The following is a 57671-nucleotide window of genomic DNA, read 5'->3' on the forward strand; positions in this document are numbered from 1 at the left end:
GCGCACCCAAATTACCGGTCAGCGGGAAGCCAACAACTTCAGTTTCGAAGTTCGCCTGCACAAACGCAGCAGTAACCGCTTCCTGCACGGTGTAAGAACCGGTGAGGTGCTGAATACCAGTCAAGGCTTCGTCAGTCAGGTTGTAGTAACCGTCGTTCAGCAGGCCGCGCGCGTCGTACGCAACCATGTCGCCCATACCGATAAAGTCGAGAGAGGTGCTGCCCAGACGGTACTGCTCAGGCACAACCAGAGTACCCTCGAATTCAGTCGGGAAACCGTCAAGGGTCATGTAGTAACCCTGAGAGCGCTTGGTCTTTTCGCGATCGCGGTAAGAGATACCGTAGCTGATTTCATTGACGATACCAGCTTCAACCATTTGGGTTGCAGCCAGCTTCAGGGAGGTCAGCTCGTCATCAATTTCAGGAGTATTCAGGAAGCCGTCCTGACCAGAGTTTTCCAGCGGAGTACCGGTGATGCCCAGGCTGTCGTTCAGTGCCTGGCTCCAGCCCCAAGTCAGCGGGCCACCCAGCTGAATCAGGTCAAAATCACTGTAATCCAGTTCATGAGTGAAGTTCACTCCAGTGTTGCCCGGCTTGAAGGTATAGCTCAGGTTGTCAGCAACACCATTGTCGTTACCACGGCCAGTACCTGCGTAGCTTTCGAAGCTCCAGATTTGACGCTCAACCGCAGAGTGGCTGACATCGAATTCCAGCTGCAGATCGTCGGTCGCTTCAAACTCGGCATTGAAGCCGAAAGAGGTCAGCTCCGCTTTGCGGCTTTCGAAGTCGTTACGTACAACAACACGCTGGCCGTCAGTATTGGCGCTGGTGATAAAGCCGGTGGCTGGATCAACGTCAGCAAAATCTGCGGACAAGGAACCCTGGCCCCATGCGAACGGTACTTCGATACCGCGCAGAATTTTTTCATCGGCGAAGTCTACGTACAGAGCATCAAAAGTAGTGTTCAGGCGATCGTTAGGCTGAGCCTGGACAACCAACATGACTGAGTCACGATCCAGCACAGAAGAGCGTACAAACGGCTTGGCACCACCAAGAATGGAGTATTGCTCGCCGTCTACTTCAAATTCAGGGTAGCCCCAGGAATTCCAACGCTCTTCCTGGCTCGGAGAGCTCATGGAGTTTACAGCCAGTGCCACACCAATGGTGTCATCGGCAAACTGGTCGATATAAGAGAAGGTGAAACGCTGGCCCTGGTCTTCACCGTCTGGATTCAACTTATCGAATCCAGTCATTTCCATCTGGCCGTTGAACTGCACAGTACGCTCACCGCGCTCAAGCGGCTTAACGGTTTGCATGTCAATCACGCCAGCGATGCCTTCAGCATCGATGTTGGCCTGCGGAGTTTTGTGAACGGTAACACCGCTCATAATTTCGGAGGGGTAGAGATCGAACTCTACGCCGCGGTTATCACTGATGGAAACCTGCTCACGACCATTGAAGGTGGTGGCGCTTTCGTTTTCACCGAAACCACGAATAGATACGCGGCTAGAACGACCGTCCAGACGCTGGGTCGCAAGACCTGGCAGACGGGAGATCGCGTCAGCGATAGAGGAATCCGGCAGCTTGCCAATATCTTCTGCAGAAATAGCTTCAACTACCGATGTGGCATCGCGTTTGGTTCCGATGGAGTCCATAACACTCTTACGGAAACCGGTAACGGTAATCTCTTCGAGGCCAGTGTTTCCGTCTTCTTCCTGCGCGAATACGCCAACGGAAGTTACGGACGCGGCGATAGCTGCGGACAGCAGCGCCGGTCGAAATCGTTTGTTTGTCAGACTCATCATCATCTCCCTTGGACTTATCGTTATGGTGAGTAATGCCATCCTAGGCTTACCCGAAGTCCATATCCTCCACCCCCCAGGGGGGAGGAGGGGGAGAAGCTAGGGTCGGCAGAGGAGGAGGGGGCCGACCCAGATCACCATCGAGGCGGGGATTATACGGGGCGTACAAAAAATGTTCAGCCCCAGATGAGCAAATATAAAGGCAAATACGCTCAGATTAGCGCTCCAGCCAGGCGGCAGCGCCAATCAGCGCCGGGTAGCCGGCCTTCAGCACTTCTACCCGCACCCCCTGCAACCAGTCACCGAGCTGCCCTTTGGTCACAAAGCGCTGCTCGAATTCACTTTCAGGCAACAGGGATTCGATGCGCGGCAGCACGCCACCACCGAGGAATACACCACCGCGGGCGACATAGTAGAGGGCAGCATCACCAGCGGCGCTACCGAGGAAGTTGAGGAAGTCGATCAGGGTTTCACGGCACATTGAGTCGGAACCATCCAGGCCGCGGCCACTGACGTCTGGCGGAGTCAGCTCTTCTGCCGGGCGACCGTGGAGCGCGCATACGGCGCGGTACAGGTTCACCAGACCACCGCCGCTCAACACATACTCGTTATATACCGGCATCTGCTCGCGAGCGAGGATGCGCAGCAGCTCCAGTTCGCGCTCGCTGCCAGCAGAGAGGTTGGCATGGCCGCCCTCGCCGGGCACCACACGGTAGCTGCCGCCTTCGCTGACCAGACCTGCAACGCCAAGGCCGGTACCCGGCCCCAGAACCACCATCGGCCCCGCTTGCTGCGCAGGTACATCGCGCAGGGCCCACTTATCGGCTTCAGGCAGGCGTGGCAGAGACAAAGCCAAAGCAGCGAAATCATTAACAACCAGGGCGCGCTCGAACGAAAAGCGCGCACACAACTCTTCTGCGCGGATATCCCAACCCAGGTTGGTCATGGTTACCCGGCCACCCTGCGGGGTCTTTTCCACGGGGCCGGCAACGGCAACACACGCCTCCTTGGGCACATCGCACGACAGCTCTTCGAGCCATTGACCCATCGCAGCGTAAAAGTCACCAAACTTAGCGCAGTTCACCACCTGAATAGCGTCCAGCCGATAACCACTTCCCTCAGGAATGGCCACCGCGAAGCGGGCGTTGGTACCGCCGATATCTGCGACGATTCTGGTCATGAATACGTTCCTTGGGTCAACACGAGGGGACAATCCCTGTAGTAAATTTACAAAAGCGCTGTGAAGGCGCGCTAAGGTAATGATTTCAGACGATAAATTCCAGACCTGGCCGGCAAAAAATATCCCAACAGCGAAGAAATAGGTACTATCTGGAGGAAGGTGGCGTCAACACGACTCCGTAATAAAACTACGAAACACCCCTTTCCCTTTCCCTATCCCGCACCTACTACGCCACCAACGAACTCAAAAAATACGATTTACCACGACGATAAACGGCAAAAATACCGGGCAGAGACACCAGAATAGACGTGGCCCATATCCGAGGCGATTCTATTGATGACTCTTTTCTCAATGTTTTGCAAATAGCAGCGAGCTGTGACCAATAAGCCAAACCGCACAAAGAAAAGCCCGGCAGGAAATACCTGCCGGTCCCAATGGGGCGACGAGAAGAGACCCGTAACAGGGAGAGGAAAGATGATGTCGAACGCTGTTCAGCGTACCCGACACCTCATAGAGTCGCGCTTCCCACCCTGAAAATCGCCCCACTTTGCTCAAGCGGGCAAACTGGGGGGGTTCACTTTGCAACTTTTCGTAAACGGGAAGCCCGCAAGGGGCCTACACGCTCGGTGCCACTCCTCCCTCCTGGGGAATTTTCATATACTGGCGACATTACAAAACAATAAAAATATAACAACGACAAACCCCACCGGCGATGCGCACATGAAACAATATATTTTCAATATTCACGACGTGGTGCTATTGATGACCGCTGCGGAATGCCTGCTGCTGGCAGTGTTCCAGGCGATCCTCCCGACCCGCTCCCGCCATGACGGCCGGCTGTTGATTGCGTTTCTGCTTATTATTGCCGTCGCCTCGGCCTGCACCCTGGCTCTGTGGAACGACCAGTTTTCACTGGCGCCCTGGCTCGAACAGACACTGCTCCCTTACCTGCTGTTTAGCGCATTGCTGCTCAAGGGGCCGGCGATCTATCTTTATGTCTGCTCGCTCACCCGCCAGAATTTTACGTTTACGCGAGGCATGGCCTTACACCTCCTGCCGGCGCTACTAGTGATTCTGTGCCTGGCGATTTTCAACATCTCGAGCAATGACTTGCGCCACGCGGCCGCTGGACAGGGGTTTTCGGCGACCGTCATCTCGCTGGTCTGGGATCTTGCCTCTTTGGCGCCCTTCGCCTACGCGGTTGCGGCACTGCGACAGCTCCGCCGCTACCGTCACGCGCTGAAGGATGAGTACTCCCATTACTCAGAGGTCGAACTCAACTGGTTAACCGCTCTGGTGTGGGGCGTATGTGTGGCCTGGGCCTGGACCACCGTGGTGCATGTGGTGGCCAAATTCTCCAGCCAGAGCGTGGCCGACTATATGGGGATTGCCGACAACTATCTGTCGTTCATCCTGATTAATGCCTTCTTCGCCTACAGCCTCACCTATGCGCACCAGTTACTGGCCACCCAACCGGAAGAGACAAGCCAGGAACGCGTTCCGGAGGAAGACGAGCCCTCGGAGCCGGCAATCGAGAAGGTGCGAAATGCCATGGAGAGCGACAAGATTTACCTGAAAAAAAACCTGAACCTGGAACAATTTTCTGACCGAATCGCACTTCCAGCGAAAGAAGTTTCCGCGGTAATCAATAAACACTTCGGTACCAACTTCTTTGAGTACGTAAACAGCTACCGCGTGGAAGCGGCCAAGTCTCTATTAGCCGACCCCGGTAAGGCGGACATGACCGTACTCGATGTATTGCTGGAGTCAGGCTTCAATAGCAAGTCAGCCTTCCACCGTTTCTTCAGCCGTCTCGTCGGCATGTCGCCCACCGAGTTCCGCAAGCAAGCGCTGGCGGATGCCAAGGTTTCTTAACCAATATGTGAAAGAGAAACAAAAAAGCCGCTGGCGACCAGTCCCTTGGTCGCCAGCGGCTTTGCTTCGTCGGGTCAGGCTGTGGTGTTAACCACAGCTCACTTTCGCCGTATCGGTCTGAGCGATGCGCACATTGTGCACCGTCATATCCAGCTCACCCGCAGTGCGTACGTAGAAGGGTGACAATACCAGATCCATCTTCCCGCCTGCTTCAGCTAGACACTTCAGGTCGACGGCGAGGGTTTGCCACTTCCCTTGCGCCACGCCTTTCAGCAAATCGGTAATCGGCTGCTCGGCACCACAATCCATACCGCAATTCATGCCGAGGATTACCGCGTCGCTGGGGGCCGCATCCACTTTTACATCAAAGATCAGTGCACCCTGGTTACTGACAAAGCCGGAGAGATCGGTGCGCTGGTTCGCGAAGAAACCGGCAATCGCATTGCCCTGCCCGTTCCACTGCAGGCGACGGCTGTCTTCCTGCACGTTGCGGTCTACGGATTGCACACGGATACCATTCAACTCAGACACACTGCTGGCAATGGTTGAGCGGGTATTTGTGGCATCGATCACCTCGAAGCGCCATGGGTCCAACGCACGGCCGTTGAACACTGCCAGCGTGCCGCTGCCTGAAACAGGCTGCAGACCACTTTCCTCTGACAGGAGCGTGAGCTCCATGCCTTCCTCATAGCTCAGGCCATAACCATAAGCAAACTGTGCCACGGCTTCACTTTCACCACGATTGTGCAACGCTGGAGTTGCGTCGCCTGGCCAGGAGAAGGTCAACTTGCCGGTGAAATCGAAGTTTACGTTGCCAGCCTCATCGCGGAAAAGAACGTCGGCCACGCCACCCGCTTCGGTACCCGGCAGCCAGATCACCGCAAAAGCATCGGAGGCATTGATATGCGGGTTAACCCACAATGGGCGACCAGTGATGAACAAACTTACAACCGGGATACCCTGGTCACGCAATTTCTTCAGCAGAGCCAGGTCGGATGCACCAGCGTAATTTACATTGGCGATGTCACCCTGCATCTCTGCATATGGATCCTCACCAAAGACCACCACGGCCACGTCCGGTTTTTCCTCGAAGCTGCCGTCTGCCGACAGCTCTACCTGGCCACCGGCCGCAGTAACAACTTCATTAATACCACCGTACACGGAAGTCGCACCCGGGAAATCCGCATTCTCGTTCCCTGTGCCCTGCCAGGTAATACTCCAGCCGCCGGATTGCTTGCCGATGTTGTCGGCTCCGTCGCCTGCAACCAGAACCCGTTGATTGCGGGCCAACGGCAACAGTTGGTCGTTGTTCTTGAGCAATACCAAAGACTCGCGCACCGCCTGTCGGGCAATAGCGCGGTGCTCGGCGGCACCAATCAGGCTCTCATCACCGGCAAAAGGACGGGCTGAAGGCAGGCCGGCCTCAAACAGGCCCGCGCGCAGTTTCACGCGCAGAATACGGCGCACCGCGTCGTCCAGGCGCGCGGGAGAAATTTCACCGCTTTTCGCCTCGGCCAGGGTATTTTTGTACAGCTCCCGCCAGTTCGGGTCCGGCGCCATAAACATATCCAGGCCGGCGTTGATCGCCTGCGGGCAACTCACATTGCTGCAGCCGTTGACGAACTGGTGGCCAGCCCAGTCACCCACCACAAAGCCGTCGAAGCCAAGGCGCTCTTTCAGCACGTCGGTCATCAGGTATTTGTGGCCGTGTAATTTCTCGCCGTTCCAGCTGCTGAATGAGGCCATTACGGTCTGTACGCCGGCTTCAATCGCGGAGAAGTAACCCTGAGCGTGATACTTGATTAGGTCCTCTTCGCTCATGATCGCATCGCCACGGTCGATGCCATTCTCGGTACCACCATCGGCGATATAGTGCTTGGCTGTACTAACAACGCGCTTACCGTTCAAGATTTCCTGGTCACCGGGGGCACCCTGCATGCCCTGCACCAGCTCACCCGCGTAGGCGCGTACCAGCTCGGGGTCTTCGGAATAGGATTCATAGGTACGTCCCCAGCGGTCATCGCGAACCACCGCCAGCGTGGGGGCAAATACCCATTCAATACCGGTCGCGGAAACTTCCGCTGCGGTTGCCTCGCCAATCTTGCGCATCAACGCGGGGTTTTGCGCTGCGCCGAGAGCAATATTGTGGGGGAACAGGGTCGCGCCGATCACATTGTTGTGGCCGTGAACGGCATCGGTGCCCCAGATCATCGGGATTGCCACACCGCCGTCGCGGGTATCCACCGACGCGCGATAGTACTCATCCGCCAGTGCTACCCAGTCGGCGACACTCGCATGCTTGTTGTTATTGGGGAAGGCGCCACCACCGTTAAGAATGGAGCCGATGTGATAGTCACGCACTTCGTCCGGGGTGGCGAAGCGAATCTCGACCTGAATCATTTGGCCGATTTTTTCTTCCAGCGACATCTTGGCCAACAGCGCATCGATACGCGACTCTATTTCGGGATCTTTCGCGATTCCCGAGGTCAGCACCGGCCAGTGAGGATGCACCGACTCGCCCTGCTGGTCGGCAACCTGATTTTCCACCTGGTCGGCACAGCCCAGTAGCCCACCACCGGCAACCAGTGCCGAAATGAGCCCCAGTAAAATTCGCTCCTTAAACACCATACACCCCCGATCCCACTGATAACTTTTATTAATGCTTTGACTTATTTGATTCGGGCGGTCACACGTGCTGTGTGATCAAGCCCGGCTTTCTCAGTGTTTGTTGTACGGAATCTCGCGGCAGGGTTCGTCCCACTTTCACCTCACCGGGCAAAATGAACCGGACCACCTTGTGCAGGCCCGGTGGGGTGAAATGGGACGAGAAACTTACCCCGTATTACTTAACCCAGCGGATATTATCGAGCTGAAGTACCGCACCCAACTGATTGTCCCACCCTGGAGAAATGATAAACGGGGTGTTCACACTGGCCGCGTTTAGACCGGCATTGGTGAGATCCATGACTGGAATTTGAAAGTGCGTCCACTCGTTCAGTGCTGGCATATCCAGGGGGTAGTCACCGGAGCTGCAGGGATAGACGCAGTCAGCGCGGAAAGTCAGAGACGCTGTACCGGGATCCGCAGGCTCAGCGGTCACCCGCAGGTCAAATTCGACGTAGGTATAGGCACTCAGGTCATAGGTCGCATCGGACTGAAAGAAACCGATTCCCTGATTGGTGTTGTAGGTCACTTCGGCGACATCACCGTAGTCACCGCCAGCATCCACTGTCGCGTAGCCGATGTCGCCACTCGCGGTCCAGGTGAACCAGGAGTAGGGAGCTTTTGCCTCTCCGTCAAAAATAACCAGTTCATCGCCGTCACCGTCCGGTGCTGCCGGTGGCTGGATCCCTGGGTTGAGAACGAAGTCGCCATCCGTCATGCCACAGCCTTTGCCGGTGGCAAAGTCTTCACTGCACTGATAGACGCGTACGTAGTCGATCACGAACTCTTGGGGAAACACGCTTTCATCGATGCCAGTATCGTTCACGTTCGCCGGCCAGTTGCCGCCCACCGCGAGATTCAGGATCAGATGGAAGCTCTGATCAAACGGGGCCAGCGGGTTTTCCAGATCGGCGGTGGTGTACCACCCCTCGCTGGTCTGTGTTGCGTAATGGTCACCATCCACATACCAGCGGACCTCACCCTCTTCCCACTCCACCGCGTAGGTGTGGAAGTCGTCTGCCGGGTTCAATCCGCCGGGAATTTGATAGGACTCACCGGAATATTTGTTGCCAGGCCAGCTGCCTCCGTAATGCAGGGTACCGTGTACCTTGTCTTCACCGCCGACCTTGAGGTTGACCGCTTCCACAATGTCGATTTCACCGGACAGCGGCCAACCGCCGTAGACACCCTCGGTCGGCAGCATCCAGAACGCCGGCCAGCTGCCCTGCCCTTGCGGCAATTTTGCGCGCATCTCAAAGCGGCCGTATTTCCAGTCAGCAAGCCCTTTGGTGCGGAGGCGCGCAGAGGTATAGCTACCACTGCCACTGGTATCATTGGGGTCGTACGCGGGGTCATCATCCACACGGCTCGGGCCGACTGCGTCTTGGCGGATCGCCTTGATGTGTAACATGTCGTCGGCGACCCAGGCATTCTCGGCATCGTCGACGTAGCATTGCGCTTCATTGTTGCCACCGCCCCAGCAATTGACTTCGTGTGACCAGTTCGCAGAGTCGATCCCGTCGCCAGAGAATTCATCCGCCCACACCAGGCAATAGCCCGAATTCATCGGGTCTTCGAGGCATTGCTCGGGCCGGTCACTTGCCGGAGGGTCAACCGGCCCGCCGAGGTCCGCATCATTGTCGTTAGCGCCTCCGGAACTGCCGCCACCACAGGCCACCAGTCCGATCGAAAGCGAAAGAAGGGAAGCGTGAAATAACTTGCTGCTCATCATTGTCTCCTCATCATCGTTTTATCGTTATGCATTCCTTGATTGGAATAACGAGCAGGCGTTTTTTAACGTCGTTTCGGAAACTTGGTCGCCCCACTTTGCGGATTAAACTAAGGTGGGGCGACCCGATTCATTGGAAACCATGGGAAGCAGGAAGAAGGCACCGTGCTCTACGGAGCTGATTTAGCCAGCATCTCACGCAGGTACACATTGTGATCCTTCAGTTTCTCAACATTGGTATCGACACTGCTTTTTACTTGTTCAATAAACCCTTTTAGTTCTTGTTCACTCATGGCATCTACAAGTGGGTGGTAGCGTTCTGGCATTAGCCCCTGGCCAAGCATCACCTGCTGCCACGAGTCCACAAACAGCTCACCGCCTTCACGGAAGACATGCCCAGTTTCACGAAACATGTCGATTTTTGCCGCCAAGGTATCCGGAACACTCAGCTGCCGGCAGTGACGCCAAAATTCAGTGTCGGTACGATCGGTTACTTTGTAATGCAGGATGATGAAGTCGCGGATGCGCTCCATATCAAACTCACTCTGACGATTGAACTCATCGACTTCGCGCTGGTGAATTTCCTGCTGCGGGAAGAACCGCAGGAAACGCACGATATTCTGCTGGATCAGGTGAATACTGGTCGATTCTAGGGGTTCCAAAAAGCCACTCGACAAGCCGACGGCGAGGCAGTTTTTGTGCCACTGCTTGCGGCGTCGCCCCGTCTGGAATTTGATAGACAAGGGCTCCGTCAGCGTCTTCCCCTGAACATTCTCCAGCAACTGGGTACGCGCTGACTCATCGCTCTGATAACGGCTCGCATACACCAGACCGTTGCCGACCCGCGTTTGCAGCGGGATGCGCCACTGCCAGCCACTTTCATGAGCGATTGAGCGGGTATAGGGAATCGGTGCTTCAACAGCCTCCGTCTGTACTGCCATGGCGCTATCGCAAGGTAACCAGTGGGACCACGATTCAAATCCGGTATGCAGGGCCCGCTCAATCAGCAGTGCGCGCATGCCGGTGCAGTCGATAAAAAAATCCCCTTCAACCTCCTGGCCGGAGTCCAGTTTCAGTGAGCGGATATAGCCGTTCTCCGGATGGAGCTGCACATGATCGATCTTTCCCTCGACACGCTTTACGCCAAACCCTTCACTGAATTTACGCAGGTAAGCGGCATAACGACTCGCGTCGATATGAAACGCATAATTGAGGCCGTTATTCGGCAGGTGAGTAAATTTGTTCTCTTCTGCAGCACGACGTTCCAAGCAGTATTCACCGAAGTCGCCGGCAAAACCAAGCTCTTTGGCCCGCAGCCAAAAATGCTGGAAGCCACAGGCCCAACAATCCCTACCGGTAACACCGAACGCGTGGAGGTAGTCTTTACCCACATCGCGCCAGTTTTCAAACTGGATGCCGAGCTTGTAGGTACCCTGAGTTTCCCGCAAAAATTCGGCTTCATCGATACCCAGCAGCCGATGAAAAAAGACCAGCGTTGGTATCGTGGCTTCGCCAACACCAATGGTGCCGATCTGCTCAGACTCGACCAGAGTGATATCGAGCTGCTTGCCCATCAATTTGGAAAGTGCTGCTGCGGCCATCCAGCCAGCGGTACCACCACCGGCGACCACCACCTTTTTAATCGCTTGCGCCATATCTCTCTCCGCTTCTGCACTCGCTGTCAGGATTACAGCGTGCGCTGCAGTTTTTCTATGAGTAATTTTTTCATTCTTGTCGATGTATCCCGGTTCAAATCGCCGAGCACCCCGTGCCGGCTTTCCGGGATATGTTCACAGGCCTGATCTCTATCCACCATAAAGTGTTGAAACAGTGCCCCCCAGGCTTTGCGCTGTGCCAGCGGCAGACCGCCGACGGTGAGTAAGGCATGCATCAGCGCATCTTGAGGCAGGCCACTCCAGGTCGGGGTTGAGCGCCACCAGTAATTCACCAGCACATTGAGGTCGTCCAGGCCCTCGACCTGATGCCACCACATACTCGGCACATAGAGCACGTCTCCGGGCTCCATCTCCGCTACCACCGCAGCCTCCAACGCTTTGCGGTAACGGGGGAAGCGCGCAAAGTCAGGGGCATAGAAATCAACCATGCTTATGGTCTGCCCCGCGGGATTGAAATCCAGCGGGCCGGGGTAGAGGTTGTTTACCTGCTCCGGTGCGAACAAGGTAAAGCGGCGACGGCCCGCAACCACACAGGCCAGGTTTTCCGGCAAATCAAAGTGGGCAGCGACGCGGGTGCGGTTACCAAACCACAAAGACACCAGTGGCTCTTCATCACCTACGGAAATATCGTTGGTATCGCGCAGGCCCGGAAGGTGATGATCTACAGGAGTCGACCCAACATAGCAGCATTCTTCACCGAACTCATAGCTTTCGAGTGCGCGCATGGTCGGCAGCAACTGCCCGGCAGTACGTTCAAAATTGAAGCCTTCCATACGTTCATTATAAAAAATTCGCCCTCCGGTTTCGGCGCCGGCACGAAACACCATGAGTGGGCGCCCCTGATCAAAGGGTGCAAGGTAGTCTGACAGTTTGCCGGCTTTTGCCGCGGAAACCATCGGCCAGTGCGCCGCCGCACCCTTAAACATCATTGGTTCCGCGCGCCCGGCAATACATTCCGGGATCTCATCCGCGCTCACGTCGGTACAGGTCTCGACCGCGGGAATATTCTTCGGGTACTTCATCGCCCGACCTCCTCTGGGCTCCCGGACGTCTGACTGCGGGCAACCAACTGATTGAGCAACTTGCGATTTCCCGGAAGCCCCTGTTTGTAACTGGCAAGCTGCTTTTGCACTTCGCCCAGTAGTACCTTCGCGCGCGCTTCATCCCGCTCTTTACGTGGCGCACGGGTGCGATCACACGCATACGCCATGCCATTCAGGACATAGCGATAACTCGCGGGCGGAAACAGCGATTGCGCCTGCGGAAAGTCCTGCCTGGCTGGCGCTCGGTGGCGCCAGAGCATTAAGTTTTCCTGTAGCAATTCCGGGATACTCTCTGCCCGTCGATGTGCCAGCCAATACTCGGAATCGGTACGCTGTGAAAGTACATAGTGCAGTTTTAGAAATTCGATGATGTGATCCCAGTGTGCAAGCATCTGGCTATTGAAGCGCGTGGCTGCAAGCTTCATCTGGGCCTTGCTGACAGGTAGAAAATCACGAATTAGACCGGCACTCTGCTCAATTAAGGCCAATGCCGATGCCTCCAGTGGCTCGATAAAACCCGCCGACATACCCACTGCGACGCAGTTGCCGCGCCACATCACTTCACGGTGACCCGGCTGAAAAGTCAGCTCGCGAAAACTGAGTTCTTCTAAAGCCTTCTGCGTTACTTCTGTGCTGAGAAATTCACGAAAATCAGACTCCACGATATCGGAATCTGTGAACTGACTGGAGTAAACATATCCCATACCGCGGCGTGTCGGCAGCCCGATATCCCAGATCCAACCGTTGCTCCGCGCGGTTGAGCGGGTGACCGAAGCAATCGGTGATTCGTCAGAAGTGTGAGGAATCTGCACGGCCAGCGCACGATCGTTAAACAGAACAGACGAGCGATCTACCCAGGGTACTTGCAAGTGCTCACCAATCAGTACCGCGGCGCGGCCGGAGCAATCTACGAACAGGTCGGCACTATGACTCTCACCGGTTTCCGTAACCAGCGCAATGATATTGCCCTCGACGTCACTCTGTACCGACGCCACACTTGCACGCACATGCTGGACACCCAGATTACGTGTGCAGTGATCACTCAGGCACAGACCGAATTTCACCGCATCAAAGTGATAGCCGTAATTGAGCACCCCCGCATACTCAGGGGTAGCCAGCTGTTTGGGAGCGAGATGATCGTCACAGACAGTTGCTTGAGGTGAAACCGCATAGGCGTACTCACGCTCCGCGAAGGGCGCCAGGTCCTGCTCAAAGTAGCCATGCGGTAAGGAAAAAGGGTGGTAGTACTGATCGTTTGGATCAGTGGTCTTCCAGGCAGAAAAAAGTGAACCCTGCTTGAATGCTGCATCACACTCGGTGAACAAGCGTCGCTCACTGAGGCCGATACGCCGCAGAGTTTCGCGCATCGAAGGCCAGGTACCCTCACCAACGCCGATGGTGGGAATCGTCGGTGACTCGACCAGAGTAATTTTGCAATCACCGCCGGCAACACGTCCGTGCTCCGCGGCCAGTACCGCTGCAGTAAGCCAGCCCGCAGCGCCGCCGCCCAGTACGCAGATGGATAACGGTGCCTGTTGCATTGTGGCGGCCTCCCACTTCAAGGACTTTTAATTAAAAAAAGGGCGTGATCACTCACGCCCTTTGCATCCTGCGAGACGTGAGTGGCGGCAAGCCGCCACTCCAGACTACAGCGTTAGAAGCTGTAACGAACACCCAGGTTATAGCGAGCCCCGGTCTGGTAGGCGCCAATCATCATATTTTCATGACGGCCATACAGACGTTTGGTCTCGTTGGTCAGGTTGATCCCTTCAAGGAACACGGTCAGGTTGTCCTGCACATCGTAACTCGCGCTGGCATCCCACTGGCCGTAGGACGCAACGTATACCGGGTTACGCTCGCCGTTACCGTCGAAAGTGCCGGCCAGGAAGTCATCGCGCCAGTTATAGGCAATACGCGCCTGGATACCATTCTTATCGTAGAAGCCCACGAGGTTCATGGAATCACTCAGACCCAGAAGTGCGAACTGATTTTCGACACCTTCACCTTTGTTGGTATTGAAGTTGTCGTAAGCGATGTCGCCGTCAACCGTGGTGAAGTTGAACTGAGTACCGAAACCGGTATCCGCAAACATGTGCTGTACCGCGAATTCGATGCCGTCAATGGAGGCTTCTTTCTCGTTTACCGGCGCCAGTACATTGAATTCCGCCAGCGCATCGCCCTCAGCGGCAGAACCTGTGATCGGCGAACCGTACATGGACTCAAGGTAAGCCCGGATCGCACCCAGATCGTTCGTCCCCAGAGCCGCAGCCGCTTCCTCAAAACGCGGGCCCTGTGCCGGGTGCGCGAGATCGAAAGTGGTTTCGGAGAAGGAGCCCAGGCCGATGAAGTTCTCTACGTCTTTGCTGTAGTAACCCAGGGAGACGTAGCTGCCCTCATCGTAGTACCACTCGGCAGAGAGGTCGAAGTTGGTGGACTCGAACGGATCCAGGTCCGGGTTGCCGCGGAACGCATTACCGCCGTTAAAGCGCAGCAGGGAGTCGATAGTCTGACCACCCTGGATATCGCCGTAGCCCGGACGGGTAATGGTCTTACTGAAAGATGCACGCGCAACCACGTCATCTCTAACCTGGATATCAAAGTCCACGTTCGGCAGTAAGTTGGTGTAAGCACCCTTCTGCTCACTGAAGCCCTCACCGGTAGTTTGCGCACGGAACTCGTTGTCACCTACCCATTCGATGCGGTCGTACACGGGCACCTTCGCCTTGGCATCGACCTCGGTATCTTCAAAACGCAAACCCACTGCGAGATTCATCGGCATGGCAACTTCGTCCCAGGACAGATTGACCTGAGCATATGCAGACTGTTGAGTTTCAACTGCGGTACGGTCGGTGCTGAAATCGTCGCTGGCACACAGCACCGGACCACACGGGCTCAGCACATCGCCGTTGGCAGTGGCAATCGCCGCGATGGCAGCACGCACGCCGTCGAAATCAGAGGCATAGTAGTACGGGGTCATTTCGGAACTATCGGCGCTGCCGAAATCGTGCAGTGCGTCCGCCATGCTCTTCTGTACAAACAGCGCGTCATCGTAGTCGGCAGCGGTGCCGTAGCCACCCCAGGAGTCATTCTGTACGTTGGCGAATGCGGAGCGATTGGTGGATTCGCTGCGGCCGATACCAAAGTCGATACTCTTCACCGGACCTGCATCTACCTCGAAGGTACCGTCAAAGCGCGCCTGCTCGATATCGTGATTCATGTACGCATTGTTGAACACGTTACCGGAAGTCAGCATCTGGGAAGGATCAAAGCCCTGACCATCGATGAACTCGAAGCTCACTGCCGGCAGGTCGTAGCCGTAGTTAACAGTGGTCGCGGCACGGTTAAACTGCACGCCGGCGATGTTGTTGTTGGTACCGCGGTCATCCTTGGCACCGTTTTCGGCGCTGGAATTGTGGTAATCGAACGCCAGGGTCAGGTCCTCACGGGGATTCCAGACCAGGTTCAGACCAACAGAGTTATTCTCGTTGACGGTACCCCATTCACCAGCATTGAAGGTTACGTCAGAACCAGTGCCATCGGTGTAGATGACGGGCGCTACAACACTGCCGTTGCCAGTGCCTTCAGTGAAGGAGCCGGAAACCGGTACTCCGTTGAACCACGCCCCCATGGCATTGTACTGGTGCTCTACATCCTGTTCGGCGTAGGCGTAATCCAGAGTCGCCTCGAATTCGTCGGAGGGCGCCCACTGCAGGGTCAGGATGGCATTAGTACGCTCGCGCTGGGTTTCAGAAAAGGTAAAACCAACACCACGCGGCACTGAATAAATATCGCCCGCCTGCGGGGCATTCTCGAAGTTGCTGTTATCTGGTGCGATGGAACCCCAGTCACCTTGATCGCCCGGAATGGTGTACCAGCCGGGACCGGTTTCGGAGCCTGCTTGCCCGGAATGACGCTCGGAGAAAGAACCCGCGAATGAAACACCAATGGTGTCGTCAGCGAACTTACCACTGAAGATGCCGGATACTTCCGGAGTCACGGAATCACCGTCCTGATTGGAGGTGTCGTGCATGCTCTTGGCACTCAGATTCAAAATCGTCTCGGACTGATCCAGCGGGCGCAAGGTGCGCACGTTGATGACAGAACCAATACCACCTGTAGGCTGGTTGGCACGGCCAGTCTTGAAGACTTCCACCGCGCTTACGCTCTCCGCAGCCAAGTTAGCGAAGTCGAAGGAGCGGGAAGAAGAGGCAGTGCCACTCTCCAGGTTTGCCGCGGGCATCTGGCGGCCGTTCAGGGTCACGACGTTGTAGTCGGGACCGAACCCACGCACGGTGACTCGGCTGCCTTCACCGTTCTGGCGATCAATTGAGACACCGGTGATACGCTGCAAAGATTCCGCCAGGTTGGTATCGGGAAACTTACCGATGTCTTCTGCGGAGATGGCGTCAACAACGCCCTGGGCATCGCGTTTGATATCTGCGGACTTTTCAAGGCTGGCACGCATGCCAATAACCGTTACTTCTTCAAGCGCGGCATCTTGCGCTTCCTGAGCCAGTGCATGACCACTGATACCGGCTACGGTCGCGATAGCTACCGCGATCGACTTTTTCTTAAACTCGTTTGTCTTGCTCATGGAGTTGCCTCCCCCATCGTCACGTCATTTTCATTATTGGTTTCGCCAGGGCGGGTACCGTGAGACCTCGACGGGGTAACCCGATCTGGCGCAAGCCTATACTCTCGCCGGCCGCTCAATCGGGTCGTCCCACCTTGGGGAATAGGGGAAAAATGGACTATCCCACCTTAAAAATCGCAAAGCGGGAAAAAAAATAACCTTACAAATCAACAACTTATAATAAATGGCGATTATAACGAAAAGAGATCAAAAAACAATCAGTCGCGCATATCAACGATGTGGAGACGCGGCGGTCATCCTTTTACCGCACCCGCGGCTAAACCCGACACCAAATACCTCTGTAGCGACAGAAACAGCAAAATGACCGGCAGGGAGACCAGGATGGAGCCCGCTGCAAAGTAGCCCCACTCGGAGGCGTAATCGCTGACGAAGAAGCGCAGCCCAACGGGGACCGTGTAGCGTGATTCGTCATCCATGAAAATAGAGGCGAGGATGAACTCGTTCCAGGCGGTCATAAAGGCGAACAAGCCGGTGACCGCAATGGCCGGTCGGGCCAGTGGCAGGATGATACGGATGAAGATGGTCCAGCGACTTGCCCCTTCCAGCAGCGCAGACTCCTCAATTTCGTAGGGCAAAGTGTCAAAATATCCCTTCAGCATCCACACGCAAAATGGCAGCGCGGTGATGGCGTACACCAGAATCAATCCCAACCAGGAGTTCCCTAGCCCCAGCCATTGCACCACGATGACATACAGCGGGATGAGCATCAGCACCGCCGGAAACATTTGTGAAATCAGAAACAGGGTCAGCCCCCGCTGGCGCCCGGCGAAGCGAAACCGGGAAAACGCATAGGCGGCAGTGCAACTCAGGGTCAGGCCCACCACCGTGGTTGCCAAGGCGACCACCAGGCTGTTGCCGATCCAGCGCAGGAATGGCTGTTCCGTCAGTACCGCGCGGAAGTTGTCGAGGGTCCACTGGTCCGGCAGTGGAATCAGGGCCAGCAACTGCTGGCCGACACCGGCATCGTGCGGCAACTGCACCAGGGTCAGCGACTGCTGCCCGGAGAAGGCGAGACTCACCACCCACAGCAATGGGTATATCACGATGAGCGCGGAGAAGATCAACAGCGCGAACCGCCAGCTGAAGATGTCCCGCAGCGCTCGCTTCAACGGCGCTGTTCTGCCCTCGCGCAGGCGATCAATCATGGTATTCATCGCACCGCCTCCAAAGTCCGGCTCACTCGCATCTGCCATACCGCATAACAGAACAGCAGTGCGAGAATCACGATCGAATAGGCGGCGGCGTAGGCGTACTGGTACTTTTCAAAACCAATGCGGAATGCCTTGGTGATCAGAATATCGTTGGCCCCGGCAGGGGCCCCATCGCTCACCAGGTAGATGACGTTGAACATATTGAAGGTCCACACTACCGATAGGATCACCGCCGGAATCAGCACTGGCTTGAGCAGTGGCAGGGTGATGGAACGGAACTGGAACCAGCGCCCGGCACCCTCCACCCGGGCCACCTCATACAGCTCCCGCGGAATCGACTGCAGCCCACCGAGAATCACCACCATCATAAACGGGATACTCAACCACACATTGGTAACCAATCCGGTAAAAAAGCTCGCGCCGATGGAATCAAACCAGGCCACTGGCGCCACCCCCAGTACCTGCAAGCCCTGGTTGATCACGCCAAACTGCGGGTGAAACATACCCTTCCACACCAGCGCAGTAATGTAGTTGGGAATGGCCCAGGGCAGTATCAGTAGCAGGCGAAAGGCATTACGCCCGAAGATAGGTTTATCCAGCGCCAGCGCCATGATCAATGCCAGCCCCACCGCGAGGATGACATTGCTCGCGGTCCACAGAATGGTGATAAACAGGGTCCAGTAGAAATTGTCGAAATCCAGGCTGCGCTCACCGCCCTGCCCCCGCCACAAATCAAAGTCCCCGAGGATCGCGGAGTAGTTGTCCAAGCCGACAAAGCGTGACCACAGCGGCGTGTGTTCGTTGAACACCGTGGTATCGGTAAACGACAGGATCAACCCGTATAGCAACGGGAAGAACACCAGAACCAGCATGCCGAGCATGGCGGGTAATATGTACAGGTAGGCCGTGCGATTGGCGCGCCAAGTGGACATCAGTCGCCGCCGGTAACGCGCCCAGGCCCACAGCGCAACCAGTACCAGTACGACGGGGATCAGCCACAGCCAGGCAGGCATCTGCCCCGGGACTTCGCTACGCTGGCGGGAGCGCTCGAGTCGCGCAAGGTCGCCCTCCAACTGGCGCTGCAGCAAATGCATTTCGGCTTCCGGCTGCGCCGCGCCCTTGACCACTTTTTTCAGCAGGTTTTTCAGCGGCACCCAAACCAGCGTCATGTCTGGAAGATTGGGAATCGGCACAGCTTGTTCCAACTGGCGACGGAATGCCATGGCCGTGTCGAAGTTGGCAATGCGCGGGTGCGTGAAGGCGTGGGTATTCGCCGGTAACTGTCCGCCTTGGATGGCCATTTTTTCCGCGGACTGGCGGCTGGTAAGGAACTCCATGACCGCCACCGCCGCCGCAGGGTTCTTCGAGCGAGAAGAGAGAAACAACCCCTCCACTGCCACCCAGGGGGCCAGCGGCCGGCCGCTTTCGCTGTTCACCGGCAGCGACACCACGCGATAATTTACCCCTGGGTCAATCTCGCCCAGCATCCAGGGGCCGCTAATCACCATGGCCGCGCGCCCCTGATTAAACAGGCTGGTGACCAGGGTGCTGCTGGGCTCTTCCGGCAGAATGCGCTCTTCGCGCGCCCAGCGCACAAGCATTTCAACAGACGCAATATTGCCCGGGCTATCCAGGGCCAGACTTCCGCCGCGGCTGAAGGGCCCGGGGCCAAAGCTGTTCATCAGCATCCCGTGGAAAAACGGCTCGGTATACATATACGCGAGGCCGAAGCGCCCCGCATTGCGATCGGTGTGTTGGCGGGCGATGGCCACCATTTCGTCGGTCGTCGCGGGGGCACTCGCCACCAGGTCGGTATTGAGAATCAGCGCCGGGCTTTTGAATGCTAAGGGCAGGCCGTAAAGCTCGCCCGCAAACGTCATCGCGTCGACCAAGTTGGCCGGGAAGCGCTGACGCAAGCGCTCACTGACATAGCGGTCAATAGGTGCGACCGTGTGCCCGGCACTGGCCCAGCCGCCGAGGCGGTCGTGCGCAAAAACAAACAGATCCGGCCCCTGCCCGCGCGGCAGGGCCGCAGACAATTTATCCGCGTAGCCACCAAAGGGCACCGCCAGGGCATTCACCTGTATTTCGCTCTGGCTGCGGTTGAAGTCCTCGATGAGCTGCTCAAAGGCGGCGCGTTCTGCGCCGCGGTAACCGTGCCACAGAGACAGGGTTTCCAGGGCTTGCACCTTGCCGGCCAGCATCAGCAGCAAAAGCAGCCGCAATAGAAACAGAAAGTACTGTGCGCCACGCCGCTTCAGCACTGACTCACCCCGGCTTTAGCGCTCCCTGCGCGGATACGCTGTTGGCTGACGCCATCAAACAGGTAGAGTGCGGCGGGGTCGAAGGCGAGTTCGAGTGCATCGCCAAGGGAGAATGCGCGCAGCCCAGCCAATCGCGCCACCAGCTGCGCAGAACCGACGCGCAGGTGCACCAGCATTTCCGCCCCCAGGCTCTCCACCAGTTCGATATTCCCGGTAAGCCGGGGCCAGTTGGCGGGTGCACTGGACGCATACACCAGTTTCTCCGGGCGCAGCCCCAACAGCAGTTCCCGGTTGAGCCCCTGCAGTTGCGCGTGCGGCAGCGTGAGCAGGTCGCAACTCAGTTGCCGGCCATCGTTCACCACCTGCAACAGGTTCATCGGCGGCGACCCCATGAAGCCCGCGACAAAGGTATTGTCCGGATCGTTGTACAGTTCCAGCGGCGTGCCCACCTGCATCAATTCACCGCCATTCAAGATGGCGATGCGGGTGCCGAGGGTCATGGCCTCCACTTGGTCGTGTGTGACATAAACCGAGGTGGTGCCCAGCTGGTGGTGCAGGCGGTGAATCACGCCACGCATTTGCACACGCAGCTCTGCATCGAGGTTGGACAGGGGTTCGTCGAACAGAAACACCTGCGGGTCGCGCACCATGGCCCGCCCCAGTGCCACGCGCTGATTCTGGCCACCGGACAACTGCCCTGGTTTGCGGTGTAGTAAATCGGAAAGCCCGAGCGTATCCGCCGCTTCCCGCACCCGTCTTTCGATGCCGAGTTTGGGGAAATTCCGCACGCGCAAGCCAAACGCCATGTTCTCGAACACGCTCATATGCGGGTAGAGGGCGTAGTTCTGGAACACCATGGCGATGTCCCGGTCTTTGGGGGGAAGGTCGTTGACCCGATGGCCACCAATATACAGGTCACCGGAAGAAATCGATTCGAGTCCCGCGATCATCCGCAGGGTGGTGGACTTGCCGCAACCGGAGGGGCCGACCAGCACCATCAATTCGCCATCGCGAATTTCCAGGTCGAGTCCCGGTACCGTCGCTGGACCATCGTCGTAGCGTTTGCTGACTCCACGAAACTCAATATTGGCCAATGGCTCGGGCCTCTCTCATCGTCGCCACTCCTGTTTATTATTGTCTTTTTATAGGTGGCAGTTCCGTCTACCTGACATCGATTGTGCCTGAGAACGACGCCCGCGTCTCCCTGTTCGTTCCGGCGCCGATCTGCTCCCAAGAAACCGGCCTCAAGCTGCATTTACGCACCTTTGTACTAGATTTAGCTGGCGTAGATGTACCGCGCGCAAGTAGTCAATAAGTACCTAAAGGACTCAGCGTTATGCGTCAGGCACAATTTGTGGCTGCTCTAGTGTCATTCTCCCTTTCCCTCGCGACCCTGACCGCCTGCTCGGTGAAACCCGTCGCCATGGATGACGCCACCATTGACCAGCGAGCCAGTGGTGACTGGCAAACCGCGTTTAGTAATCAGGAACCGGTTACCGACCCCGTCAATCTGAATGAGGCCATCGCGCGCGCCATTGCCTACAACATGGACAACCGCCTAAAACTGATGGAGGCAGTGGTTGCCAATCGCAACCTGAGCTTGGCGCGCTGGGACATGCTGCCGGAAATTGCCGCCAGTGCCGGCTACAACCATCGCAACAAGCAGCACTTCGCCAGCAGCGAGGATGTGAACGGCAACGAATCGCTCGCCCAGTCCACTTCTCTGGACAAGACCTACAGCACCGCCGGGTTAGAACTGTCGTGGAACGTGCTGGACTTTGGTATCAATTACCTGTCTGCCAAGCAGGCAGCCGATGGCGTGATGATCGCGATCGAACGCCAGCGCAAGTTGATGCACAACGTCATCATGGATGTGGAATACGCCTTCTGGATGGCCGCAGCGGCACAGCGTGCAGAGGAACAGCTGCCGGCGCTGATCGCACAAACCCGCACTGCGCTGGAAAGATCCCGCAAGAGTGCCGAACGTGGGCTGCGCCAGACCGAGGCCAGCCTCGCCTATCGCCGCGACCTGCTGGACCTGATGCAACAGTTACTAGCGCTCGAAGGGGATATGCACAGCGCCAAGATGGAACTGGCCTCACTCATGGGGCTCCCCCCCGGAACACCGTTCAGCGTCAGTGCCGGACATAGCGACATTCTGCGCAGCCCCTTTGCCGAGCTGGACATACAAGAGCTTGAACAATACAGCCTGCGCAACCGCCCGGAACTCCTCGAAGAAGATTACCGCCAGCGCATCGCCGCCACTGAAATCCGCAAGGCATGTTTGCAGCTACTTCCCGGACTGGAACTGCGCACCGGCTATTTCTACGACGACAACAGTTACCTGCTCTACAACGACTGGGCGGAAAGCAGCCTGCGTCTCACCTGGGACCTGCTCGGTACCGTGGTCGCTGGGCGCGACCTGATTGGCTACGCCCGGGACAATGAGCGACTGGGTGACGTGCGCCGCGCCGCACTGACCGTTGCCGTACTGACGCAGGTAGATCTCGCCTATAGCCACATGCATCGCGCGCGCCTCAATCACAGCTACGCCATAGAAATGGCCGACATCGACAGCGCCCTCGCCAGCCAATCCTACGCCCGCTGGCAGTCCAGCCAGGGCACCGAGCTGGAAAGTATTCACGCAAACACCCAGGCACTGCTGTCCAATGTGCGACGCGACGTTAGCTACGCCGACTGGCGCAGCGCCAATGGACGCCTGAGTAACGCCGTCGGCTTCCAGCCAGAGTTCTATATCGACTACCGCCAGCCACTGGCCTTGATTGAACAGCAAGTGGCTGACATGCGCACCCAAAGCGGCAGTATCGAATTGCTGCCGATTGGTGGATACAGCCCGGAGGGCGTAGAGCAACGGGAAGCGGAATTAAAAGAAGATGGCGCAGCGGCCGCTCACTGGTAACTCCATAGGCGCTGCGAGGATGTACTTGTGGTAACTGCAATGAACAATTCGCTACTCTTCCGCGTCGCGGTTGCTGTTTTTGGCTGCCTGCTCAGCGCCAGCCTGTGCTCGGCCCAACCATTCACCGCGCCCGCAAAATTAAATGCGCTCAGCAAAGTTCAACTTTCCAGTGAACTCGCCGCCCGGATTACCGAAGTGCGTTTGCGCGCGGGGGACCGCTTCCGCAAAGGCGACCTGCTCGCAAGCTTCGACTGCACTGAACTGCTAGCAGAACTGGAAGGTGCCGAATCCCAACGGGACCTCGCCCGCCGACAACTCAATGCCAATGTTTCGCTCAAACAGTTGGGCGGCAACATCAGCGAGCTGGAGCTCGTACAAAGCGAAGCGCAGTTAGCCGAGGCCGTCGCCAATGCCAAAGTACTGAAACACCGCCACTCATTCTGTGAAGTGCGCGCGCCATTCAATGGTTTTGTGATTACTCGCAGCGCTGAGCCACACCAACGCGCCGAAGTGGGTATGCCGCTGTTCGAACTGGTGGACAATCGTGCGCTTGAGGTCGAAGCCATCGTTCCTTCCAACTGGCTTGAGCAACTCACACTCGATAGTACTTTCCTCGTCACCATTAACGAGACCGGCCGCACCTATAGCGCCCAAGTGCAACGCATCGTGCCACTGGTGGACCCGGTCACCCGCACCGTCCGCGTAATCGGCACAATCGAAACAAACAGCGAGAGGGCGACAGTCGATACTCTGTTGATCTCTGGCATGAGCGGCGAAGCGCAATTTCATTTTGGGCAGGATGGCGGCAATACTCTCGGCAAAATTTCCTCGCAACAAGGCGGGGGCAACTAGTGGACGCGCGCCTGCTGAAACGGCTTAATAGTTTTCTGGCACTGGAAAAAAACCTGCGCCAGGCAACTACGGTTTCCCAAGTTGCGCAGATTGCCTGCAGCGATAGCCAGTTCCTGCTGAATTTCGACACCTGCCTGTTTTTCTCCGGCACAAAACTGACACTGATCGCTGCCTCCAATGTAAGTACGGTGGACACTTCGGCCAGCGATGCCCAGCAGTGGCAAACCCTGGTGCGCGAGAATATCCAGCGGAGCAAGGCTCAGGCTCCGCTAGAACTGGAAATTTCTCGCCCACAGCCAATTGAGCCGCAGGGTAGCGATAAAACCGTCTGCAAGAGCGACCAGCTTCTGGTGCTGATGCCGATAGACTCAATCACCAATACACGCTCGGACAAAAAAGTAGACCTAGGCTGCCTGGCACTCCTGCGCCGGCACCCGCTCTCGCAACAGGAGCAGGAAATTTTCCGAGAGTTGACCGCCGCGGTACGCCAGGCGCTGCTCGCATTACGTGGGACAGAATCATTCTCACTACGCCGCTGGATCCAGCGGCGCCCACTGATTGTTTCCGCCCTGCTCCTCGCCACCTGTTTGTTCCCAGTGCGCCAGAGTGTGCTGGCCCCCGCCAGCCTGGCCGCCGTTGACCCCAGGATCGTATCTGCGCGCACCGATGGGGTGATTCGTTCGATCGATGTACTCCCGAACGCCCGCGTCGCTAACGCCCAACTACTATTTACCCTCGAAGATGCAGAGGTTACCGCTGAGATTGACCGGGTGCAGCAGGAAATCGCGCTCTACAACGAACGCCTGCGCATGACTCGCCAATACAACTTTCAACAGGCATCCGCCGGATACAAACTTGCCCAGGCCGAAACCGACTTATCGATCCGCAAACTGGACCTGGAGTTCCAACAATCTCAGCTGGAAAAAACCCGGGTCAGGGCACCCAGCGCTGGTGTGGCCATTTATACCGACCCCGCTGAATGGATTGGGCGGCGTATTCGCGCCGGGGAAAAAGTCATGGAAATCGTGCAACCCCATGCGCGCCAGATCCAAATCAACCTCCCCACTAGTGACGCCATCGCGCTACCTAACAAGGCGCAAGTGGTGTTTTACGCAGAGTCCAACCCATTCTCCCCGGTCGAGGGCTATCTGAATTATCACAGCCTGCTCACCAGTGAGGGCGAAAACCAGCCTGCCAGCTACCGCCTGCTAGCGACCATTGAGCAGGACCAGCTAAACATCAAGATCAACACCCGGGGGCACGCGCGCATATACGGTGCGCGGGTGCCGCTCGCCTATTACCTCCTGCGCCGACCAATCAGCACCGCACGCCGCTGGCTCGGTATCTAGCGCTGGCATGAGGTAAATACACCAGTGTCCCAAACATCGATCAGCAACCAGCCACCACCGCACGCTGCCGATAGCGCTTGGCCACCCTTGCGACCCGACTTGCAGTTTCACCGGGTGGATGAAGATCCCTTTACGCAAACCTGGCTGCTGTACGACCCGCTGCGCGGGCAGTACCTGGAACTGGGGGAGCTGGAGCTTTTAACCTTGCAGCAGTGGCGACTGGGAAGTGCGGAGACAATTGCTGTCACCCTGTCCCAGCAACAGGGTTATGAGGTTTCGCCGCAGCAAATCGAGAGTATTTTTCGCTTTGTCAGTGACAATGAACTACTGCAATGCAGCAGTGACGAACTTGCACAAAAACGTGCGCAGATCACCGCCATGCAACGCGGCCTTGGCCAGTTGCAAAAAATGCTCTTTTTTCGCCGAGCATTATTCACCCCACAGTTGAGTAGCCGCCTGTTAAGCCCACTTGCCCGGGCAACAGCACAGCCCCCATTTTACTTTGCCCTGATTGTTACTGCGCTCTTCTGCGCGATATCCATCGGCCAGCATCGCGCAGAATTCCTTGCCTACTTCAGTGCAAGTTGGAACCCTGTTGGCGGGCTGCTGTTTTTCGCTTGCTACCTGCTATTGAGTTTGTTTCACGAGCTTGGTCATGCCAGTGTCGCGCGACTTTACGGCATCCGCGCAAATAGTGTCGGGGTCGGGCTCATCGTATTGATGCCAATAATGTACAGCGAAATTACCGATGCCTGGCGCCTGCCGCGCAAGGCAAGATTGCATATTTCCGCTGCCGGGGTTGCGTTTGAGTTAAGTCTTGGCGTTGCTGCCGCACTCATCTGGTGTATCGCAGACGACGGCGCGCTGCGCACATTGATGTTTTATTTGTTCACTACATCAATAGTGACCACACTGCTGGTCAATGCCAATCCGCTGATGAAATTTGATGGCTATTACCTGTTGAGTGATTTCCTGCGGGAAAAAAATTTGCAACAGACTGCCTCCAACACATTACGGCAATGGTGCTGGGGGCTATTACTTCGCGATACCTCCCTGCCCACCAACCCCAAACAGAAACTCCTGGGGATGTTCGGGCTCGCCAGCCTCATCTATCGTCTTTTAATTTTCGCGGCGATCAGTTACGCCGCCTACCAGCTACTGTTCAAAGCCGCCGGTGTCCTATTGTTTTTCCTGTGTATCGGCCTGCTTCTTGCTCTGCCCACGGTGCGGGAGGTTCAAGGATTCTGGTCGCACCTGCAACGACAACGACAGCTCAAATCTGCACACTCCACTAGGGGCGAAGCGGAGGAATATCGAAGTATGAAGGATTCTTTACCGCCACGTGAGATGGGAAATTCAACTCTGGCTCGCACAGGCATTTTGCAAATGTTTCGCCCCACCAGCCTCTGGTGTATTGCAGCACTCATTGCCATAGTGCTCACACCGCTACCTTGGCCGGTACAGCTGCCAGCGAGCACCCATTTCGTAAACCAGCAAACCCTGATGGCACCCGCGAACGCCCAGATACGCGAAATCCTGTTCACGCGCGGTGAATTTGTTCGTGCAGGCCAGGTTATTGCGGAGTTGCACGACGACGAGCTCGAATACCGCATCCAGCGCACGCGGGCGGAGTTAGGACTGCTACAGCAACGCGAGCAGATCGACCGTTTCGCGGAGCATCTCGACGCACTGGAAGGCGTGTACCTACAGGACCTGCTCAGTAAGCAACAACTACTCCGCCAGTTGGAAATTCAGAAGCAACAACTGCAGGTGTTCGCCAAGGTTGACGGGAAGGTTGACTGGATAATGCCGGGGTTACACAGCGGACAATTCCTCACCCTCAACCAGCCATTTTTGAGTATTGCCGAACGGAATTCGCTCGCGGGGCGCGCCTATGCGCAGGCGCAACAAGTCTCGCGACTATCCGAAATGGGCGAGGACATACAGCGCGGCAAACTGTTTTTGCGCGGCCAGTGGCACCCTGTGACGGTGAATGTACGCAATATCGAAAACATCGCATCACAGACCCTGCTGGATCCAGTGCTCGCATCAGACTTCGGCGGGCCGGTACAAACGCTCACGGACAATCGTGAACGTGCGGCCGAGGCACTGCATCTCATTAGCTTTGAATTTGAGGCATCAAGCCCAAAAGCCGGGACTGCGCTGCCAACAACTGCACAGCGCACTGGCCATCTTGTACTGCTCGGCGAGCCCGTCAGCCTTGCCTACCTGCTTGTACGACGTATGGCCGGTGTATTTATTCGCGAAAGTGGCGTGTAAACGACGCTTAAAAACGTTTATTGAGCGGTCACGGATGATCCGCTCAAAGTGGAAGAAGCAGATCCGTCTATCCGCACGGAACAGACATGAGGTACCCAATGGAATCGAAGGTATTTTCCAAGTCATCCCTGGCGCAAGCGATTATGCGACAGGGCCGCCCATTAAATAGCGTGCACCGCGCCCTGGAAAAACGGATTCTGCTGGATGCCACCGTTGCTGTCGACGCGAGCCACTCCCTGACAGCAGTCGCCGAAGACACTGCTGCAGCACAGGAAGCAGAAACACACGATACAGCCTCCGCCGACACGCAGGAGAACGAGGCCCTGGCAGCAGAATCTACCGCGCGAAACGAGCTGGTGGTGATCGACTTGCAGCTGGATGACGCCCAGGCACTGGTGGACGACCTGCTCAACCAGGCCGACAAAGTTGAGCAGGGCGAAAGCACCCTGTACCTCACCATTGGCGAGCGCAGCCTGACCTTGCTAGCGATAGACATAGATGACAGCCTGCAAACCGTTACCGATTTTATCTCGCAGAGCGGGCAAATATTCGACGCGCTCCACCTGGTCAGCCATGGCGACGCTGCGGGTATTGCCATAGGGGGTGAAGAAATTTCTCTCATGTCGCTGCGAGTATCCAGCGATGGCAGCCATAGCGCGCAATTACAAAGCTGGCAGGCAAACTTAAGTGCAGATGCGGATATATTGCTTTACGGCTGCAATACCGCATTCAGTGCAACCGGCGAACAATTTATCGAACAGTTTGCCACGCTCACGGGTTCCGACGTGGCGGCCTCCGACGACGCCACCGGCAACGCCCGGCTTGGCGGTGACTGGGAGTTAGAACAGCAACGTGGCAATGTCGAAACCGACATCGTGTTTTCAAAGTTACTGCAGGGCGAGTGGGATGGATTGATGGCCGCAGGGCCGGCCAATTCTCTGGATGTGCCTGCGGAAGACCTGATCAATGAAACCACTACGATTACGGTGTCTTTCGAGAATACTGGTACCGACACCGGTTATGCGCCGATCGTCGATACCGTACTCGGCCCCGGGCTTGTTCCACAATCGGTCAGCGGCGGTGGATTGAACCTGCCGTTTGAAACCTACACCTTTACCGCAGGGGCCTGGACTGACAGCAGCGGTGCCATCGTGGAGTTTCACCCCTGTGATACTACCCAATCCGGGCAACTGCCATTGGCCGCAGACAGTGTAGAGGGTGCTACCTGGCTCGCCATTACGCTGCCTTTCGGATCCTATGCACCGAATCAACCCGCATTTGACGTGGATATCTCGGTGCTGATCGATGAATCCGCTGGTGCCATCGTGGGCGTGCCAATTTCAGTTACATCCCGACCTGGGTTTTGCTTCGGTGAAGATCCGCTGAACAATCCAGATGTAGATCCACCTCTAGTTGGCCCGACAGTTTCCGACACCATCACCCCAACGGTACTACTGGTGGACAAGGAGGCCCGTGACGGTGATGGCGATAACCAGTCAATCAACGACGACAATGAAACCGTCACCGGTCCCAGTGAAGAAGTGGTATGGCGGGTCAATGTCAATCTCGCCAATTTGTCTCCGGTGGAGAACCTGGTGATCACCGACCGAGTGCCCGAAGGATTTTTCTATTTGGGCAACGTCACGGTAACCGGTGCCGCGGGTCCGTTTACCGAAGGAGTGGACTACACACTGTCAGAACCTCCGCAGGGTACCAGTGTGGATGGGCAATTAGTGGTGACCTTTCTGACACCGGTGACCGGCACACTTTCCGATACCGATATTATTGTCACGTTTGATGGCTATGTTCCGGACGTAGATGCCGAAGGCAATCCGATAGTTGTCAACGATGGTGCAGACCAGAGCGTACGCAACCAGGTGCTGGTTACAGGGAGCTATCAGGGGACCGATATATCTGATGGCGATTCGGACATCATTACTGCGGTGGCGACGGCAGTACAAAAGAAAGTTGAGCTCATACAGGATGCAGGAGGGTCTGGGCCGACACCCGGCGACCGGGTACTGTATACACTGTCCATCCAAGTTTCCGACTATGTGCAGGTTGACAACCTCAACCTTGGGGACATCCTTGGCGACGGACTTGACTATGTGGATGGCTCTGCAGAGTTCGAATTATTTTTGAACGGCACAACCATCGGACCAGATGCCTTTGCTACCGGCAATGTTACGGTGACGGAGAACCCCGATCCCGGTGATGGCAGCACCGACCTTGTATTTGACCTCAGCCAGGAACTGGTTGATCGCGGCGTAAGTAGCAACGGCACACTGGACGGCGACTTGTTCGCCGATGCGGTAACCGAAGGCACCACCACCATCGTAGTAACCTACGAGGCCGAAATCCGCGAAAACTATATCGGTGCACCGCTGGCCGGCACGCCCAATGCGTCAGTGGACACCCTCGACAGTATTTCCAATACCGCGAGTCTATCCGGCAACCTGGCATCCGCCGGCGGCCAGGACCTGAACAACAACAGTTCCGAAAGTATCACCATCGGCGGCGCCGACTCAGACAAGGAAGTATTTGCAGTAAACGGTTCTTCGGCACCGGAGGATGTGGATGAAGTACGCGCGGGAGACCTGGTCACCTTTGCAGTAACCATCGAGCTGAACAGCTTCGACCATCAAGGGCTCACAATTACTGATTACCTGCCGCTGCCGGTATTCCAGGCAACAAACCCCAGCTATTTCGACACCGGCAATGGCGCCAACTTACCGGGAGTAAACCAGTGGGGCTTTGGGCCGGATACCGATTTTTCCGAATTCCCACCCGGCTACCTCGACCCATCCAATGTCACAACCTCGGTAAGCACTGGTGACAACGCGATCGATTGGAGCTTCGCGCCGATCAGCCAAGACGCCTCCAACGGCGGCACGCTGCAGATCTTGTTTACGGTGGAAGCGCTCGACGCCGCTTTCGCCGATGGCCTGTTTATCAACAATGTTTCCCAAGTGGCGATTGCCAACACCAACGGTACCGTGGTGCTCGACCCAGATACCGCGCCGTTGGAAGTACTTTCACCGGACCTGAACATCACCAAAGGCATAGTCTCCACCGACAACCCGAATGGTGTCCTCAACCCGGATCCAGCCGCGCCCGTGACATTTGATCCCGCAGGTACACCCGCGGATGGGAATGCGCCCTGGACCGGCACTATTACCAGCCAGGATCTGGATCTGCTCCCCATCGACTCCGACCTTGAAGATGTGGACGCCGGCGATCTGGTCCGATTTGTAATTACCGTGGAAAACACGGGTGGCGCCGACGCGTTTGACGTCGAAATTGTGGAAGACTTGCCCAGCGGTTTTGTATTCCCTGCAGGCAGCACCAACCTGCAAGTATTTAACGGTGCCGGCGATGCCATTTCCTTCACCGGTAATCTGTTTGGCAGCGGGCTTGTGGTGACCGACCCTCAGGATAGCGACCCAAACGATCGCAATGGTGCCTTAGAGAGTGGCCGTGATGCCAACAACGGCCAACCCACCGATGATGGCAGCAACCTTGTGGTGATCGTATTCGACCTGGAAGTGGAACCACTCATCCGATCCAACGAAACCGTAATCAACAATACTCAAATCGATTCCTTTGCTGCGGTAAATGAAGGCAATAACTTTACCCTGGACGAGGACAGCGGCCAGCGCATCAACGATCCAAAATGGGACGACGATGCCACCACGGACATTCGCGAAAACGCCATAGAGAAAGTACTGATTGGCACCAGCATCAATACGCCTAACAACGGCATCAATGAGGCCGTGATCGGGGAAGTCATTACCTATGAGTTAACGTTGACGCTGGCAGAAGGAGAATCACCCTCCGCTTCCATTCAGGACATTCTCGATCGGGGTCTCACCTTTGTGCAGATTACCGATGTGACCGTTTCTTCCGCAGATATTTCTTCCACGGTGCCACTGACCCCCGACGGCCTCAACCCTTCGCAAAGCGGTCGCGACCTGACGTTTGACCTCGGCGACCTGACCAACAATAACCGCGACAATAGTGTCGAGGAAACAATCACTATTACCTATGAGGTACGCGTCGACAATATCTCGGAAAATCAAAGTGGTGATCGGCTCAACAATCGCGCGGGATTCCTCTGGGACGATACCGATGACAATGTCGACAACCCGGTAAGACATGGGGAAGACTCAGCCCCCCGTGTAAACGTCATCGAGCCCGATTTACAGGTAAGTAAAGATCTTATCGCACCGACTGGCGTTATCGATGCCGGCGACGCAATAACCTATCAAATCGTGATCGAGCATTCTGCGAGCTCTGATACTGACGCTTACGACGCCACCTTTACCGACACACTGCCGCCGGAATTAAATAGTGTCAGTAATCTGAGTGTCATCCACTCCAGTCTCGGTGACATCACCAATCGTTTTCAAATTGTCGGCAACACCGTTGAGACTATTCCCGGACAGGATTTCGATTTACTGCTGGGCGAAACCGTGACCATCGAAGTCGATGCCATCGTCGATGACGATATCGTCGCCGGCACACGTATCACCAACGAAGCGACAACAGAATGGACCAGTATCAATGGTCCCTCCGAGTTTGAGCGTACCGGCGTCGATGCTCCCAACGGACCCAACGACTACGCCAATACCGGCAGCGAAAGTTTTGTTACCCAAGAGATCGTCGCTCAGGAAAAACGTGTCATTTCATCAAGTATTGAGACACCTGACAATGTCATTGACGAAGTAACCATTGGCGAAGAAGCCACTTATCAAGCCACATTTGTCATTCCGGACGGCGACGTGCCATTGGCACAGGTTGTCGACAGCCTCCCCCCCGGTCTGGAGTTCGTAAGCCTCGATCAGGTTATTGTTACTGGGCCTATTACTTCGGACCGAGGCGACCTCACCGATCCGGATACGCTGGCTCCGCCACCGGAAGGGACTACCGGAGACATATTATTTCTTCTCGGAAACTTGACGAACCCGCCGGACGGCAGTACCGAACCTGATTCGATCACGCTGATTTATACCGTCAGGGCCCAGAACGTAGCCAGCAACCAGGCCGGTACCGACCTCATCAATACCGCTACGGCAACGTTTGATTCCAATGGTAATGGAGAAATCGATCCGGGTGATTTCTCCGTTTCTATTCAAGGATCAGTATCGGTCGTCGAACCCGATTTACAAGTGGAGAAAACCGAACTTTCCAGCCCGCCAGACAATGGGGACGGCGTGAACTATCGCATCACCATTACCGCCAATACTGGGGACTCCGCTAGTGAAGCCTATGATGTGCGATTTGAAGACCGCATACCTGCACAAGTGGAAGTAAATAGCTTGCGGGCACTGCTCAATAGCAATGGAATCATTACCAACGTCAGTAGCAGTTTCGAGCTGGTGGGTAATCTTCTTCGGACAACCGACAGATCCACACTTGAACTCGCACCGGGTGACTTCATCCAAATCGACATCAATGGCACACTCCAGAATACCCTGGCCGGAGAAACCATCACCAATACCGCCACCACAGACTGGACAAGTTTTCCAGGCCGGAGCGACAACGAGCGCGATGGTAGCGATGGTGAAGGCGGGCTGAATGACTATGTCGATAGTGATTCTGCGGATATCCAAATTGCCGCCCCCCAGTTCGAGAAAAACCTGGTTGAAACCAGCCAGAATGACGACCTGAATGACAACGACGAAGCCACCATTGGCGAATTCGTTACTTTCGAGCTGATAGTCACCCTGCCCGAAGCAGAACTGATTAGTTCCATTACCGATACTTACGATGAGGGTTACGAATTTATTGATCTCATCGGAGTGGTTGCAAGTAATCCAGACGCTATTGAGGGCGATTTATCCAGCATCGTCGCCGTGGATGACCCGGCGAACAATCAGGTTACTTTTGACCTGGGGACGCTAAAAAACACTGATACTAACAACGCTATCGATGAAACACTGACGTTAACGTATCGATTGCGCGTTCTAGATATTCCTCAGAACACTGCCGGCGATACGCTGGGCAACACTGCAGTACTCAGTTACGACACCGATCGCGATGGCACCCTCGATACAAGTATTCAGGACACCGATGAAATCACGGTGGTGGAGCCGGATTTACTAATCAACAAGGAAATTATCAGTGGCACACCGATTGAACTAGGGAGTTTTGTCCAGTACCGGCTGACCGTTGAGTTATCCCCGACAGCCACGGCCAATGCGTACGACGTGATTATCGAGGACAGTATCCCGCCCCAACTAAATCTTGATCCGGACAGCGTCGTCGTTGTGGTATCTGACTCTACGGGAACACGCGACATATCAACGCTCGCATCACGCTCGGTACCAAGTTTCATCCTCGCGGATATTCCAGAAATCGGCCCCGACACACTGGTGACAATTACCTACGAAGCGGAGGTTACCACCGACCCGAATGCTCAGGGCACCACGGCCGTCAACGAAATGGGAGTATTCTCATCCTCCCTGGAAGACGGCACTACCGGCTCCAATCCAGAACGACTGTATTTTGATTTGACCACGGAAAGCGCACTGATCGTAGCGATCGATCTCGCCGTGACCAAGGACGATGGCGGAATTAGCGCGGAGCCCGGGGACACGGTGATTTACACCATCAATTATGAGAACAAAGGCACGGCCGATGCTTCGGGTGTGGTGATCACCGATACACTTCCAAACTTTGTGACGTTCGACCCGAACAACTCCACCCCCGGCTGGGTATTAAATGGCAATACCGTCGAGTTTGATGCAGGCAATGTGGTTGCCGGCGAGAGCTTTACCATCCAACTTGCAGTGATCGTTGATGAACCGGTGCCTGCGGGACTGGAAGAAATTCTTAACTCTATTGAAATCACAGACGATGGTACCAACGGCACCGAGCTGGACGATACCAACAACCAGGATGAAGACACCACGCCGATTATTGCCGCTCCGGATTATGTAATCGACAAAATCGAGCAGTTCGCAGATCCCGCCAACCCCGGCGATACACTCGAGTGGACTATCGAAGTATCTAACCAAGGGAATCAGGACGGCACCGCCGTGGTGATCATCGATACCCTGCCGGATACCGATTTATTCGCCAGCTTTACCGCCAGCCATGGTGGGGTGGTTGACCTGGTTGCGGGCACCGTGACCTGGGATATCGGTGATCTTGCGGCGGGCGACTCGATTACGCTGACCCTAACCGGCGTGGTAGCGGACTCAGTGCCCGTCACCATTCCCACGCAAACCAATACCGTCGAAGTCACCGATGACGGCGCCAACGGACCGGACCCAACGCCGGACAACAATACCGATAGCGAAGACTTCGATATTACTTACGTGGATATGGCCATCGACAAAGACGATGGCGGTATCAGTGCAGAACCCGGCGATGCCGTGGTGTTTAACCTCACCTACCGCAACAACGGCACCGCCGATGCACAGGGTGTGGTGATCACCGAAACACTGCCGCCCAACACCAGCTTTGATGCCGCCAACTCCAGCGCGGGCTGGGTACAAAACGGTGATGTGTTCACACTGGATATCGGCAATGTTGCCGCCGGTGAAGAAGGCACTGTGCAGTTTGCGGTAATCGTCGACGAACCCCTGCCCACCGGCGTCATCGAAACCAGCAACACCGTAACCATCGAAGACGACGGCGGTTCCGGTCCCGACCAGAACACCGACAACAACGAAGACAATGAACAGACCCCACTGGTCGCAGCCCCAGATTATGTGATCGACAAAATCGAGCAGTTCGCCGATCCGGCCAACCCCGGCGATACGCTCGAGTGGACTATCGAAGTATCTAACCAAGGGAATCAGGACGGCACCGGCGTGGTGATCACCGATACCCTGCCGGATACCGATTTATTCGCCAGCTTTACCGCCAGCCATGGTGGGGTAGTTGACCTGGTTGCGGGCACCGTGACCTGGGGTATCGGTGATCTTGCGGCGGGCGACTCGATTACGCTGACCCTAACCGGCGTGGTAGCGGACTCAGTGCCCGTCACCATTCCCACGCAAACCAATACCGTCGAAGTCACCGATGACGGCGCCAACGGACCGGACCCAACGCCGGACAACAATACCGATAGCGAAGACTTCGATATTACTTACGTGGATATGGCCATCGACAAAGACGATGGCGGTATCAGTGCAGAACCCGGCGATGCCGTGGTGTTTAACCTCACCTACCGCAACAACGGCACCGCCGATGCACAGGGTGTGGTGATCACCGAAACACTGCCGCCCAACACCAGCTTTGATGCCGCCAACTCCAGCGCGGGCTGGGTACAAAACGGTGATGTGTTCACACTGGATATCGGCAATGTTGCCGCCGGTGAAGAAGGCACGGTGCAGTTTGCGGTAATTGTCGACGAACCCCTGCCCAATGGTGTTATTGAAACCAGCAACTCGGCAACCATCGAAGACGACGGCGGCTCCGGGCCCGACCAGAACACCGACAACAATGAAGACAATGAACAGACCCCGCTGGTCGCAGCTCCAGATTATGTAATCGATAAAATTGAGCAGTTCGCCGATCCAGCCAACCCCGGCGATTCGCTCGAGTGGACCATCGAAGTGAGCAATCAGGGCAACCAGGATGGTTCCGGTGTGGTGATTACCGATACCCTGCCGGATACCGATTTGTTCGCCAGCTTTACCGCCAGCAATGGCGGAGTCATTGATTTAGCTGCAGGCACCGTGACCTGGGATATCGGTGATCTTGCGGCGGGTGATTCCGTCACCCTGACCTTGACCGGAGTGGTAGCGGACTCAGTGCCCGTCACCATTCCCACGCAAACCAATACCGTCGAAGTCACCGATGATGGATCCAACGGACCGGACCCGACACCGGACAACAATACCGATAGCGAAGACTTCGCAATCACCTATATCGACCTGTTTGTCGACAAGTCCAATAGTGGCGGAGAGCCCGGCCCCACCGATACGGTGGTATATACACTGAACTACGGCAATAGCGGTACTACCACCGCGACCGGTGTGGTGATCAGTGAAACTTTACCGCCCAATACCAGCTTCGACAGAGCCAGTTCTACGCCCGGCTGGGTACAAAACGGTAATACGTTTACGTTTGACGTAGGCACCCTGGCCCCGGGCGAAACTGGGAGTATCGAGTTCGCGGTCACCATCGACTACCCGCTCGACCCGAGAGTACAGGAAATTGATAACACCGCAGCGATCACTGACGATGGCGACAGTGGCCCGGACCAGAACCCGGACAATAACCGCGACGAAAATGAGATCGATCTGTTCAACCCGGGTCCAAATGTGGACAACATTACCCTGTCGGACCTGCACCCGGATTACATAGAGTCACCCCGCGAATGGGAGCGGCAAAGTGCGCAAATGCACGGTCGGATCATTTCTGCGGAAACCCAAAATGTGAGCGCCAACCTGCAAGGGGGGCGCAACGGGGGCAACTTCGACCCCGCTTTCGGCCCGGTGGACGGCAAGCGCTTTCCCAATGACTGGTCACGGACTTTCAGCAACGACCTCAGTATCGATACAGGCAGCGGCAGCAGTGCCAAATCCAGCCCACTGGCACTGGATCCAGACTTCGGTGGCTACCGCGTCAACTCCCTGTTCGGTGATTTCGAACGGCCAGCGGCCAGCCCCGATCTCCCGGACACGCCAAACATGGCTCCGGCGCCCGGACCACTGCCGATACCGCTGCAAGAGGAGCCGATGAACCTGCCGGGCGAACGCAGCCATATGCAGCAGCAACTGGATGCAATCGCGCTCGAGCTGAGCGAGGCGCGCATCTCGCCACTGCTTGCCGCCCTGGCCACGCTCGGCCAGGAGGATACCCACAGAACAGAGGACTAACACCTCCACAGTACCAGCCAACGAAGCTGACCAATAGGTCGCAAATTCCGGCGTCAGTCCCACACTGTCGTCGGGGTAATTTCGGCGGCTCAACCCCTCGTATTTTCGAAATCCGTCCGCAATATCCCTAAGTAAGCAAGCATACTTCCGTACAATCAAACCCAGATCGGAACTATTTCAATAACCAAATCCAGTCGAGCCACAAGCATGACCGAGATCGCCGAAGCAATCGAAAATCAACAAGCCAGCAGCCTGCAATCCCTGTTGGACAGCCAGCGCCAGGCCTACCTGGCCAATCCCGCGCCCAGCCGCGAAGAGCGCATCAATGACCTGAAGGCGCTGGCGCGTATGATCCGCGACCATCAGGACGAACTGGTAGAGGCAGTGAGTGCTGACTACGGTAACCGCTCACACCACGAAACCCTGTTTGCAGAAATCTTCCCCGCGCTGGATTCCATCAAGGACACCATGAAGCGCCTGAAAAAGTGGATGAAGCCGCAGCGCCGCCACACCGATTTCGCTGCCTTCCCTACATCCTCCACCAAGGTGATCCCGCAGCCGCTGGGTGTGGTGGGCGTAATCGTGCCGTGGAACTTCCCGATCAACCTGTCCTTCGGACCGCTAATTAACATCTTCGCCGCCGGCAACCGCGCCATGGTGAAAATGTCGGAAAACTCCCGCCACCTGACCGCACTGCTGCAGCGTATCAGCGGCGACTACTTCCCGGCCGACAAGCTGGTCTTCCTGGAGGAAACCGGCGGCGTGGGTATCGAATTCTCCACGCTCAAGTTTGACCACCTGATCTTTACCGGCTCCGGCGTCACCGGCCGCAAGGTAATGGCAGCCGCCGCAGCCAACCTGACTCCGGTGACACTGGAACTGGGCGGCAAGTCACCGGCCATTGTCGGCCCGGACTACAGCACCGAGACCGCCGTTGAGCGAGTGCTTTTCTGGAAACTGTTCAATGCCGGCCAGATCTGCACCACCGTCGATTACCTGCTGCTGCCGGAAGACAAAGTGGATGCCTTTGTCGAGAAGGCCAAGCAGGTATTCAAAAAGCGCTACCCAGATATCCAGCACCCGGATTACACCTCGGTCATCGACGAGCGCTCCTTCCAGCGCATCTGGCAAACCCTGGATGACGCCACCGCGCAGGGTGCCACTACCATTGATCTGACCGATGGCCAGGGCAGCCGCGAAGATCCGCTGAAAAAATTCCCCGCGCACCTGCTGATCAACGTCAACGAAGAGATGGACGTGATGAAGCGGGAAATTTTTGGCCCGCTATTGCCGATCAAGACCTACAAAAATCGCGAGGAAGTGGCCAGCTATATCAATGGCGGCGACCGCCCACTGGCGATTTACCCCTTCACCAACGATAAAGGCCTGCGCGATTACTATATCGACCACGTGATGTCCGGCGGCGTCAGCGTGAACAACGCGGTGCTGCATGTAGGCCAGCACGATATTCCCTTCGGCGGCGTGGGCGAGAGCGGCATGGGTCACTACCACGGCTACGAAGGCTTCCTCACCTTCTCCAAACTGCGCCCGGTGTTCTACCAGGGGCCGCTTGATCCGCTGAAGCTACTAATGCCGCCCTACGGCAATGTGGCGAAAAAGATGATGCAGGTCATGCTGCGACTGACGAAATAGCCAGAAAAGTCCCTAGTAAACGCCCCAAGCAAAAGCCGGCTGAGATTACTCAGCCGGCTTTTTTATGCCTGCTCGATACCCAACAGGCTGTGGATGGCAACAACGGGCCCCTCCGCACGCGCCGCCGGCAAACGAAAAATCTTTGTGCCCGGCGGGAAATCTATAGTAGCCTTGCCAGCGTACAAATATTTCGCAAAAACTGAAATATTGGACTTTTGTACTAGCTTGAGAAACAAAAATAAAACATTGGAGGTTTTTTATGTCCCTTTATAGGCTGACTTTTTCATCCCTACTTGCCGTCGCTGCTGGCTTTACGCACGCAGAGACACCCGCAGTTGAGCTCCCAACTTCCCTTCCGGTAATCACTGACGACTGCGGTGGTGCCGGCTGCGCTGATCGCCGCGGTTGGACCACTGCACAGGTACAAGCGATTCTGGATGGCGCAAATTCCAACGCGAATACTCAGGCAAATGTAAATTCCTCAAGCACCGGTGAAAATAACCATTCACAGGGTTTGAGCAAGAGTGCAGACGGCACTCAAGTGGTATATCTGGACTTCAACAATAGCTCGCCGGTTTTCTCGGCTGTTGTGTTCGGAGGCCAATTGCTCCAGTTCCCAAGCTATGAATATTCGCAAGCGGAACGCGATGAAATTCAGCGTCGTATTGAAGCTGACTATACCGGTTTTGATATCGAGTTCACCCAAACACCCCCCGCCTCTGGCGTTTACTCGACCCTAAACTTTGAATGCGAGCAAGATGTCTGCATCGACTTCGGCAATGGCATTTTGTTCGGCCGCGCGCAGAGCATTGATATTGGCAACCAAATTCGTGACGACTCCGCCTTTGTCGATGCCAATTTGTGGCAGGTACTGGCGCAACTGGATCCGTCGGGTAACTTCCTAAGCGATATTTCCGGTGTTCCGCTGGAAAATGGTGATGTTGCAGCAACGCTTTCCACCGCCGTGGTAAATCAGGCATCCAATACCGGTGCGCACGAACTCGGCCATAATCTGGGCCTGCGTCATCACGACTCGTTTGGCTCTCCAGGCAATGGCATTCCGACGACCGGAGTGCCTTCACCACTGGCGTTTTTCCCGGTTTTTGATGGTCCGATCGCGGGTGATGAGGCAGTACTGCACACCATGGCATCCGGCGCGAGCGTAGGCCTGGGACTCTCCGGCAGCACCAGCAGTGATCGCTTCTTCTCCGAGCGCTCGGTGATTAAGTTGGTCGCGGGCGAGCGTAGCCGCCTGGTCAGCGAAACGTCAGTAACCGGCAAAAACAAGAAGGTACATCTGCGTCGGGTAGTGGCACCCAACACTATTCTCGATGGTGATAACGCCGATGGTCGTCTGGATATCCGCGAAGCATTAATCCGCGGTGAAATCAGCCAGTCGGGTGAGATTGATGCCTATCGATTTAATGCAAAAGCCGGCGACGTGGTGAGTGCTGAATTTAATGGCTTTGACGTACCGGTTGGCGATCCAGTCATCGGTGCCATCACTCTGTTCCTTGAGAATACAGATGGCAGCTCGACTCTGGTGGCGCAAAACTTCCAGAATTTTGAAGGCTTCGATGCCCTGCTGATTGATGCGGAACTTCCGGAGAACGGCACTTATCGTATGGAAGTCAGCGCACCTAACTTGCTGAGCTTCGGCTACGACGAAAACGGCCAGCCCACCCTGTTCCCACTTGATGAGACGGGTAACGGCCAGTTCCGTACCGGCGATTACAACCTCAGCATCTACAAGGTTGAAGGAAAACCGGGCCAGGGAGTTAGCTCCGTCCCTGGTGCATAATCCATCAACTTTGATCTTAGAAAGCCGGCGACTCGCCGGCTTTTTCTTTAGCTGTGTCGACGAAGGCGACTTGGAGAATTTCCGGGGCTAATAGGACATCCTCGCGCTCCCCAAAGGGCGCCCGCTCTCACATCTCCCATTGCACCAAATCAACCTAAGTCGAGCGCATCCAACGCTTCGGACAGCGTCTTCACGGGTATTACCTGCATCCCCTCGATATCATCCTTCAGACGATTCGCCGCGGGCACAATGGCCTTGCGGAAGCCGTGTTTGGCGGCTTCACGCAGGCGTTCCTGGCCGGAAGGTACAGGGCGAATTTCGCCGGCGAGACCTACTTCGCCGAAGATCATCAGTTCGCGATCGAGGGTGCGGTTGCGGAAGCTGGAGACCACTGCCATCAACAGGGTGAGGTCAGCACTGGTTTCCATCACCTTTACGCCGCCGACCACGTTGATAAACACATCCTGATCACCGACTAACACGCCGCCGTGGCGATGCAAGACCGCGAGTAGCATATTCAAGCGGTTCTGATCGAGCCCCACTGCGACCCGACGCGGGTTGCCGAGGCTGCTGTCGTCCACTAGCGCTTGCAACTCTACCAGCAATGGGCGAGTGCCCTCCCAAACGGAAGTTACCACCGAGCCCGCGGCGATTTCATCGGCGCGCTGCAGGAAAATCGCGGAAGGGTTGGAGACTTCTTTCAAACCCTGCTCGGTCATCGCAAATACGCCAAGCTCATTCACCGCACCGAAACGGTTTTTGTGCGCGCGCAGGGTGCGGAAGCGGGAGTCGTGGGTGCCTTCAAGCATGATGGAGCAGTCGATAATATGCTCCAGCACCTTCGGGCCGGCGAGGGTACCGTCTTTGGTGACGTGTCCGACGAGAATGAGCGCAGTACCTGTCTGTTTGGCAAAGCGTGTTAAATAGGCCGCGCTTTCTCGCACCTGCGCCACGGAACCGGGGGCAGACTGCACCTCGGCCATATGCATCACCTGAATCGAGTCGACCACCATCACCTTGGGTTTCACTTCACCGGCGGTGAGGCAAATCTGTTCGACATTGGTTTCCGACAGCATCTGCAGGTGGTCCGCGGGTAAGCCCAGCCGCTTCGCGCGCATGGCAACCTGCTGCAGGGATTCCTCACCGGTTACATACAGGGCCGGCAAGCTTTGCGAGAGGTGGCACAGCGTCTGCAACAGCACCGTGGACTTGCCCGCGCCGGGATGGCCACCCATCAACACTACCGAGCCCGGCACCAGCCCACCACCCAGCACGCGGTCCAGCTCACTGGCATTGGTGGGGATGCGCGGTAACTCACTGAGATCAATTTCCGAGAGTTTTTGTACCTTACCCTGACCCGCCGCACCGGCATAGCCCGACTGGGCGCCGGTAAAATTGGCCGCGCGACTGTCGGTGTGCTCGGGGCCGAGGCGCACTTCGCTGAGGCTATTCCAGGCCCCACAGGCACTGCACTGCCCGGCCCACTTGCTGTAGTCGGCTCCGCATTCATTGCAGACAAATGCTGTTTTCGATTTCTTGGCCAAACGTCTTTCTCTGAATTGTGCCCGGCGAAATGTCGCCGGGTCTCACCCTTGGAAGATTCTGGCTGGCAGTCTACATGACCCGTTTGTCGCTGAAAAACCAATAAGCGGGCTAACTTTCCACGCGTACTGTCAGGCCCTCGCCCATAGGCACATCGTCGATGAGCACGGTGACTTCGCCATTTTCATACTGAAACGGAACAGCTCGCCCATCGACCAGCACCCGTGCAGCAGAGTCGATACCCAGCAGGCGCAGGGAAAGATCGCGACTTAGAGGTGCTCCCATATACGTCCCCTCAGCGGCAGCAATAGTGAGCTCTTGGCGGTTGTGCAGGTATTGGATGCGAGTTGTCATTTTCTCTCCGCTGATGCGGTAAGCCTCAGTGACGTCATCATCTTCCACCAGCTCGAAACTACCGTCAGCACCGGCAAACACCATCAGCTCGAGTGCCTGCTTGTCGATAAATGCAGTGCTGAGCGCAAACTCCCGCTGCGGAATAATCGCACCGGCCTTGACGAACAAAGGCAATTCACCAGACTCAGGATTAACCGTTATCTCGCGCCCCCCCTGCTGGGGAGCCGGTTTCTGATCGAAGGTGTACCAGTTACCGGGCGGTAGCCATACTGAGTAAGCTTTACCGGCCTCAATCTGGGGCGCGACCAGTATTGAATCTCCCCACATATATTGAAGGTCATATTGCCAGGCTAGCGCTTCGTGCTGGTAATCCAACAGCATTGCCCGAGCTATGGGCAACCCGCTCTGCGCAGCCATATGTGCACTGGAGTAGAGGTAGGGCATCAATTCATAGCGCTGCGCTGTAAATTGCTTCGCCACAGCCTGCGATGTACCACTGCGGTCCAGCGGCCAACGCGATTGCCCCATACCGTGCGGCTTCCAGATTGGTGAAAAGGCGCCGAGGGCCATTGCCCAGCGCCGGTAGAGATCTTCGTCGGGCCCGTGGGCAGCCTCCCAGTCGTAAAAGCCCCCCGCATCGTGTCCCCAGTATGGAAAACCGGACAGGCCAGCCAACTGCATAGCGCGCACTGTATGTGCCATATCCTTGTTATCGGGGTAAATATCGCCACTCCAGAGTGTTGCATAGCGCTGTGCGCCCGCGGTCATACCACGCACCCAGACATAAGGGCGCTTGTTCAGGTCCGCCTTATCCCAGCCGTCTGCCACCAGCGACTGTGCAATAAAGAAAAACCAATAATTCCGCATTTCTGCTGAGCTGCGGCCATCGGCCAAAATCATGTCTTTCGGGGCGGCGCCCTGCTCATCAAACTCATCGATCCACAACGCGTCGCCGGGATAGCCATCTGCGGGTTTCAACGCGTTGTTGTGGAACGACTGCCAGAACCACTTGCGGAACTTATCGTTGGTGAGATCTGGTGCACTCTCTTTAAAGTCGATTTCTCCGGGGTTAGGCAGGTTAAATGCGTCATCCCAACCGGCCGTGAACTGCCCGATGCAGCGATTGAAATCCAGCGTTATCACCAGCCCATGTTCGGTGAGCCACTGCCCGTAAGCAGACGGGTTCGGGTAGCGTTCGGGATCCCACTCCAACTTCGACTCACAACGCTTCCCTCCTGCCGCGCGCCAGCGGTTGTCGTTAACGACATGATCCAGTGGGTAACCTGCCGCGCGGTGCTCGGTAATTTTCCGCTTCCACCATGTTTCATCGGAGGGTGTCGCAGAATTGTGATCGTGCCCCTTATCGGAGAGCTGCAAACCAAACATGGCTTTTTGCGGCAGACGGGGTCTGCCGGTGAGTTGTGTATAGTGGTCAAGCACGCTGGCCAGTTGCCGCCCCCCGATAAAGAAATAATCCATACGCGCATCAAAACCGTGGGTTTCTATGGCCATGGAATAATCACCACCGGCGGCAAAGCTAAATCGATTGGGAAAGGTGCTATTCAAAAAGACTCCGTAACCTTTACTGGAAAGGTAAAAGGGTACAATTAGAGGCGCCTGTTCAATTTGCCGGCTGCCGTAATTCCGATGTATCACTTCACCACGTAGATCGACGCTTTCGGCACGACCGAAATAGCCATGACCAAGGCCTGTAAAATGTTCGCTCGCATCTGCCACAAAAGACACAAGGATTTCGTTATCACGCCATCGGACCGGCGATTCTTCACGCAATACGGGTACCGTGTCATTCAAGTGGTGAAAACTCGCAGCGAGTGTCATGGTATCCAACTGCACCTCGAGTTCTTCGGTGCGTAGGATCAACGTTTCGCCGCGGCGCTCCATGGCAAATTCGCCAGGCCAATCATGGCGCTCCACCATGGCATAGTGACTATCGGAGAAAACACGTTCGTCGGCACGCGTGGCTTGCATACGGACAATTCCATCGCCATACGGAGTTATCCGCAGGCTACGGCCATCTGCAGCGGTGACGATAACCGAGGTGTTTTCACGGGTGACGCCACTTCCTTGAATACTGCCATTTACACCAATCTGCTGTTGCTGTTCCGTTTTCACATCGCACGCCCCCATGAACGTGAGTGCCAGTAGAGTCAACAAAAGCCTGACTGTAGGTATCACCGAAATTTTCATATCACTTCCTGCTTAAAAGCGTCCCTTCTTGCAAATCAAAACTACGCGGACGAGGCACTGAGAACAAGGGCTGACCACGGGGCGTAGCCTGTAGAGCACGGGGGCGGGGCAAGGGGCAAGGGGCAATATGCAAGGCGTAACAGGAGAGACCTGACACGCGCTATGCTTTACCCGCAGCGCGCCTGCCTTTACAGGTGGCTTTACGGATGGGCCATCCGGCCGAGACGACCCATCTTTTAAAGAAATCTCTCTCCATCCATATCTATAGCAACAGACTTCTATCGGCCACTCTGGCTTTTGACAACGGCTATGCTTCCGCAGCCAACTGAGAAAACTTGCGAAGGCGACCATGTACCCACTGGTACAGGACCGGTAGTACCACCAGGGTCAGCAGCGTCGAGGAAATGATCCCACCAATCACTACTGTCGCCAGTGGACGCTGAACTTCCGCACCGGTACCGGTATTCAGGGCCATAGGTACAAACCCGAGACTCGCGACCAGCGCCGTCATCAACACCGGACGCAGACGCAACATGGCGCCGTCTACAATGGATGTATACAGCTCACCGCTCTCGCGCCAGCGCTCGCGAATAAACGACAACATCACCAGACCATTCAGCACCGCCACACCGGAAAGCGCAATAAAGCCCACTCCGGCAGAGATCGACAGTGGCATATCTCGCAGCCATAAGGCCAACACACCGCCGGTCAGCGCCAGTGGCACACCGGTAAAAATAATCAGTGCATCTTTAAAACTGCCAAATGCCAACATAAGCAAGAGTAAAATCATCAACAGGGTCATCGGCACGACAAACGAAAGCCGCTTGCCAGCGGACTTTAGCTGCTCAAAGGTACCACCATAGTCCAGCCAATAGCCTGCTGGCAGCGCTACTGAACTGGCAACATTTTGCTGTACCTCCTCAACAAATGACCCGAGGTCGCGACCACGTACATTGGCAGTGACCACCACTCTGCGCTTGCCATTTTCACGGCTGACCTGTGCGGGTGCTTGCAGCCAGCGGATCTGCGCAATTTCTTCCAGCGGTACGAAACCACCACCGGGCAAGCCCACCGGTAGAGACCCAAACGCCTCGGTGTCCTCGCGCAATGGTTCCGGTAGGCGCACCACAAGATCAAAGCGACGATCGCCAGAATACATGAGTCCGGCCCGGCTGCCGCCGATCGCAGTAGACACATAGTCCTGCAGGGCCTTCACATCCATCCCATACTGCGCCAGGGCAATTCGCCGGGGTTCGATGGACAGCACCGGCAATGCATCCACCTGCTCAACCCGCACATCTGACGCTCCGGGAATACGATTGACGACCGCAAGAATCTCCTGAGCCGAACGGCGCAACTGCGCTAAGTCATCCCCAAAAACCTTGATTGCAACATCCGCACGTACGCCAGAGATCAGTTCGTTAAAGCGCATCTGAATCGGCTGGGTAAATTCATAGTTGTTACCCGGTACCGACTCGATCGTTTGCTGCAGGCGTTGGATCAATGCATCCCGGGATAGCTTGGGGTCGGGCCACTCTGATTTGGGTTTGAGAATAATAAAGGTGTCGGAAACATTGGGTGGCATCGGGTCTGTCGCCACTTCCGAAGTACCAATACGCGAAAATACACGCGCAATTTCCGGCTCCGTCGCCAGAGCCTCCTCCAGTTGCTTTTGCATCGCCAAGGATTGCTCCAGCCCTGTACCCGGCACACGCAACGCGTGCGTGGCGATATCACCTTCATTGAGTTGCGGCACGAACTCGGAGCCAAGGGTTGTTGCCAGCCAGCCACAAAACAACACCAGCGATAGCGCCATGGACAGCACGAACCAACGCAACTGCATCGCCGCCTGAAGTATCGGCCGGTACAGGCTTTTCGCACCGCGTACTACCGGGTTTTCTGTTTCGCGAACAGGGCCACGCAAAAAGACCGCTAGCGCGGCTGGTACCAAGGTAAAACAAAATACCATTGCCGCGAGCAACGCCATTACCACGGTAGCCGCCATCGGGTGAAACATTTTCCCCTCAACACCGGTAAGGGAAAATAGAGGGATATATACCAGCGTAATGATCAGTACCCCGAACAGGCTGGGTCGAATCACTTCATTGGTCGCGGTGAATACCACGTGTAGACGCTGCTGCAGGGGTAATGGTGTATTCCGCCCGTGATTTGCCTGTGCCAAACGACGCACGGTGTTTTCCACGATAATCACTGCACCGTCCACTATCAGGCCGAAGTCCAGTGCACCAAGGCTCATCAAGTTGGCCGAAATACCCGTTCCCACCATGCCGGTCAGGGTCGCCAACATCGCCAGTGGAATCACTGCCGCGGTAATCAGTGCCGCACGGAAATTACCGAGCATTACAAACAGCACAGCAATAACCAGCAATGCACCTTCGAGAAGATTTTTCTGTACGGTGGCAATGGCACTATCTACCAGATTGGTGCGGTCGTATACCGGTTCGGCAATCACTCCCTCTGGTAGCGATGACTGTGCTTTTTCGAGCGCCCTAGCCAGGTTTGCTGCCACCGCGCGGGAGTTTTCTCCCAGCAACATCATTGTGGTTCCAAGTACCGTCTCGAGACCATTTTCCGTCGCGGCACCCGTACGCAATTCCCGACCAATGGCGACCTGGGCGATATCACTAACGGTGATTGGAGAAGCCAGCTTTTTGCTAGTCATCGAGGGTTTCACGACTACACGCTCAATATCCTCGATACCCTGCAACTGCCCCGGTGACCGCACGAGCACCTGCTCACCACCACGCTCCACAAAGCCCGCTCCACGGTGCTGGTTATTGCGTTGCAGCGCCGCGACCACCTCCTCCATGGTGACACCGAATGTCAGCAATTTTCGTGGATCTGGCGTCACGTGAAATTGCTTACGGAATCCGCCTACCGCATTCACTTCCGCAACACCGGGCACCCGCGCCAGTTGCGGCTTGATAATCCAGTCCTGTATTTCACGCAATGCAGTACTGTCGTACGGACGCCCATCCGGTTGCAAAACGCCCGGTTCGGCACGCACGGTATACAGAAAAATTTCGCCAAGGCCGGTGGCGATCGGCCCCATTTTGGGCTCCAGTCCGGCGGGCAGATCACTGCGTAGTGACGCCAAGGTGCTCGCAATTAAGTTGCGCGCAAAATAAATGTCCGTGCCATCGCGAAACACGGCGGTAACCTGCGACAGTCCATAGCGAGAGAGACTGCGCGTGTATTCCAGATTCGGCAAGCCTGCCAGTGCGGTTTCCACTGGAAACGTCACACGCTGCTCGGATTCCAGCGGCGAATAGCCGGGTGTCTCAGTGAGAATCTGTACCTGGACATTAGTGATATCGGGCACCGCATCCACGGGCAGACGCTGCACACTCCAGAGCCCGAGTAGCACGATAGCCAAACTGGCACTCAATACCAGAAAGCGGCGTTCAATCGAAAAACGCAAAAAGGATTCAATCATTTCAACTTCCTCAATGCGCGTGGCCGGCAGCAGACTTCTTAAGCTCCGCCTTCAGTAGAAAACTGTTTTCTACTACATACTCTTCTCCAGCGTCGAGGCCCGAGAGCACTTCCGTATGCTGATTGTCGCGCACCCCGAGTGCTACCGGTCTTGCTTCAAACCGCCCCGGAGCGGTCTTTACAAACACCACCGTGGCGCGGTCAAGCTCTTGCAATGCGCGGTTATCAACAGCAACCTCCGTCGCTTTTTTCTCGACAGTGACCGCCCCCTGCACGAAAATACCCGGCACCCAGTTTCCGTTTTGGTTATCTACCGCAACGCGGGCGCGACTGTATGGGGCCCCGCTATCTGCTGGCACCAAGCTGCGGACGGTGCCGATCGCTGATTGGTCCCCAGCCGTCACTGTAACCGTCTGCCCCGGCCGAACCTGCGCAATTCGTGCCGGAAACACTTGTAGTTCCGCCCACAGCTGTGCGTAGTCTGCGACCGCAAATAGAACCTGATCGCGGGCAAACTCTCCGGGGCCCGCGTGCTTCGCAATCACCATTCCATCAAACGGCGCACGTAGCTGATATTCCTGCAGACTTTCGTTGGAATTGATCGTGGCCAACACCTGGCTTTTTTTCACTAACGCACCAATATGCACATTGACCGATGAAATTACACCCGGATAGCGCGCACGCAAATGACTCACCGACGTCGGCTCCGGTTGGAGCTTTCCGTGCAGGGTAACTTGCCGTGCGATTTCTACCGGGCCTGCGGACGCTATCGTCAATGCGGCATGCGCAAGCGCCTCGTCGGTCAGCGACAACGTATTTTCTTCGTGATGATGTTCGTCTTCGTGCTTGTCTTGATGACCATGTTCTGATTCATGCTGGTGCTCATGGGGATCACCCTGGTGATCGTCCTCACCGGCATAAGCGCTTCCACCAAGTCCCGCTATCGCCAGCACAGCCGATAACACAACTAATAGCACAACCAATAAAAAACCCCGACAGAAAAACGGAATTGAAATCCTTGGAAAAACAACGCTTACAGATAGCAAGGTTGCATGGAGTGAATTATTTACAAACATTGGGATACCTAATTCTATTCTTGCGATGTGGGCGTTGCTTCAAATACCAGCGGGGCAGCGGTCAGCTGTTCCAGCTCGGCACCGGCTAACAACCCTCGCGTCGCCTCTTCAATCAGCTTCCACCGGGCTTCAAGCAGTTCTTCACGTGCAGCAACCCATTCCTGGTAGCGGTAGCCACCGGCACGGTAGAGTGCTTCGGTTTCTTCCAGAGCGCGGCTCAGGACTGGGATAATTTCCGTACGCAATTGGCTTACCGCGAGGGACGCCTGTTTATGGGTGGCAAAGGCTCGGTAGAGTTGAGTGTGTAAATTCAGACGCGCGCGCTCTTCCCGCGCTGTGACCTCTCCAAGCGCAGCGTGTGCCCGCTGAATTTCTCCCTGTGCGCGAGCGGCACTGAAGAGAGGAAGTTGTATGCCGGCAACCAGCGAGGTGCTGTCGGTTTCACTACTACCGCGCACCCCCAGCGCCCAGCCAACATCCGCTTTGGTTTGGCTCTGTGCCAGGCGCAACTGGGACTGTTGCACGCGCGCCTCACTGGCAAAGCGGATGATCAACGGGTTTTGCAGGGCACGGGCGAAGTAGTCTTCGAAATCACCGATGGTTTGTATTCGATACAGTTGACCACCGGAAATCGAAAAATCAGCGTCGAGATCGCCCCACATCGCTGCCAGCGAGCGTTCTGCCACCAGCAACTGCTGTTGCGACAACCGGTACCGTAACTCAGCACCCGTATAGGTCGCTTGCGCGCGGCGCTGCTCCGCCATCGGCGCACCGCCGGCTGTCACCCGTGCGCGCACTACCTGCAACGTATCCAGCGCGAGTCGCATTGCATCGCCCGCAAGGGTAACGCTTTCCGCAGCTGCCAATACCCGTACATAGCGCCGGGTAACTTCACCCAGCAAATCCAATGCCGCAACCTGACGGTCAGCATCCAGCAGCAAACGCTCGCTGTTCACCAGTTGCGAGCGTGCTTCACGCTTGCCACCAAGCTCAATTACAGACGACAACGCCACGGTGAGTTCCGTGTTATCGGTTCCATCGGTGCCGGCGAAATTCTCCAGTTCGGCATCCAGGCTGACCGCCGGCCGCAGGTTGGCGGTTATCGCCCTGCCATCCAGCGCCTGCTGACGAAATCCAAAGACCTCGAGCGCAGGGTTACGCGCAAGGGTGCGCGCCATCGCTTCCGATAGTGACAATGGTGGCGCAGTAGGCGCTGCTGCCAGAGCGGTGTTAGGCAAAACACTCCCGCCGAGCAGGGCACACGCAAGCCCCGCGCGCACGGCAGCAAGAAGACGCCTTGCATGCGGCGTCAAAAAACAAAACATAGTGGTAGTTCCCGAAAAATTGACAGGCACGCGCGTCAGACAAACGCGCAATAATTCAATTTATTCAGGCAATAGGAGGGCGATACAGACCGGAAATTGTGTCTTGCGGGATATCGAATTCGACTTCATTAAACCACTGTTTGTACGAGGCCGCCCACTGTTCATGCGGAGCCGCAGGAAGACAGAGGGACGTACTGGCATGACAGTGACAACAGTGATTACAGCCTTGCTCAAGTTCGACAAACGTATTGGTCTCAGAGGCCGTTTGTTGTGAAGTGGTATCGCAACAATCTGACGTCGCAGTGAAGTCCGCCGCATTATCGGTAGTTGATTCAGAGGGGTCGCTGTTCAGATTGAGCGCAACCTCGACAGTGGCACCCGCGGGCCCACCGGCAATTTCGTGACCGTCATAGCACGCCGTGGCCTGCTGAAATACCAGCAGTGCCATCAGCAAAACACCCAGTAGTTTGGCGGCGCTAATGTTCGGCATCACTTTGCTTGCTTGTGCGTTGAAAACCATCGTTAAAACAACGTCTCGGGTAAGACTCAATTCGGGGACAAAGCGCTCTTGCGGCAACACGCTACATGAACCGCTACCCGCAACAGGTTGGCGTAAGCTAACAAATTCATCGCTCGCATACAAAGCACTGGCGAGGCCATCTGCGAACTATTAGGATGAAGTCACAAACCTAGAATTTTGTTCCACATGACTTTACCCGCCATTTGGCTAGTGCACACCGACGATTTGGCGCTGGGCAGCCCGGCCCTTGCAGTCGAGCAAAAGATCCTAAGCGATTATGAACAAAACCGTTTGATCCGCCATAAAGGGGACGAGGCACGCCACCAGTACTTGCTGAGCCGTATTCTGTTACGAAAGGTGTTGGGAAGGATTACCGATCGGGCGCCAGAGGCCCTGAATTTCAGCAAAAACAGCAATGGCAAACCGCTTTTCGACGACGTGCCGGAGTTGCATTTTAGCCTCAGTCACAGTGGCCAGTGGGTCGCCTTATCCGTTTCCTGTGAGGCGCCGGTAGGGATTGATATCGAACAGCCCCGAAAGCCCCGGGACTTTCTACGCATAGCTCGTCACTATTTTCATTCTGACGAATGCGCGCTACTGGACAGTGCGCCGCCGGAATTACTCCCGGTGCATTTCTACCGCTTGTGGACCATGAAAGAGGCCTTCTTCAAGGCGCGCGGTACCGGTATTTCCGAAGGACTCGGGCGCATCAACCTGGCGGGATTCCACCTAGGCAAAGGTATCCGCCTGGATGCTGACATGGCCGATAGCGAGGCTCCCTGGCAATTCAATTACCTGATGCTGCCTCTGCCGGATGGCAACCATCTGCACATGGCCCTGGCCGGGCAGGATCCGGTGCTGGGCGAGATCAGCGCGGAACAGATTTCCCGGGGACTACCAGACTGAGGCAGATTTTGGGACATGATTCCCGCTACTGAAGCACGTCGCCAAGCACGCTTGCGCGCGAAGGCCCAAGCCCATACCATCTTCGCCAAGGGCGGATACTAACCGCCCCCCAAACACCAGATTGCGCCAAACCATGCTCAATGTTCTGAAAATCCTGCTGCTACTCGCACTGCTCGCCATCACCGGCGAAGCGGCCGCTATGCACTGCGGTGGGTCGGAAAACGCGCAGCATGGAGAGGCCGGCCATCATCAAGCGACCACGGTCGCCGAACCAGCGCCCACGCACGCAATTGCAGACACTGCCGAGCAGGAAGCAAGCTGCAGCGATGGGCAATGCGGTACGCAGCACACCGAGCCACATACCGACACGCATACCAAACCGAGCTCGCACACTGATTGCGATGGCAGCTGCGCCTGCTGTCCCGGTCACTGCGCAAATTGCATTCCCGCTTCTGTACAAGTGGCGGAATTTCATTCCTTTGCCCGCTCCGTGACGGCCTACCGTCCACTGGATTCCACCCCCGCACCGGAATCCGCTATTCGCCCGCCGATTACCGCCTGATACGGGATAGGTGCGCCCGAGCCTGGCGCATTTTCCATCCCGCCCAAGCACTCGCTTACCCGAATACCTACTGAAAAATTACCAACGCAAACGGCGCATCGCTGTGCCTCGGTCATTGCACCGCTATGCGACCTGCGCCCGCGAATATGAAAGAGATCAGGAAAAGATCATGAAGATGATAAACAGTGCCATGCGCCTATTACGCAACAGCAAGTTATCCACCCTCACCCTGCTGCTCGGGGCTTTCACCCTGTTAGCCGTGAGTGCCTGCAGCAAGCCAGTGGAAAAAGAAAGCCATAGCAGTGAAAAGGCAGCTGCGCCCCAAGGGGAAACCATCGCACTTTCTACCCCCCTTACCACCTATAAGTCCGCTACCTGTGGCTGCTGCCAGCTGTGGGTGGACCACGCCAACCAGCAGGGTTTTGCGGTGGATGCGCAAAACGTCGATGACCTGAACGGCGTTAAGGAGCGCTTCGGTATTGCGCCGCAATTCCAGTCTTGCCACACCAGCGTGTCCGATAGCAATTTTGTGTTCGAGGGCCACGTGCCGGCGAAGTTTGTCCGCCAGTTCCTGCAGAATCCACCGGCCAATGCGCGCGGCCTCGCGGTACCGGCAATGCCACTGGGCAGCCCGGGTATGGAGGTGGGCGACCGCTTCACGCCCTATGAAATTCTGCTGCTGCACAAAGATGGCGGCCACAGCGTGTATGCGCGTATTGACAATGCCCAGCAGCAATTTTGAGGCGCGCCGTGAACAAATATCTTGATTCTTCCCCATTGGTCGCGCCGATTTCACGGCGCCGGTTTGTCACCGGTGCCATGTCTGGACTCGCCGGCGGCGCCGCCCTCGCCGGGCTGCCAGCCAGCGCTGAAACCACGCAGGCGAGCAATCCTTTACCGAGCGAGCTGCGCGGCAACCAGTTTGACCTGCACGTGAATTACCTGCCGGTCAACTTTACCGGCCGCGCGCGCACCGCCGTGGCGGTAAACGGCACTGTGCCCGCGCCGGTGTTGCGCTGGAAAGAGGGTGACACGGTCACCATCAATGTCACCAACCACCTGGCCCACGACACCTCCATTCACTGGCATGGCCTGATCCTGCCCAGCAATATGGATGGCGTGCCCGGCTTGAGTTTTGATGGTATCCGTCCCGGGGAAACTTTCACCTACCAGTTCCCGCTAAAACAGAGTGGCACCTACTGGTATCACAGTCACTCGGATTTCCAGGAGCAGCGCGGCCATTACGGGGCCATCGTGATCGACCCCGCCGAACCGGACCCGGTGGCCTACGACCGCGACTATGTGGTGCTACTCACCGACTGGAGCGACCAGTCCCCACAGGACATTTACGCCACACTGAAAAAGGAAGGGCACTACTACAACCGCCGTCGCCGCACCGTTGGCGACCTATGGGAAGAGATTCGCCAGAAGGGTGTCAGCCAGACCTGGCGCGACCGCAAGATGTGGAACGAGATGCGCATGTCGGACCGCGACATCGCCGACGTCACCGGCTACACCTACACCTACCTGATGAATGGCCAGACGCCAGACGCTAACTGGACAGCCCTGTTCAAACGCGGTGAAAAAATTCGCCTGCGCTTTATTAACGGCGCCGCCATGTCGATTTTCGACATCCGGATTCCCGGGCTGAAAATGACTGTAGTGGCGAGCGACGGCCAGAATATCGAGCCGGTCACAGTGGATGAATTCCGCATCGGCGTGGCAGAAACCTACGACGTTATCGTGGAGCCGGAAAACGATACCGCCTATACCCTGTTTGCCCAGACCATCGACCGCTCCGGTTACACGCGCGGCACCCTTACTTCCGATCCGCGCCTACAGGCCAAGGTACCGGCAATGGATTACGCTCCGGTATTAACTCATCGTGATATGGGTATGGACCATTCGGCGCACGCCATGGGTGACATGCCCGGCATGGATCACGGAATGAATCACGGCATGGATCACGGCGGAAACCACAGTGGGCACAGCATGGATCACGGCATGGATCACAGTGCACACGCTATGGAGGGTATGGACCACAGCCAGCACGCTGGGCACCAGATGCACGGTGCCCAAGCCGGTAACAACATCAGCAACAATATCGGCACCACCACCGGTCTCGGCCTCGCCGGGTACGGCAGTAACGCGCCGGTGGAACATTTGCCCTCGGAATACGGCCCTGGGGTGGACATGCGCGCGTCCATGCCTGCCAACGGCTTGCACGACCCGGGTATCGGCCTGCGCGATCACCAGCAGCGCTATGGGCGCAAGGTGCTCACCTATGGCGATATCCGCAATCTCACCCCCACCCTCGACCGTCGCCAGCCAGAACGGGAAATTCAGCTGCACCTGACCGGCAATATGGAGCGCTATATGTGGTCCGTTAACGGCATCAAGTTCAGCGACGCCGAGCCGCTAATTTTCAAATACGGTGAGCGGCTGCGGGTGACCCTGGTGAACGACACCATGATGACCCACCCCATTCATTTGCACGGCATGTGGAGTGAACTGGAAACCGGCGACCCGGAATACATTCCGCGCAAACACACGGTACTGGTGCAACCGGGCTCCACCATCAGCTACCTGGTGACTGCCGACGCGTACGGCCGCTGGGCCTACCACTGTCATTTGCTGTACCACATGCCGGGCATGTTCCGCGAAGTGCGCGTGGTTTAAGGGAGGCACACAGAATGAAAAAATTCACTCAAACCGTCAGCGTCACCTGTGCGGCGTTCGCAACTTCGTTCTCTTACGCCAGTATGCAAATGCACGAACACCAGCACGAGCATCACGGTCATTCAGAGCCGGAGCCCGCGCATACGGCCGAGCCCTCGCCGACATACCAGCCCCATCATCCTGAGCACGAGATGAATCACGAGGTACTGCTCACCAAGGTCACCATCGATCAGCTGGAAGCGCGCCAGCACGAAGGTAGCGCCCTGGAAGGCAGCCTGTGGTTTGGCGGCGACCTGAATAAACTGTGGTTGAAAATGGAAGTGGAACGGGAGGAGGGAGAAACTGCCGACGCAGAACTTCAGGCACTGTATAGCCGCGCCGTGGCACCCTACTGGGATCTGCAATTGGGCGTGCGGCACGACTTCAAGCTACAGGGCGGCGACAGCAAGACGTGGGGAGCCATCGGCTTGCACGGACTCGCACCCTATTTCTTTGAAGTCGATACAGCACTGTTTATCGGCGACCACGGCGACACCGCCCTGCGACTGGAAGCCGAGTACGAAATGCTGTTCACGCAAAAGTGGATTCTCAGCCCGGAGGTCGAAGTCAATTTCTACGGACAGAACGACCCGACAACCCGCACAGGCTCCGGGCTTTCCGATATCGAAGCCGGGCTGCGGCTGCGCTACGAGTTCACCCCGAAGTTTGCTCCGTACATCGGGGTGAATTACGAGAAGAACTTTGGCAATACCGCAGACTTCCTGCGCGACGCCGGTGAACATATCGACGAAACCACCTGGGTTATCGGTCTGCATGCCTGGTTCTAGGTACCGGCTAAGTACTAACTAGCTAATAAATAGTGTCCGCGCGTTAATTGCCGGCCTGCACTTCCGCCACCGGTGCGATAGCGTCGCCGGCATTTTCTTCGCCCCGCCACCAGTAATGGGTAAGCGCGGGGCCTTTCACCGCAAGCGGAGCGCCGATAACCGGGGTGACCAGTTGCACACCGTTTTCCCGCGCAGCCTTGGACACCCGCTCCAGTGGCTCAAACCAATCGTGCAGGGCCAGATCAAAGGTGCTGTTATGAATGGGCAGCATCGCCTTGCCACGCACATCGATATGCGCCTGCACACTCTGCTCCGGCAGCATATGGATCTGGCTCCACAGGGTGTTGTAGGCCCCGGTCTCAATCAGGGTTAAATCAAACGGGCCGAGGCGCTCGCCAATCTCGCGAAAGCCGCCGAAATAGCCGGTGTCCCCGCTAAAGAAAATCCGTGTGTCCGCGCTGGCAATCGCCCAGCCCGCCCACAGGGTTTCATCGCGATCGCTCAGCCCGCGCCCGGAAAAATGTTGCGCGGGCGTCGCGGTAAACGTCAGGCCTGCGTCCGCATAGGATTGCCACCAGTCCAGCTCGGTAATTTTATCCTCGGCAATGCCCCAGCGGCGCAGATGATCGCCAACTTTCAGCGGGGTGATAAAGCGCGCAACCTTTTGATCCAGTGCCAGCAAGGTGGCCCGGTCCAGATGGTCGTAGTGATCGTGACTGATAACCACCGCCTCAATCTCCGGCAGGCTTGCCAGTTCCAACGGCAGACCGTGGAAGCGCTTGGGGCCGGCCCACTGCACCGGGGAGGCCCGCTCACTGAATACCGGGTCGGTGAGTACATACTTGCCGTCAAGACGCAGCAGCACGCTGGAATGCCCGAGGCGATACACCAGGTCCGGCCCATCAAGGTTGGCCAGCTCCGCAGCAGAAATAGTACGTACCGGAATCGGCGCCTTCGGCACCGGCGCAGCGCGCTCCGCGCGCCAGTAGGCCTTGAGGATCTGCCACATATTCGCCGGCTCGTTGCGGTAATCGATCTCCGAGTTTTGAAACTTGTGCGCCGCAGGCGCACAGGCATTTAGCAGACTTACAGACACAAGCAGTACCCCGACTATTTTCCAGACAGTGATTGACCAGCGTGTTTTCATCGCAGCCCCAAAAGTAAACTATACAGTGTAGTGTATACGCAAAACCCCAAAAGTAAACTACTTAGTGTAAAATCGTCTGCCAGTAAGAGCTGAACCTCAGCGGCCCGGGCCTTAAGCGGCAGTTGAGGTAAGAACGTAGTGGGCCCGAAACACGGGAGTGGAAACACGATGGAAAAGAAGGTCTCCAGAAGCGAACTGAAGCGTCAGGCCATCCTGGATGCGGCGAAGCGCGTGTTTCAGGAGCGCGGCGTGCAGAGCACCAGCATGGATGAGCTGGCCGCCCAGGCAGAGGTCTCCAAGCGCACCGTGTACAACCACTTCGCCAGTAAAGAAATCCTGAT

General features: G+C 56.5%; 32 protein-coding genes (2 of these 32 cut by a window edge). 14 read left to right on the forward strand and 18 right to left on the reverse strand.

What is annotated here, in order from left to right:
* Together Mag101_RS15380 and glk are read right to left on the reverse strand one after the other, a co-directional pair.
* Positions 1-1801 carry the 5' portion of a TonB-dependent receptor gene (locus tag Mag101_RS15380; RefSeq protein ID WP_077407008.1) on the reverse strand. 992 nt of this gene lie to the left of the window's left edge, so 1801 of the gene's 2793 nt are visible here — the first part of the coding sequence; the start codon lies at positions 1799-1801; its stop codon lies off the left edge, out of view.
* Between the two features lie 217 nt (positions 1802-2018).
* The gene (gene glk / locus Mag101_RS15385) at positions 2019-2981 is read right to left on the reverse strand and encodes a glucokinase (protein WP_077407011.1); all 963 of its coding nucleotides are present in this window, start codon (positions 2979-2981) and stop codon (positions 2019-2021) included.
* 720 nt (positions 2982-3701) lie between these two features.
* Between glk and Mag101_RS15390 the strand changes: the two genes are divergently transcribed.
* Positions 3702-4856, forward strand: coding sequence for a helix-turn-helix domain-containing protein (locus tag Mag101_RS15390; RefSeq protein WP_077407015.1), 1155 nt, complete (start codon positions 3702-3704; stop codon positions 4854-4856).
* Between the two features lie 87 nt (positions 4857-4943).
* Here Mag101_RS15390 and Mag101_RS15395 read toward each other — a convergent pair whose 3' ends face one another.
* The 9 genes from Mag101_RS15395 to Mag101_RS15435 form a co-directional block, all read right to left on the reverse strand.
* Positions 4944-7484 (reverse strand): glycoside hydrolase family 3 protein, encoded by a 2541-nt coding sequence (locus Mag101_RS15395; protein ID WP_077407018.1) that lies wholly within the window; start codon positions 7482-7484, stop codon positions 4944-4946.
* A 214-nt stretch (positions 7485-7698) separates the two neighbouring features.
* Entirely contained in the window at positions 7699-9249 is a 1551-nt protein-coding gene (locus tag Mag101_RS15400) for a glycoside hydrolase family 16 protein (protein WP_157520438.1), read from the reverse strand.
* Between the two features lie 170 nt (positions 9250-9419).
* A complete protein-coding gene (locus Mag101_RS15405; RefSeq protein WP_077407026.1) occupies positions 9420-10904 on the reverse strand; it encodes a tryptophan halogenase family protein in 1485 nt (494 codons plus the stop codon).
* A 32-nt stretch (positions 10905-10936) separates the two neighbouring features.
* Complete coding sequence (locus Mag101_RS15410) at positions 10937-11947, reverse strand: cupin-like domain-containing protein (protein WP_077407029.1); 1011 nt, start codon at positions 11945-11947, stop codon at positions 10937-10939.
* The gene (locus Mag101_RS15415) at positions 11944-13509 is read right to left on the reverse strand and encodes a tryptophan halogenase family protein (RefSeq protein ID WP_077407032.1); all 1566 of its coding nucleotides are present in this window, start codon (positions 13507-13509) and stop codon (positions 11944-11946) included. The genes Mag101_RS15410 and Mag101_RS15415 overlap by 4 nt, the downstream gene beginning before the upstream one ends.
* A 113-nt stretch (positions 13510-13622) precedes the next feature.
* On the reverse strand, positions 13623-16562 hold the full coding sequence (locus Mag101_RS15420; RefSeq protein ID WP_077407035.1) for a TonB-dependent receptor: 2940 nt from the start codon (positions 16560-16562) through the stop codon (positions 13623-13625).
* A gap of 293 nt (positions 16563-16855) precedes the next feature.
* Positions 16856-17776, reverse strand: coding sequence for a sugar ABC transporter permease (locus Mag101_RS15425; RefSeq protein WP_198040005.1), 921 nt, complete (start codon positions 17774-17776; stop codon positions 16856-16858).
* On the reverse strand, positions 17773-20037 hold the full coding sequence (locus Mag101_RS15430; protein WP_077407038.1) for an extracellular solute-binding protein: 2265 nt from the start codon (positions 20035-20037) through the stop codon (positions 17773-17775). Before Mag101_RS15430 ends, Mag101_RS15425 begins: the two co-directional genes overlap by 4 nt.
* Positions 20031-21131 (reverse strand): ABC transporter ATP-binding protein, encoded by a 1101-nt coding sequence (locus Mag101_RS15435; RefSeq protein WP_077407041.1) that lies wholly within the window; start codon positions 21129-21131, stop codon positions 20031-20033. Before Mag101_RS15435 ends, Mag101_RS15430 begins: the two co-directional genes overlap by 7 nt.
* 242 nt (positions 21132-21373) lie before the next feature.
* On the opposite strand from Mag101_RS15435, the gene Mag101_RS15440 reads away from it, so the two are divergent.
* The 7 genes from Mag101_RS15440 (at position 21374) to Mag101_RS15470 (ending at position 40728) form a co-directional block, all read left to right on the forward strand.
* A complete protein-coding gene (locus Mag101_RS15440) occupies positions 21374-22957 on the forward strand; it encodes a TolC family protein (protein WP_077407044.1) in 1584 nt (527 codons plus the stop codon).
* Between the two features lie 39 nt (positions 22958-22996).
* Positions 22997-23809 (forward strand): efflux RND transporter periplasmic adaptor subunit, encoded by an 813-nt coding sequence (locus tag Mag101_RS15445; protein WP_077407047.1) that lies wholly within the window; start codon positions 22997-22999, stop codon positions 23807-23809.
* The gene (locus tag Mag101_RS15450; RefSeq protein ID WP_077407049.1) at positions 23809-25158 is read left to right on the forward strand and encodes an efflux RND transporter periplasmic adaptor subunit; all 1350 of its coding nucleotides are present in this window, start codon (positions 23809-23811) and stop codon (positions 25156-25158) included. The genes Mag101_RS15445 and Mag101_RS15450 overlap by 1 nt, the downstream gene beginning before the upstream one ends.
* Positions 25159-25182: 24 nt before the next feature.
* Positions 25183-27438, forward strand: a complete 2256-nt coding sequence (locus Mag101_RS15455) for a biotin/lipoyl-binding protein (RefSeq protein ID WP_157520441.1) — start codon at positions 25183-25185, stop codon at positions 27436-27438.
* 98 nt (positions 27439-27536) lie between these two features.
* Positions 27537-37274, forward strand: a complete 9738-nt coding sequence (locus Mag101_RS15460; RefSeq protein ID WP_198040006.1) for an isopeptide-forming domain-containing fimbrial protein — start codon at positions 27537-27539, stop codon at positions 37272-37274.
* Between the two features lie 207 nt (positions 37275-37481).
* The gene (locus Mag101_RS15465; protein WP_077407058.1) at positions 37482-38927 is read left to right on the forward strand and encodes a coniferyl aldehyde dehydrogenase; all 1446 of its coding nucleotides are present in this window, start codon (positions 37482-37484) and stop codon (positions 38925-38927) included.
* A 259-nt stretch (positions 38928-39186) separates the two neighbouring features.
* Positions 39187-40728: a hypothetical protein gene (locus Mag101_RS15470; RefSeq protein ID WP_077407061.1), complete on the forward strand. Its 1542-nt coding sequence runs from the start codon at positions 39187-39189 to the stop codon at positions 40726-40728.
* Positions 40729-40877: 149 nt separating this feature from the next.
* Here Mag101_RS15470 and radA read toward each other — a convergent pair whose 3' ends face one another.
* The 6 genes from radA to Mag101_RS15500 all read right to left on the reverse strand — a co-directional run bounded on the left by radA (position 40878) and on the right by Mag101_RS15500 (position 51179).
* On the reverse strand, positions 40878-42272 hold the full coding sequence (gene radA / locus Mag101_RS15475; protein WP_077407064.1) for a DNA repair protein RadA: 1395 nt from the start codon (positions 42270-42272) through the stop codon (positions 40878-40880).
* A 109-nt stretch (positions 42273-42381) separates the two neighbouring features.
* Positions 42382-44757 carry a TIM-barrel domain-containing protein gene (locus Mag101_RS15480; RefSeq protein ID WP_232325052.1) on the reverse strand — a complete coding sequence of 792 codons (2376 nt, stop codon included), beginning with the start codon at positions 44755-44757 and terminating at the stop codon, positions 42382-42384.
* A gap of 382 nt (positions 44758-45139) precedes the next feature.
* Positions 45140-48289, reverse strand: coding sequence for an efflux RND transporter permease subunit (locus Mag101_RS15485; protein ID WP_077407070.1), 3150 nt, complete (start codon positions 48287-48289; stop codon positions 45140-45142).
* A 10-nt stretch (positions 48290-48299) separates the two neighbouring features.
* The gene (locus tag Mag101_RS15490) at positions 48300-49364 is read right to left on the reverse strand and encodes an efflux RND transporter periplasmic adaptor subunit (RefSeq protein ID WP_077407073.1); all 1065 of its coding nucleotides are present in this window, start codon (positions 49362-49364) and stop codon (positions 48300-48302) included.
* Between the two features lie 14 nt (positions 49365-49378).
* On the reverse strand, positions 49379-50602 hold the full coding sequence (locus tag Mag101_RS15495) for a TolC family protein (protein ID WP_198040007.1): 1224 nt from the start codon (positions 50600-50602) through the stop codon (positions 49379-49381).
* 151 nt (positions 50603-50753) lie between these two features.
* Complete coding sequence (locus tag Mag101_RS15500) at positions 50754-51179, reverse strand: hypothetical protein (RefSeq protein WP_157520444.1); 426 nt, start codon at positions 51177-51179, stop codon at positions 50754-50756.
* 216 nt (positions 51180-51395) lie between these two features.
* Between Mag101_RS15500 and Mag101_RS15505 the strand changes: the two genes are divergently transcribed.
* The 5 genes from Mag101_RS15505 (at position 51396) to Mag101_RS15525 (ending at position 56183) form a co-directional block, all read left to right on the forward strand.
* Positions 51396-52115 (forward strand): 4'-phosphopantetheinyl transferase family protein, encoded by a 720-nt coding sequence (locus Mag101_RS15505; RefSeq protein WP_077407082.1) that lies wholly within the window; start codon positions 51396-51398, stop codon positions 52113-52115.
* A 133-nt stretch (positions 52116-52248) separates the two neighbouring features.
* Positions 52249-52677 (forward strand): hypothetical protein, encoded by a 429-nt coding sequence (locus Mag101_RS15510; RefSeq protein ID WP_077407085.1) that lies wholly within the window; start codon positions 52249-52251, stop codon positions 52675-52677.
* A 169-nt stretch (positions 52678-52846) separates the two neighbouring features.
* On the forward strand, positions 52847-53419 hold the full coding sequence (locus Mag101_RS15515; protein WP_232325053.1) for a DUF411 domain-containing protein: 573 nt from the start codon (positions 52847-52849) through the stop codon (positions 53417-53419).
* A gap of 77 nt (positions 53420-53496) precedes the next feature.
* Positions 53497-55356 carry a copper resistance system multicopper oxidase gene (locus tag Mag101_RS15520; protein WP_269466565.1) on the forward strand — a complete coding sequence of 620 codons (1860 nt, stop codon included), beginning with the start codon at positions 53497-53499 and terminating at the stop codon, positions 55354-55356.
* Positions 55357-55370: 14 nt separating this feature from the next.
* Positions 55371-56183: a copper resistance protein B gene (locus tag Mag101_RS15525; RefSeq protein WP_077407090.1), complete on the forward strand. Its 813-nt coding sequence runs from the start codon at positions 55371-55373 to the stop codon at positions 56181-56183.
* A 43-nt stretch (positions 56184-56226) separates the two neighbouring features.
* On the opposite strand, the gene Mag101_RS15530 is transcribed toward Mag101_RS15525, so the two are convergent.
* Positions 56227-57279: an MBL fold metallo-hydrolase gene (locus Mag101_RS15530; RefSeq protein WP_198040008.1), complete on the reverse strand. Its 1053-nt coding sequence runs from the start codon at positions 57277-57279 to the stop codon at positions 56227-56229.
* A gap of 219 nt (positions 57280-57498) precedes the next feature.
* Between Mag101_RS15530 and Mag101_RS15535 the strand changes: the two genes are divergently transcribed.
* On the forward strand, positions 57499-57671 hold the start of the coding sequence (locus Mag101_RS15535; protein WP_077407096.1) for a TetR/AcrR family transcriptional regulator. 436 nt of this gene lie beyond the right edge of the window; only the first 173 of its 609 coding nucleotides appear in the window; its start codon is at positions 57499-57501; its stop codon lies beyond the right edge, outside the window.

The sequence above is a fragment of the Microbulbifer agarilyticus genome, from assembly GCF_001999945.1.
Lineage (GTDB): Bacteria > Pseudomonadota > Gammaproteobacteria > Pseudomonadales > Cellvibrionaceae > Microbulbifer > Microbulbifer agarilyticus_A.

Bases quoted from the DNA above. Each gene is read 5' to 3' on its own strand.
- glk (WP_077407011.1), bottom strand. From the start codon at position 2,981: ATGACCAGAATCGTCGCAGATATCGGCGGTACCAACGCCCGCTTCGCG.
- Mag101_RS15390 (WP_077407015.1), top strand. From the start codon at position 3,702: ATGAAACAATATATTTTCAATATTCACGACGTGGTGCTATTGATGACC.
- Mag101_RS15395 (WP_077407018.1), bottom strand. From the start codon at position 7,484: ATGGTGTTTAAGGAGCGAATTTTACTGGGGCTCATTTCGGCACTGGTT.
- Mag101_RS15400 (WP_157520438.1), bottom strand. From the start codon at position 9,249: ATGAGCAGCAAGTTATTTCACGCTTCCCTTCTTTCGCTTTCGATCGGA.
- Mag101_RS15405 (WP_077407026.1), bottom strand. From the start codon at position 10,904: ATGGCGCAAGCGATTAAAAAGGTGGTGGTCGCCGGTGGTGGTACCGCT.
- Mag101_RS15410 (WP_077407029.1), bottom strand. From the start codon at position 11,947: ATGAAGTACCCGAAGAATATTCCCGCGGTCGAGACCTGTACCGACGTG.
- Mag101_RS15415 (WP_077407032.1), bottom strand. From the start codon at position 13,509: ATGCAACAGGCACCGTTATCCATCTGCGTACTGGGCGGCGGCGCTGCG.
- Mag101_RS15420 (WP_077407035.1), bottom strand. From the start codon at position 16,562: ATGAGCAAGACAAACGAGTTTAAGAAAAAGTCGATCGCGGTAGCTATC.
- Mag101_RS15425 (WP_198040005.1), bottom strand. From the start codon at position 17,776: ATGAATACCATGATTGATCGCCTGCGCGAGGGCAGAACAGCGCCGTTG.
- Mag101_RS15440 (WP_077407044.1), top strand. From the start codon at position 21,374: ATGCGTCAGGCACAATTTGTGGCTGCTCTAGTGTCATTCTCCCTTTCC.
- Mag101_RS15445 (WP_077407047.1), top strand. From the start codon at position 22,997: ATGAACAATTCGCTACTCTTCCGCGTCGCGGTTGCTGTTTTTGGCTGC.
- Mag101_RS15460 (WP_198040006.1), top strand. From the start codon at position 27,537: ATGGAATCGAAGGTATTTTCCAAGTCATCCCTGGCGCAAGCGATTATG.
- Mag101_RS15465 (WP_077407058.1), top strand. From the start codon at position 37,482: ATGACCGAGATCGCCGAAGCAATCGAAAATCAACAAGCCAGCAGCCTG.
- Mag101_RS15470 (WP_077407061.1), top strand. From the start codon at position 39,187: ATGTCCCTTTATAGGCTGACTTTTTCATCCCTACTTGCCGTCGCTGCT.
- Mag101_RS15485 (WP_077407070.1), bottom strand. From the start codon at position 48,289: ATGATTGAATCCTTTTTGCGTTTTTCGATTGAACGCCGCTTTCTGGTA.
- Mag101_RS15490 (WP_077407073.1), bottom strand. From the start codon at position 49,364: ATGTTTGTAAATAATTCACTCCATGCAACCTTGCTATCTGTAAGCGTT.
- Mag101_RS15500 (WP_157520444.1), bottom strand. From the start codon at position 51,179: ATGCCGAACATTAGCGCCGCCAAACTACTGGGTGTTTTGCTGATGGCA.
- Mag101_RS15505 (WP_077407082.1), top strand. From the start codon at position 51,396: ATGACTTTACCCGCCATTTGGCTAGTGCACACCGACGATTTGGCGCTG.
- Mag101_RS15510 (WP_077407085.1), top strand. From the start codon at position 52,249: ATGCTCAATGTTCTGAAAATCCTGCTGCTACTCGCACTGCTCGCCATC.
- Mag101_RS15515 (WP_232325053.1), top strand. From the start codon at position 52,847: ATGAAGATGATAAACAGTGCCATGCGCCTATTACGCAACAGCAAGTTA.
- Mag101_RS15520 (WP_269466565.1), top strand. From the start codon at position 53,497: ATGTCTGGACTCGCCGGCGGCGCCGCCCTCGCCGGGCTGCCAGCCAGC.
- Mag101_RS15525 (WP_077407090.1), top strand. From the start codon at position 55,371: ATGAAAAAATTCACTCAAACCGTCAGCGTCACCTGTGCGGCGTTCGCA.